The organism is Rothia sp. L_38, from assembly GCF_050689125.1.
In the GTDB taxonomy this organism is placed as follows: domain Bacteria; phylum Actinomycetota; class Actinomycetes; order Actinomycetales; family Micrococcaceae; genus Rothia.
The window spans coordinates 1-57,135 of record NZ_JBOEQD010000009.1; the positions used below are offsets into that span (position 1 = coordinate 1).

Consider the following 57,135-nt stretch of genomic DNA (forward strand, 5'->3'; position numbering starts at 1 on the left):
TGTGACGCAGGTGGTGCATCACTCGGACCGTGGTTCGCAGTATCTTGCTGAGGATTACACGCGTGAGTTGAGGCGGCTGGGTGTTCAGTTGTCTGTAGGATCTACTGGAGATTCATACGATAATGCTTTGGCTGAGTCGGTGAATGGGGCTTATAAAGCTGAGCTGGTGCGTGGCCGGTTCTTTGAATCTGTTGCTCAGTTGGAGGCTACTACGGCGGGTTGGGTGTACTGGTGGAATCAGCGGCGGTTGCATGCTGGCCTTGGTTATCGGACTCCGCAGGAGGTGGTTGATGATGTTTTAGTTGATATTGTGTGATGTGTTAGTTTTTTGGGTGGTGGGTGTGACCGAAACCTAGTACATATCAATCCCAGCATAAGAAGCCAGATGAGAAGCATCCTTAAAATCCTTACCCACCACCTCAGCTAGAATCCTGGCACTGGTGCGCACACCCACCCCCGGCATCGAACGAATAACTGCTGATAAAGGATGAGCTTCCACCAAATCCAGTATCTGCTGCTCTGCTTCACTACGCTGTGCCAGAATCAGCTCAAGCTGGGTAGCTAAGGAAGAAATAATCTGAGAAGCACTTGCTGTTCCAGCAACGATGACTGTTTGCTCATCAAGAGCTTGGAAGATTTCTTCCGTAAGCTTCGGTGCAAGCCGAGGTGCTTTCTTTTTCAGCAGGTTACGCACCTTGGTGCGCCCTGCCGAATGAAGGTCTGCTGGGGCCGGGTACTTCTTCAGCAATTCAAAGATTGCTGGGTGCGAAAGTCTGGGGCCAAGTACCCTTTCAAGATGCGGATGAATCTGAGTGAGAAAGCCACGCAGACGGTTTGAAACTGCTGTTGCTTGTGCTGCTAGGTCATCATCAAAACCGCAGAGCATGGAGAGTTCTGAGGTGGTTTCATCGGCAACTGTTATTCCATGTAGGGTGTGGGGCATGGTGCGGGCTGTTTTTTCCGATGATGAAGGCGTCCCTAGCATCTGTTTTTGCTTCACCGGGGTGCAAATCAGCTACTCTTCGCATGGTTAGCCCTGGCAGGTAGGCGACTTGGATACCTATGTTTTGTGCGATAGCTATCGGCAGGGCACCGATTGTTTTAGGCTGGTCCACTACTAGCAGAACAGTTCCTTGGGTGCTGAGCTTAGTCAGTAGTTCACGGATTTTGGGTTCTGATTGGGGTAGGGGTTTATCCCAGATTTTCTTGCCATTGCTGGTGAGCGCTGTAGCGTGGTGGTTGGTTTTGCCGACATCGAGTCCGAGGTAAATGGTGAGGTTTTCGGTCATTTCTTCGCACCTTTGTGTTTTGCGGGTTATGGTGTGAAGTAACCGGTGGTTCACGAATCTCGCACCCACGTTACATTGGCTTTGGACCGTGCTTCTATTAGCGATGGTTTGTGGGCCGGTTCCCGCCTCGGTGGCGACACCCCCCTGACCGTTATTTGTGTTGGCTGGGGGGGGCATTGACGCCGTGTGCGGGGCGGGTCGGTTATTTACGCTTCTAGTTTCACCTGTTTTTGGTGTCTTTGTGTGCGCTCTTAAAAGGTAACGGGGGAGAGAACCCGGCCTCCCACCAAAAAATCTGTATCACCTATTGCACCGTATGGAGTGCCCAAAAATCGGGCAAAAAATCGGCTGTATGAGATGGGGGTCATCGACAGGTAAACTAAGTATGCCTACTCTTTAAAGGAGAGACTTCTGCCGTCCTAGCCTCGTGCCTGACGGCTCCCACCGCCGCCGACCCTAAGAGCCGATACGTGACCATAGTTCTAGCGCTTTTCCTGCTTGTGTCCATAGTGACCCCCTGGCTCTACCGCCGCATGGGTACCTCCACCTTCTACCTGCTGGCCGCGATTCCTGCCGCCGTGTTGGCCCTGGTGCTGACTAAAACTGGCCAGATTCTCGGCGGCACTCCTTGGAGCGAGAGCTACCAGTGGATTCCCGAGCTGGATATGGCGCTGACCTTCCGCATGGACACCCTCTCATGGGTCATGAGCCTGCTGGTGCTCGGCGTGGGCTCCCTGGTGCTCTTCTACTGCGCCAGCTACTTCAAGCACTCCACCGGCGATAACGGCCAGTTCGCGGCCTACCTCTTCGGTTTTGCCGGTGCTATGTTTGGCCTGATTACCGCAGATGACTTCATTCTCATGTTCATCTTCTGGGAAATCACCACCATCCTCTCCTACCTGCTGATTGGCTACTCCCGCCACCGTCTCTCGGCCCGCCGTTCTGCCTTGCAGGCCCTTACCGTCACCACCGCAGGTGGCCTGGCTATGCTGGTGGGCATCGTCATTCTGGGCTACAGCCTGGGTACCTACTCCCTGGCTGAACTCGTGGAGCGGGGCCCGAGCGTCCTTGCCGCCGCCCAGGGCGGTCACGGCCCCCTCAGCTATGGTCTCCTCTCCGCTGCCCTCGTGCTGATTCTCTGCGGTGCGCTCTCTAAGTCAGCTATCTTCCCCCTGCACTTCTGGCTGCCCGGGGCTATGGCTGCTCCCACACCCGTTTCTGCTTACCTGCACGCGGCGGCTATGGTCAAGGCCGGTATCTATATCCTGCTGCGCCTGGCTCCCGGCTACGGTGAGGTAGAAATCTGGCAGAATGTCCTGATCATCTTTGGTGCCTTCACCATGGTCTTTGGCGGCTGGGCGGCGCTGAAGCAGACTGACCTCAAGCTGATTCTGGCCTACGGCACCGTCTCGCAGCTGGGTTTCCTTGCCCTAGTTATTTCAGGTGGAACTCCGGACACCATTTACGCGGCTATGGCACTTATGGTGGCTCACTCCCTTTTCAAGGCCACCCTCTTCCTCTCGGTCGGTATCATCGACCACCAGTCCGGCACCCGTGATATCCATAAGCTCTCAGGTATCCGCCGCCGCGCTCCCAAGCTGGCCATCGTTGCCACCATCTCGGCGGCGTCCATGGCGGGTATCCCGCCCCTAGCCGGTTTCGTGGCCAAGGAGGCGGTACTCGAAACCTACCTCTCCCACACCACCGGCTGGCAGGGGGCGACAACCCTAATTGCCATCATCCTGGGTTCAATTCTTACTTTCGCCTACTCAGCCCGTTTCGTGTGGGGAGCTTTTGCCGTCAAGCCCTACGCCTACATGCACAAGGAAGGCGTCAAGTACTGCAAGGTTGAGAAGGGAACCGCCGACTTTGAAGAGGTCGATAATGGCGATATCGATATCAACACCCGGGTGCTAGAGCGTAACCGCCGCGGCCAGAAGCTCAGCCCCGATACCGCCTTCCACCCGGTCTCCTTCACCTTCCTCTTTGCCCCGGCGGTGCTGACCGTCCTCACCATCGTCTACGGCCTTTACCCCGAACCGGTCCACCTCTTCATTAAGCCCTTCCTAGCGGCCTTTCCCGAGACTGCAGCCGAACTAGAACTGCACCTGGCTCTCTGGCATGGCGTCACTCCTGCCCTGCTGACCTCCCTGGTTATTATGGCCATCGGTGCCCTGCTCTTTATCTTCCGCAAGCAGATTGAAGAGCTGCAGAAGGCCCTGCCCAGTACGCCGGCGGCCTCCGTGGTCTACCGCGATACTATCGACGGGCTTGACCGTCTGGCTGTGTGGGTCACCGGTATGACCCAGCGAGGTTCTCTGGGCTTCTACCTGGGCGTTATTTTGATTACCGCGGTGGTGGTGCCCTTCGCCGCCCTCTTTATCAATGAGACCCCGCCACTTGCTAACGTGCGTGTCTCGGAGTCCCCGGCTCAATGGGCTATTGCCGTGGTCATGATTGTGGCGGCCCTGGTCGTGGTCTTCGTGCGCAAGCGCTTTTTGGCCATCATGATGGTCTCGGTGACCGGCTACGGCATGGCCATTCTCTTCGCCCTGCGCAGCGCCCCCGACCTGGCGACCACCCAGCTGCTGGTTGAAACCATCGTGTTGGTATCCTTCGTGCTGGCCATGCGCGTGCTACCCCGCCAAATTCCCCGTATCCGCTCCAAGGACGGCAAGGACGGCGCCCATAAGACCCTGCGCGTCATCATCGCCCTGGGCTTCTCCGCCCTGATGATGGCCCTGGCCATGTTCACCTTCTCGTCCCGCTCCCTCGACCCGATCTCACTCGAGATGCCTCGCCTGGCCTACGAAATTGGTCACGGCTACAACGTGGTCAACGTGACCCTGGTCGACATGCGCGGCTGGGACACCTTCGGTGAAATCTCGGTGCTGGCCCTGGCCGCTACCGGCGTTGCCTCCCTGCTCTTTATCGAAGGACGTGCCGACTCGGCGTCCGCGCGCAGGCTCGACACCCAGGCCATGAAGAAAATCGAGAGCTCTTTCGCCAAACGCACCCAGATCACTGTGGCCCAGCGCGTGGCCGGTCAGTTCTCGTCGGTCGAGCGTGACCCCTTCATCGTGGCAGGCCGTACCCTGCCCCCAGAATCCCGCTCGATTCTGCTGGAGGTTATGACCCGCCTGCTCTTCCACACCCTCATCATCGTCTCCTTCTACATGCTGATTGCCGGTCACAACCTGCCCGGCGGCGGCTTCGCAGGTGGCCTGATGGTAGGTTTGGCCTTTGCCGTGCGCTACCTGGCCGGTGGCGGCGCGGAGCTGCGGGCAGCGTCCCCCTTCTCCGCCGGTACCTTCCTGGGAGCTGGCCTGGGCATTTCCACCCTCTACGCCCTGGCTCCTGCTCTGTGGGGCGACCCCGTATTCTCCAGCTACGTGCTGGACTTCTGGGTGCCGGTCTTTGGTGATGTTCACTTCGTCACCGCTACCATCTTCGACATCGGCGTCTACCTGCTGGTGATCGGCCTGGTCCTCGATATCCTGCGTAGCCTGGGTGAGCGCATTGACCTCAAACTGGTAGCTGAGCGCCGCAAGAGAGAAAAGCAAGCCCGCGACAAGGCACGAAAGGCATAAACCGTGATTATCGACCTCAGTCTAATCTTGGTCATGGGCGTGCTCTACGCCGTGGGGGTCTACCTGATTCTCGACCGCTCCATGACCCGCGTGCTCCTGGGCCTGATGCTCATGACCAACGCGACCAACATCCTGATCCTGCACGCGGGAGGCCCTGCCGGTCTGGCCCCCTTCTACAGTAAAGACATTGCAGCAGAGGACTACTCCGACCCGCTCCCGCAGGCCCTGATTCTGACCGCTATCGTCATTTCCTGCGCGGTAACCGCCCTGATTCTGGGTATTATCTACCGCTCCTGGCTGCTCTCTAAGGCCGATGAAATCACCGACGACGCCGAAGATATCCGCGTGGCGGAGCAGGACACTTTCGATAAAGAAGAGGACGCCGCCGCCGAGTTCGATGCCTCGGAGTTCGACGCTGACGAAGCGACCCGTGAAAAAGCATTCAACGAAGCAGAAGAGAAGAAGAAAATCAGTCAGACAAGCGCCCAGCAGACCGTGTCAAAGAAGGGGGACTAGCCCATGGATATTGCCCAGCTCGCCCCCCTCTGCATCATCATTCTCTTCCTGGCCGCCGCCATTACCTTCATCTCGAAGAAGGACAGCGTGCAGCGCGTCATCGCCTTCGCCGCGGTAGCTATTACCCTGGTTTTTGAGGCCCTGCTCCTAGCCTCGGTTTGGGACGCCGCGCCACAGACCGTGCACCTGGCAGGCTGGGAGGCCCCCTTCGGCATCACCATGGTGGTAGACCAGCTCTCGGCGCTTATGCTGGTGGTCTCGTCTACCATCTCGCTGGCGGTGCTGGTCTTTGCCACCGGTCAGAACCTGCAGGACGAGGACGACGAGGTACCCATCTCGGTCTTCTACCCCACCTACCTGCTGCTGCTGGCGGGCGTCTCTAACGCCTTCTTGGCGGGGGACCTCTTCAACCTCTATGTGGGTTTTGAGATCCTGCTCATGGCCTCCTATGTGCTGATCACCATGAACGCTAACACCCCGCGTATCCGGGCGGGCGTGACCTACGTGGTGGTTTCGGTTGTCTCATCTATGCTCTTCCTGACCGCTATCGGCTTTGTCTATGCCTCGGTAGGCACCATCAATATGGCTGACCTATCGCTGAAGCTGGGTACCCTGCCTGAAGGTACCCAGATGCAGCTGCACCTCATGCTGCTCATTGCCTTCGGCATTAAGGCCGCGGTCTTCCCGCTTTCCCTCTGGCTACCCGACTCCTACCCCACGGCCCCGGCTCCCGTGACCGCCGTCTTCGCGGGCCTGCTGACCAAGGTGGGCGTCTACGCGATTATTCGTACCGAGACCCTGCTTTTCCCCGAAGGACGCCTGGATACGCTTCTGGGGGTCGTGGCAGGTTTGACCCTGCTGGTGGGTATCCTGGGTGCCCTGGCCCAGGGCGATATCAAGCGTCTGCTCTCCTTTATCCTGATTAGCCACATCGGCTACATGATCTGGGGCATCTCACTGGGCAACGAGCTGGGTCTGACCACCGTGGTCTTCTACATCGCCCACCACATCGTGATTCAGACCGGCCTCTTCATGGTGGTTGGCCTGGTGGAACGCCGGGCCGGCTCCACTAACGTGCGCCGTCTGGGTGGCCTGATGAAGACAGCCCCCGTCCTAGCCCTGCTCTACTTCATCCCCGCCATCAACCTGGGCGGTATCCCGCCCTTCTCCGGCTTCATTGGTAAGGTCGGTTTCATCGAGGCCTCCGTAGAGAACGGCGGTGCCCTGGCCTACATCAACGCGGGTGTGGGCGTCCTGGTCTCTCTGCTGACCCTGCTGGCCCTAGCCCGCGTGTGGAACAAGGCCTTCTGGCGTCCCGCCAAGGAAGCCGAAGAGCCTACCCCTGAGCTGGTGATGGCCGAGCACTCCGATGACCCCGCCCATTACGAGACCAAGCCGATTCCGGCGTCCATGATGGCCTCCACCGTCTCCCTGGTTGCGGTGGGTGTGCTCATTACCCTCTTCTCAGGCCCCCTCTTCCAGCTGGCAGATAACGCCTCAGACAACCTCTTTGACCCCGACATGTACATCAGCTCGGTCTTTGGCCCCGACGCCCCCAGCCGAGCCGAGTACCTGGAACAGCAGATTGTCGATAACCACTCCCAGGAGGTGAACCAGTGAAAAAGCCCGACCTCTCACGCGAGAGCCTGATTCACGCTATCCCGCCCTTCCTCTGGCTGATCTTTGTCTGGTGCGCCCTCTGGCAGGACTTCTCCCTGCCCTTCATCGCCTTCGGCGCGGTGCTGGCAGCCCTGACCATGTCGGTCTTCCGACTGCCCACCCTCTACCTCTCCAACCGCTTCAACATCTTCTACGCGGCGAGATTTGTGGTGGAGCTCTTCTGGAACATCGCCAAAGCATCGATTGAGGTCATGTGGCTAGCTGCCACCTTCCGTCCGCCCCTGCGCAACTCGGTAGTGGCCGTACAGCTACGCACCCGCTCCGACCTGCTACTGACCGCCGTCTCGCACACCATGTCGCTGATTCCCGGCTCCGTGGTGGTTGAGGTAGACCGTTCCCTGTCGGTGCTCTACTTCCACGTGCTCAACACCTCCACCCCGGAGGAAATCGAGCGGTTCACCCGCCAGGTGGCCTACTTTGAAGACCTGATTATCAAGGCCGCCGGCAGCCGCGAAGAATACGACGCCCTCAAACAGGACGAAGAAGCCGACCGCGCAGCCAGCCGAAAGGAGCACGCATGACCTGGGCTATCTGGGCCACCGGCCTGATTCTGACCCTAGCCACCTGGGGCACCGTCTACCGCGTCTGGAAGGGCCCTGCCCTGCTAGACCGTGTGCTCGCCAGCGATGTGCTGCTCTCCATCCTGACCGCCGCGCTCTGCGTCCTGATGATTTACACCGACAGCCAGTTCTTCCTCATTCTGCTGGTGGCGCTCGCCATGATTGGTTTTGTGGGGTCGGTGACCGTGGCTCGCTTTGCTGATAACTCCAAGGCGGACGAGAGCACCCCGGTCTCTCGTCTGCACGAAGGACGCTCCCGCCGCCGCGCCCGCAAGAAGGGGAGCAAGTACGCCCCCGGGGAACTGGCAGAAGATACTGACAAGGAGGGGCAGGAAAGTGCCCACCCCGTGCGTGCCAGCAAGGATTTGGGGGAGTAAACCATGAATCTCGATACCGTTTTTGATGCCCTCACCATCATCTGCATGATTCTGGGTGCCCTCATGTCACTGGGTGCAGCTATCGGTCTGGTCCGTTTCCCTGACCTGCTCACCCGCCTGCATTCGGGCACCAAGCCCCAGGTCTTCGGCATGATTCTCATGTTGCTGGCGGTGGCTTTCCACTTCCGCTCCCTGGAGCTGCTGCCGGTGCTCCTGGTGATTTTGATGCTGCAGATGCTTACTATCCCCATCTCGGGGCACATGATGGGCCGCTCCGGCTACCGCAACAAGCACTTCCGCAAGGACGACCTGCGCCACGACGACCTGCGCTCCCTGGTCGACGAGGTGGAGGGGAACTAGGGGACTAGCCCACGGGCGTCCGCCTGGCTCTACCCCCCCCCCCGTAAGGGGACCCACCCAAGGGGACCAGAAAACCAAAAAAGGACCGCGAAATATGCGGTCCTTTTTTGGTTCTACGGTCCCCTTGTGCGGGGATGAGAAGAAACTAGCGAATACCCGCCATCTTCTTCACAATCCACTTATTGAGAGCGAAAATGACAATACCCGTTGCAATCGAGATAAGGCCCATAGCAGTGAAGTAGGGAACCTCATTTTCTAGTGAGTAGAACTGGGCCAGCCAGCCTGCCAAAACGGTGCCCATAGATACAGAGCAGAAGTAGAGAGCCATCATCATCACGCGGTACGCTTCAGGTGCCAGCTTAGAGGCTAAGGAAGTGCCTACGGGTGAAATGGAAAGTTCGCCAAGGGTACAGAAGAAGAGGATAAGAACTAGCCACATAACGTTAACGTGGGTATTGCCTGCCAGCAGCAAGAAGATGAGGAAGGCGGTTCCAATGAGAATCAGACCGATAGCGAATTTCTTAGGGGTAGTGGGCTGACGATCACCCATCTTGGTCCACATAGCCGTGAAGACGGCACCAAACAGCAGGATAAAAATGGGGTTAATGGAGTTGAACCATGAAACGGGCAGCTCGACGCCAAAGATGTTCCAGTTCACACGTGACTCCGAGTAGATAGCGAGTACGGAAAACTGCTGCTGGAAGAGCGCAAAGAAGACGATGTTGCCCAGCATCATGGGCAGGAAGGAGAGAATGCGAGAGTGCTCAACCTCAGTAGTTTTCTTCGAAGTGAAGAGCATGAAGAAGATACCCGCACCCAGAATGCCTACCAGAGCCATAACCCAGGTGGCGATGTTATCGGGATTAATCATCTTGGTAGCGACCAAGAGTGCTACAACAGCAATGATTGCTAGGGCAGCAAGTGCAGAATTGCGTTTTTCAGTAGCAGAGAGGGGCTCTGAAACGTGGTGAACAGAAGCCGGTAAGTTCTTGCGGGTCAATGAGTACTGAGCTAGGCCAAGTGCCATGCCTAGGGCGGCTAGACCGAATCCAAAATGGAAGCCATAGGAGGCCCAGCCGAGGCCGGTCAGCAGAGGGCCGATGAGGGCGCCCAGGTTAACACCCATGTAGAAGATGGTGAATCCGCCGTCGCGTTTAGGATCTTCGCGGGAGTAGAGAGAGCCTACCAGTACAGAGGCGTTAGTTTTGAGGCAGCCTGAGCCGATAGCGACGAGAACCAAACCTACTACCACCCCGGGCACCCCAGGGATGATAGCTAGGGCAACGTGACCTGCCATAATGCCGATTGCGGCGTAGAAAAGGGTACGCTCGGGGCCGAGTACTCGGTCGCCGAGGAATCCGCCCAAAATAGCAAGCAGGTAGACCATGCCTCCGTAGGCGCCCATTACACCCGCAGCGGCAGTTTCGTTAAGCCCTAGGCCACCTTCAGTTGCACTGTAGTAGAGGTAGTAGAGCATGATGGACTGCATGCCGTAGTAGGAAAAGCGCTCCCACATTTCCACCATGAAGAGGTTAGAAAGCATGCGGGGGTGGCCAAAGAACCCCCGCTCTTTGCTTGAGGTGTCTGCTGGGTTCGGCGGCGTTGCCGCAGGCAGAGTAGACATATCGACTCGCTTATATAGATAGGAAAACCGTGTGTGCACGGTATCTGTTCGGTAGGTAACGATACTCTTCTCAGCTGACTTAGTTAAACCCGTCAGTCACTTTTCTTTAGGTTTAGGCTGCGGGCTATTAGAGTTAGTGGCGACAGCATTTAGATATTTTTATCGTGAAGGAGACCCTTATGAACGACGATTTACGCCAGGTAACCGTTGATGAAATTCCAGCAGACGCCAAAATCCTTGATGTGCGTGAAGACTACGAGTGGGTAGAAGGCCACATCGAGGGCGCCCAGCATATTCCCCTGGGTGAGGTGCCCGAACGCTACGGCGAAGTTCCCCTCGACGAGGACGTCTACGTCATCTGCCGCGCTGGCGGCCGCTCCCTGCGCGCTGCTGCCTACCTCACCCAGTACGGCTTTGACGCCATCAACGTCATTGGCGGTATGGGTGCCTGGCAGGACGCCGAAAAGCCCATGGTCTCAGAAAACGGTGAAACCCCTCAGGTTCGCTAGCTTGATGGCGGGTAGCTACGGTTTTACCTGCGCAAGCCACCCTTGGGCATCAGCCCCGAGCCAGGCTTGCGCAGGTAAAACCTCCGCCTACCCCGTTACAATGAGTCGGTGACTTCTCTAACCTGTCGTGCCCTGAATTTCCCGGTAGACCCTGCCGCCGCCTTCCCCGTGCTGGCTGGTAGTTCTGCGTATGCTTTTTGGCTGGATTCAGCCCGCGACGAGTCGCCTATGTCCCGCTACTCCTACCTGGGGGCGCCCCTGGACGGGGGAGTGCTGCGCTATGCGCAGCCGGGGCAGGTTGATGTGCTCGATACGAGCGGACGCCCGCACCGGGTTTATCACGACAGCATCTGGCAGGTGCTCCCCGGCTTCCTGGAATCCGCGCCCCGCCCCGAACTCGATGAGGGTCAGGACGTCCCGCCCGCCGACGTCCTACTGGGCGGCTATGTGGGGTTTATGGGCTATGAGGCTCACGCAGACCTAGAAGTCACCGCCTTCCACAGCGAACACCCCCAGCGGGTGGCCCGCACCCCCGACGCCCTCTGGATGCCCGCCACCCACTACCTGATGTACGAGCACGATAGCGGGAAAGCCTGGCTGGTTGGCCCCGCTGACTGGGTTGAAGAGACCGCACAAAAACTGCTTAAAACCAGCACTTTACCTGAATCTATAGCCGGTCAAGAATATGCTTCGCGGGTAGTTTTACCCGACTTCCCCCTGCCCGATCGAACGGACTATCTAGCTGCTATTGCCACCGCCCAGGCTGAGATTGCTGAGGGCAACAGCTACGAGGTGTGCCTGACGGCTGAGACCTCCCAGCAGCTGCCCACCCCACTGGGTGCCGATGAACTTCTGAGCCTCTATCTGGCCCAGAGGCAGGCCAACGCCGCCCCCTACGCCGCTTTCTTACGGTGCGATGACTTCACGGTGCTCTCGTCCTCGCCTGAGAAGTTCTTGACTGTCACCGCTGAGGGCCGCGCCGAAGCCAAGCCCATCAAAGGCACCGTGCCGCGGGGTGCGTCCGCTCATGAAGATGCCCAGGCGGCCGCCTGGCTCGCGAGTGACCCCAAAACCCGGGCCGAAAACCTCATGATTGTGGACCTGCTCCGTAACGATCTTTCCCTGGTCTCCCACCCTGAGAGCGTGCGGGTGCCGGTGCTGATGGGGGTGGAATCCTACTCGACCGTACACCAGCTGGTCTCGACCATCGTCTCCCAGCTGCGTCCGGGCATCACCGCCCTGGACGCGGTCGCCGCCTGCTTCCCCGGCGGCTCCATGACCGGGGCGCCCAAGGCCGCCACCATGGCTATTATCGACCGGCTTGAGGGTCGGGCCCGCGGGGTTTACTCCGGTGCCCTGGGCTACCTGGGGGCGGACGGCTCAGCCGCCCTCTCCATCGTCATTAGGACGCTGGTGGCCCACTCGGACGGCCTTATCACCCTGGCCGCAGGTGGGGCAATCGTCGCTGACTCCGACCCGGCCGCCGAATATGACGAGATGGTCACCAAGCTCAAGGCAGCTGTGCCCAGGTAGCACCTGGTAGGGGCTGCGATAAGGTAAATAGCCCTGTGAGCTGTGGGGTAGGCGGAAGCCTACCCCTCTTTTTTTAAAAAACTCTTGCGCTTCCCCGCTCTGCAACTTAGGTTAATTACATGAGTAACTAACCAACTAACCTGCCCGCTGGGCAGGTTAGGTAACCACACAGAAGGAGGTGCTCATGCTGACCGGTGACAAACCGATCTTCCAACAAATTGCAGACCATATCAGCGGCGAAATTCTGGCAGGAACCTATGCCGAAGAAAGTCAGGTTCCCTCCACCAACGAATTCGCCCTCTTCTACCGGATCAACCCTGCAACCGCCGGTAAAGGCGTCAACCTCCTGGTCGACCAGGGCGTTCTCTATAAGAAACGAGGTATAGGCATGTTTGTGGCAACGGGGGCACAAGACATTCTGCGCACTAACCGGCGGCGCGACTTCATCGCCGGCTATATCACCCCGCTCATTGATGAGGCGCGTACCCTGGGCCTGAGCCAGGACGAGGTTCTCTCGGCCCTCCATGCTGGGTTTAACGCCGATGGGGTCGGGGGAGCGAAGGCCCATCTGTCCTCAGAAGGAAGCGGTGAGCAGGCATGACGGTAGTAGCGCGCGCTCAGGGCCTCACCAAAAAATACGGCTCCGCTCAGGCTCTCACAAACATTAACCTCACTCTTGAAGAAGGGCTTATTTACGGTCTGGCCGGGCGAAATGGCTCCGGTAAGACCACCTTGCTCGCTGCCCTCGTCGGGCAGGTCATCCCCACCAGTGGTTCTGTTGAACTCTTTGGTACCAAGCCGAGTGGGCGCGTCCTTGCCCGCACTCACTTTCAACGCACCCACCTGGCCTACCCCGACGGACTGAAAGTGCGGGACGTCCTGAGACTGGCAAGCCTAGCGTATCCGGCCTGGGACGAAACCCTGGCTGACACCCTCATCAAGGACTTTGCCCTCAACCCTGCGGCCAAGGCTCGCAAGCTATCCGATGGGCAGGCATCCGCCCTAGGAATCATCGTTGCCCTCGCCAGCCGGGCAGAACTCACCCTCATGGACGAACCCTACTCCGGCCTGGACCCTGTCGCCCGCACCATTTTCTATGACCGGCTCCTAACTGACTTTGCCCTCAACCCACGCACCATCGTCCTCTCCACCCACCTGCTCAATGAAATTGCGCCCCTGCTAGACCGCGTGCTGATGCTCCGTGACGGCGCCCTCGTACTCGACGGGTCCCACGACGAGGCTGCCACCAGCGCCCACGAAATTGCCGGTAGTCAAGACGCTATCAACGTCTACCTAGCCCGTACTGGACTAGTGGACGCCGTCGCCCGGCAGCGCGCAATCGGTTCGCTGGTCACAGCCCTACTCGCCGCCCCGCTCACCGAAACGAACGAACAGCTTGCGGTCTCGCTCGGAGTTCACATTCAACCCGTCAGCCTGCAGGACTCCCTGGCCGTACACAGCGACGCCACCTACTCACCCCTACTTGAGCCCCAAGGAGGTCGCCATGACTAGCACACTTCACGCTGAGCCCCTCTACCCAGCTCTACCGGAAGCACAGCCCACCCGTACCGGGGGAGGTACTCGTACCGTCTTCCGTATGCTCCTGAGCGAGCGGGCTACCAGCACTCTGCTTCCCCTGTTCCTGCCGCTCGGTGTTGCAGTACTTATGCTGGGACTCGCTTGGGTTCATGCGGTTCTGACCGGCCACCCGCTGGCGGACTACAGCGGCTTCATTAACCACAACTCTATGCAGGTCATTATCCTGCCCCTGGTTCTGGGTGTGACTATGCTCCTCAGCTACCGGTCACATGCCCGGCTCATACTGGGGATGGGGCTAGGGCGCTGGGACTACTTCCGTGGCTACCTCTCCTTAGCCCTCTACCGGGCAGCCCTTGCCACACTGGTCTACGCTGTAACCCTTGCCCTCGAATTGCTGAACAAGGGCTATGGGCGCGGGTGGCAGGTATTCAACCAGGACTTCGATACCTGGTCGTTTGCCTTTGATAAGACCTACAGCACCCTGGGGCGGGCATACGCGGTAACAGATTACCTAGCTACCTGGTTTATCGTCCTGCTGGCTGTGCAGGTGGCAGCCCTCTTTATTGCCATAGTCTCCCTACGCTGGGGGTCTCTGGCGATGTGCCTGATGCTGTGTGTAGTGGTCCTGCTCATCTTCAATATTTCCCGTCAGCTCTTCGGTGCAACTGCCTGGGATATGGGTATTGGCACCCTCTGGGGCCAGTTCCATTCTGATTACGATACCTACAACGTCTGGGAGCTAGCTGCAGCTCAGGGCGGCGTCGCTGACCGGGATATCTCTGTATTTGATCATCCTCCCCTTGAGTTGATCGTGTGGAAGTACGGTTTGCTCGTCTTCCCCCTCTGCGCCGCCTACCTGCTCTCCGCTGTGAGCTGGGCCCGAGCGTCCCTACGCTAACCTGCCCTGCCTGCTACCCCCTAAAAAGTGCAAGTGCCCCGTGAAAAGTGACAGGCACTTGCACTTTTCGCGGGGTAAATATCTGCCGGTCTACTAGACTAAAAAGCATGACTAACCTCTCCACCCCCCTCCCTATCGAAGAAGCCCGCGAACGCCTGCGCGAGCTCATCAGCGAACTAGCCGTCGTGCGCGGCAAGGTCACCCTGGCCTCCGGTAAGGAAGCCAACTACTACGTCGACCTGCGCCGTATCACCCTGCACCACGAGGCCTCCCGCCTGGTCGGCCAGGTCATGCTCGACCTGCTCGACTCAGCCGGTATCGAGTTTGACGCCGCAGGCGGCCTGACCATGGGCGCTGACCCCGTCGGTCACGCCATCATGCGCACCGCTGGCGACCAGGGTCGCGCCATCGACACCTTCGTGGTGCGTAAGGCCCAGAAGTCCTACGGCATGGGCCGTCAGGTTGAGGGCCCCTCGGTTGAAGGACGCCGCGTGGTAGCTGTCGAGGACACCTCCACCACCGGCGGTTCCGCTCTTACCGCCGTCGAGGCCCTGCGCAAGGCAGGTGCCGAGGTGGTGGCTGTTGCCGTCATCGTTGACCGTGCCACCGGTGCCAAGGAGCACATCGAAGAGGTTGCGGGCGTTCCCTGCCTCTACGCCTACTCCAAGACCGACCTAGGCCTGGACTAAACTTCTAGAAGAAAACGTTAGCGAAGGAGCACCCGTGTGGGGCTTCTTTGCCTTGATAAGGGGTATGGGATGAGCGAAGAACACAAGGAGGCGCCCGCCACAGCTTTGGCGGGCACAGCTGCTGAGGCCGGGGCTGAGAGTGTCGCTGAGGCAGGGCGCGAAGTGGGGGTTGGCCCTTGGGAGGGCGAATGGCCAGAAGGCGATCACTGGGACCCCGAGCTGCTGCGCGAGGGCGACCGCCGCAACGTCCTTGATCACTACCGCTACTGGACCATGGACGCCATCATTGCCGACCTGGATACCCGCCGCCACTCCTTCCACGTGGCGATTGAGAACTGGCAGCACGACCTGAATATCGGCACCGTGGTGCGCACTGCCAATGCCTTTTTGGCTAAGGAAGTGCACATCATCGGTAAGCGCCGCTGGAACCGGCGCGGGGCCATGGTGACCGACCGCTACCAGCACGTGCGCCACCACCCCACCGTCGAAGACTTCGTAGCCTGGGCGCGGGGCGAGGGGCTTGCCATTATCGGCATTGATATTTTCCCCGACTCCAAGCAGCTTGAAACCTACGACCTGCCCAAGGAGTGCGTCCTGGTCTTCGGGCAGGAAGGCCCGGGCCTGTCAGAGGAGATCCATGCAGCTGCCGAGGCAACCCTGTCGATTGAACAGTACGGTTCAACCCGTTCTATGAACGCAGCAACCGCCGCCGGTATCGCCATGCATGCCTGGATTCGCCGCCACGAGTTTGGCCAGCGGGTGAGCTAGACCTGGGAGCGGATGCCTGCCCCAACGGCGTCCGTCACGCTTGCCTGCCGCTCTGGCCCACCGGCGTCCGCACGCTAACAATCTGCTGAGTGCCCACGAGAGTCGCGGAATGCCCACGATTCTTGTGGGCACTCCGCGATTTTCATAAGCACTTGCATTTCTGCAAAAACTTTCCCCCTGAAGTATTTTATTAATGTACTAGCGGGTCTAGAATAGCTCTGTAGGCGAAAGACGAGAGCAAAGAGGTGCAGCATGGCTACGAAACCAGAACCCAACAAGAACCCCCAGGGTGCACCCGCTACCCAGCTGCCTGCCACCAGCAGCCCCCGTAAGCTCCTCACTGCCCTGCTCACCCCGCTCTTCATGGCCCTCATGGCCATCTCGGTCGTCAATGTCGCCCTCACCCCTATCGGGCACTCCCTCAACGCGGGGTCCAGCCAAACCCAGTGGGTCGTCTCCGGCTACGCCCTGGCTTTTGGCGTGCCCCTGGTTGCCGCCGGTCGTATCGGCGACGCCACCGGCCGCCGCCGCATGTTCATGATCGGGGTTTCCTTCTTCACCCTGGGCTCCCTGCTCAGCGCCGTCGCACCCACCATCGAAATCCTCATCGCCGCCCGCGTGCTCCAGGGCCTCGGTGCAGGCTTCTTCAACCCCCAAACCACGGGCATCATCCAGGCCAACTTCACCGGCCAGGCCCGCGCCCGTGCCTACGGCATGTTCGGTACGGTGGTAGCGCTCGCCGTCATCGTGGGGCCGGTGCTCGGTGGCTTCCTCATGCAAATCTTCGGCGATGCCCTCGGCTGGCGCATGATGTTCCTGGTCAACGTGCCTATCGGCCTAGCCGGGCTCCTGCTGGCCCGTCTCTGGGTGCCCAACGATCGGCCGTCCGCCCCCGCGCACCGCGCCCGCCTCGACCTAGACCCCGTCGGTATGACCACCCTGGCCCTGGCAATCTTCGCGGTACTCTTCCCCTTCGTCGAGCGCAGCGGCAACCCACTGGTCTGGGCGGTTCTGCCCGTCGGTCTTGCCCTCATCGCCTTCTTTATTGCCTGGGAAAAGCGCTATAAGAAGGCCGGACGCCCGCCCATGCTCGATATCGACCTGGTGACCAAGCCTGCCTTCCGCAACGGCATCATGATTGTGACCCTCTACTTCTTGGGCAACACCAGCGTGTGGCTGGTTATCCCCATCTACGTGCAGAACCACCTGGGCCAAAGCGCGCTGACCGCCGCGCTGATTACCATTCCCTCCTCCCTGCTGTCTGCGTTTGCAGCTCCCTGGGCAGGACGCCGCGTGCTGGCTATGGGGCGCCGTATGGTGATGCTGGGGTTCGGGTTGTCGCTCACCTCGATTGTGGCCACTATGCTCACCGTGACCCCGGTGGAACAGGGCCTGCTACCGGTGTGGGCCCTGGCTGTGCCCCTGATTCTGATCGGTGCCGGTGGTGGTTTGGTGATTTCTCCCAACCAGACCCTGACCCTGGCGTCCGTGCCTCCCGCCATCAGCGGTGTGGCTGGCGGCGTGCTCTCCCTCGGCCAGCGTATGGGCACCGCGATCGGTACCGCCATCATTCCCTCAATCCTCTACGGGCTGGTGGAGTCGGGTGCCCACTGGAACATCGGGCTCATAGCCTCCTTCGGAGCTATCGTGCTGACCCTCTCCCTGGGCCTCACCTTCACCATCGCCGACCGCCGCCGCGAACTGCGCGAGGGGTAACACTAGCCCGCGCCCGCTTCATAAAAGTGCTTATCAGGTACAGTAAAAACATTCCCTGTACACACATTCCGCCTAGGTTAGCCGTTTCTTAACCAGAGCAGCTACCTACGGCATCAGCACACACAATGGAGTGAGGTTGATATGGACAAGCCCCACATCACGGGTGACCACCTGCAAAAATACAGTGCAGCTCCCACCCAGGCCATAGACCAGATTCACCGCTCGCGCGGCTCCCAGGCTCCAGAGGTTGAAGCCGGCGAACGCAAAAAGCGCCTCATCGGCCTCTTCGGCGGCCTGCTTGCAGCCGCCCTGGTTTACGTCATCATGCCCGGTGAGGTACCCGACGCCGCGCGCCTGACCGCAGCCACCGCCGTCCTGATGGGTGCCTGGTGGATGACCGAGGCCCTACCCATTCCCGCTACCGCCCTGCTGCCGCTGGTGATTTTCCCTGTCTTCAACAGCGAAGTAAAAATCAACGACATCGGCGCTAGCTACGGCAACAACATCATCTTCCTCTTCATGGGCGGATTCCTGCTGGCCCTGGCCATGCAGCGCTGGAACCTACACCGCCGCATCGCCCTGCTCACTCTCAAGGTCATGGGTACCAAGCCCTCCATGATGGTTGCGGGCTTCATGGTAGCCACCGGCTTTCTCTCCATGTGGGTCTCGAATACCGCCACCGCCGTCATGATGATCCCCATCGGTGTCTCTGTGCTCATGCTGATTGCCCAGGCCAGCGGCACCACCGACATTAAAATTGAGGACGGTGCGTCCCCCGACGACCAGGCCGTCAAGGACGCCGTGATCAAGTCCGACTTCGGAACCGCCCTCATGCTGGGTATCGCCTACGCCGCCTCCATCGGCTCCCTCGGCACCCTGATCGGCACCCCGCCCAACACCCTGCTTGCCGGTTACATGGCAGACACCCACGACGTGCACATCGGCTTTGGCCAGTGGATGCTGGTGGGCGTACCCCTGTCGGTGATCGTGCTCTTTGTCTGCTGGTTCCTGCTCACCAAGGTACTCTTCAAACCCGAAATTAAAGAGATTCCCGGTGGTAAGAAACTCATCGCCAACGAATACGCCAAACTCGGTGCCATGAGCTCGGGCGAACTGCGCGTGCTCATCATCTTTATCGCTGCCGCCCTGGCCTGGATTTTCGTCCCTATCATCTGGTCTAAATCACCACCCATCACCGATGCTGGCATCGCCGTCGCCGTTGGCCTGCTGCTCTTTGCACTACCCGCCGGTGGCACTGCCAACAAGGGCGTGCGCCTCATCGACTGGGAAACCGCAACCAAGCTGCCCTGGGGCGTCCTGCTCCTCTTCGGCGGCGGCCTAGCCCTCTCCGGCCAGTTCACCAGCTCCGGCCTCACCCAGTGGATCGGCGACTCCGTTGGCGCCCTCGGCACCCTGCCCATCCTCGTCATCGTGCTGCTGGTGACCACCGGCGTCATCTTCCTCACCGAACTCACCAGTAACACCGCCACCGCAGCCACCTTCCTACCCGTCGCCGGCGGCATCGCCATGGGCATGGGCTACGACCCCATGCTGCTTGCCATCCCCGTCGCCCTCGCCGCCACCTGCGCCTTCATGCTCCCTGTAGCGACCCCGCCCAATGCCATCGCCTACGGCTCGGGCTACGTCACCATCGGGCAGATGGTCAAGGGCGGCCTCTGGCTCAACCTCTTCTCCATCGTGGCGATCACCGCCGTGACCATGACCCTGGCCATGTGGATCTTCGCGCTGTAAACCGTATTCAAAAGGTTTGGCAGGCTCGCGCTGGCTGCGACCCTCTCGCCTGGTTCGCTTCGCTCACATGGGCGATTCACGCCAGCCGCCGAGCCAGCAGCTGCGCTGCGACCCTGCTTCACTCACCTTTTGAATACTCCTCACTAAACCCATAAAAACCCAACACCCTAACACCGGCAAGCACCAAAAGCCGGTGTTAGGGTGCTTAAGACCCCCAGAAACACATGGTTTTCTGTGGGTTTATGTCCGAAATTAGTGTGGGAAACCTACCCTTTCCCGCCGCGCCCTTGGTAAACTGAAAAGCAGGCAGGCGCTCGCCCCACCGCGTCCTTACACGCACCGGGTGCAGCACCAACTCACACCAGGCCACCAACCGGGTGGCCCCACCGACAACCAAGGAGTCAGCATGCCTATTGCAACCCCTGAAGTCTACGCAGAAATGCTCGAAAACGCCCGCGCCAAGGGCTTTGCGTACCCCGCAGTCAACGTCACCTCTTCACAGACCCTGAACGCAGCTATCCGCGGCTTCGCAGAAGCAGGCTCAGACGGCATCATCCAGGCCTCCACCGGTGGCGCCGCCTACTGGTCAGGCCCCAACAAGAAGAACATGGTTGTCGGCTCCCTCGCCTTCGCTGCCTACGCACGCGAAGTTGCCAAGCAGTACGACGTCAACATCGCCCTGCACACCGACCACTGCCCCCAGGACAAGCTCGACGACTTCGTGCTGCCCCTGCTCGCAGAATCAGAGAAGGCTGTAGCCCGCGGCGAAGACCCCATCTTCAACTCCCACATGTGGGATGGCTCCGCTATCTCCCTCGAAGAGAACCTCAAGATCGCTCAGGAACTGATCGAGCGCACCTCCAAGAACCACCAGGTTCTCGAAGTTGAAATCGGCGCTGTTGGCGGCGAAGAAGACGGCGTTGAAGGCGCTATCGACGACTCCCTCTACACCACCGTTGAGGACGCCATCAAGACCGTTGAGGCCATCGGCCTGGGCGAAAAGGGCACCTACATGGCAGCCCTGACCTTCGGTAACGTTCACGGCGTTTACAAGCCCGGTAACGTTCACCTGCGCCCCGAACTGCTCAAGGAAATCCAGACCGAGGTCGGCGCCAAGTACGGCAAGGGCGAAAAGCCCTTCTTCCTGGTCTTCCACGGCGGTTCAGGCTCCACCGAGCAGGAGATTGCAGATGCAGTGTCCTACGGTGTTATCAAGATGAACATCGACACCGACACCCAGTACGCCTACACCCGCCCCGTTGTGGACCACATGTTCCGCAACTACGACGGCGTGCTCAAGGTTGACGGCGAGGTCGGCAACAAGAAGACCTACGACCCCCGCGTATGGGGTGCAGCTGCTGAAGCTGGCATGGCTGCTCGCGTGGTTGAGGCTGCCCAGCAGCTCGGCTCCGCTGGTACCTCCGGCAAGTAAGCCTTGTAGCTAGGCTCGTTAGCCTAGACCAAAGGCGCCGGACGCTCCCGCTTGTGTGGGGTGCGTCCGGCGCCTTTGTCGTATGTGGGGCAGCCGTGAATGTGAGCGGACGTCCGCCCCGGCTAGACGATGGACAGGAAGGTCATGATGTTCACCAGGTTGGTGAAGTCAATGAACATGCCACCGACGATGGGCAGGATGAAGAAGGCCAGCTTAGAGGCCTTGTACTTGGTGACCAGGGAGGCCATGTTGGCGATGCCGTTGGGGGTTGCACCCATGCCGAAGCCGCAGTGGCCGGCGGTGAGGATGGCGGCGTCGTAGTCTGCACCCATGGCTCGGAAGGTGACGAAGTTAGCCCAAACCCACATGAGCGCAATCTGGGCCAGCAGCAGCACGATGAGGGGGATAGCCAGCTCGGCCAGCTGCCAGAGCTGCACGTTCATAAGGGCCATTGCCAAAAAGACGTTGAGGCCGATGTTGCCCAGGACTTCGACTTCCTGCTCGGGCACGAGCTCGTGGTATTCCTTGGAGTTGCGGCGGTCGCTGATGTAGCGCAGGGCGATGGCGATAATCATGGGGCCCATGTAGCTGGGGAAGGCGGCGCGTTCGGTGAGCTGGCCGACCAGGTAGTTGAGGGCTTCGGTCAGGTAGCTACCGATGAACATGGCGACCAGGATTATGATGAAGCCGTGCAGGACGCTGTCGGCGTCGAGCTTGCGGGGGCGTACGGTCAGCAGGGCCGTGTTGATGTTGACCTGGTGGGAGGGCTCTTTTTCAAGCAGGTTGTGCTTGATGATGAGACGGTTGGCAAGGGGGCCGCCCATGAGCGAGCCGGCGATTAGACCGAAGGTTGCTGCGGTGTAGGCGACGGTTTCTGCGCCGGTGACGCCGGAGGCCTCAACGAGCGGGGCGATACCGCCGGAGACGCCGTGGCCGCCGGTCATGGGGGTGGAGCCGGTCATCAGGGCCAGGGCAGGGTCGACGTTCACGACGGGTGCCAGCAGGACGGCCACGATGTTCTGGGCGATACAGAGACCTGTTGCTACCAGCAGGAAGAGACCGACCTTAGAACCGGCTGACTTCAGCACCTTAAGGGAGGCTCCGTAGCCCACCGAGGTGAAGAAGATGACCATGAAGAAGCTCTGCAGGGTGGTGTCGAATTTGACGGTCAGAATCCCGGTCTGGTTGAGCACCAGGTTGACCAGGGAGAAAAGGAAGCCGCCGATCACGGGTGAGGGGATAGCGAAGCGCTGGAAGAAGTAGAAGCGGTTCTTAATCCACATACCGAGCAGGAGTAGCATTACTGCCCAGCCGGCGGACTGAACCATGGTGAGTTCAAGCGTCATAGAGGTCTCTCTGTATCTGTGATGGTGTGTGTTTTCCACTTCGTCGGTGAAGTTGACCTTTCACACTATACGGGACGTCTTGGTGTGGTACGGCTGGGTTTGCATCACAGTGAGGTGCGCGGACGCCTCCCGTCGGCAGGTGCGGGAGTAGCTGGCGGGCGGAGCTAGGCCTAAATACAAAAAAGGGGGTTTTTGGGAGTTAGGGGCGCTTGGTTATGGTGCTATCTCCCAAAATGGGGTGTTTTTGGGAGATAGGGTGGCATAAGATTTCCTGTAACTACCAAAAAGATGAGATTTTGGGAGATAGGGGAGCATGAAAAAATACCGGAGCCTCAAATCTATTTTTCACCAGTTCGACCGGCAGACCGCTGAAAGGTTCGCGCAAGAACGACGTGATATGGGGTACGAAACCAGCTTTGTTCTGGGCGACCACACTCTGTTTTACACAGTGACCCCCCAGCTGCTCCTTCTGCAGGAACAGATCCTGCTGAATGAGAGAACTCTTGAGGAACTTGCCGCTAGTCTTCCCGCGACTGCTCGGGCAAGTTACCTGTATGAGCTCATCACTCAGGAGATTTCAGCGACGAACGAGATTGAGGGGGTGCGGTCAACCAGGCAAGAGATCCAGGAGGCCCTCGACGCTGAACCCTCTGATAACAAGAAGTTTAGAGAGATTGCTCGGCTCTATCTTGAGCTATCGCAGGGCAAGGTTGACGTTCCGCATACCCTGGAAGAAGTACGAGCTACCTACGACCGCCTTTTTGGGTCAGAGATCGCTGATGAAGACCGCCCTGATGGCAGGCTTTTTAGGGCTGGTCCTGTCTTTGTGCATGATGGGGCAGGCAAAATTATTCATACTGGTGCTCGCGACGAAGAGGCACTTGAACAGCAGCTACGGGCTATGTTTGACCATCTTGAGAACACCGAGGTGCCCTTTCTTCCTTCTAGAGCTGTCTCGCACTTTATGTTTGAGGCGGCCCACCCCTTCTATGACGGCAATGGACGCTTCGGGCGTTTTTTCTTAAGCGCCCAGCTGCAGGAGGTTCTCTCTACCTACACGGTGCTTGCCCTCTCGCACCTTATAAAGCAGAAAAAAGAGGAATACCACAGGGCTTTTACCGAAGCTGAGGAGCCGCTTAATTATGGTGAAGTCACACTATTTGCCCATGTAATACTTGGGTTCATACGTGACGCACAGCTTGAACTCATTGATGATTTTGAGGCAAAGAAACAGATGATGCAGTTGCTGCATGAGCGTGTCGATGGGCTTAAGTCAGGCGAGTCTGAGCTGTCGGCTGGCGCGCTTGATGCGCTGTTTATTCTGGGTCAGGCTCATCTTTTCAGCGGGGGCCGCGGAATTGAATGGAGCGATTTAGCGCAGATTCTTGGGAAGTCGCGAAATACGGTTCGGGCCTATCTTGTTGAAGTGGAACAAGAAAGACTGGTTGAGCGCACCTCGTCCCGTCCCCTGCGCGTGCGGTTGAGTGAGGCAGGCAAGGCCCTCCTTTTCCCCGGGCACGCGTAGACTTTTTGTAGTTACAAGAATTTGAGTTGAATGGAGTACCCATGTCACTTGCCGGTAAGAACCTGCTAGATGGCCCCGCCCCCACCCTGCTGCCTGAAGAGCCTGAGCTGACGGCCCGCGTCCGCGCCGGTGAAGCTCCTGCTGACCTTGCGCAGGCCTTCCCCAAGTCGTCGCTGGCCTGGGCCCTGCTGGCTGAAGAAACCCTGAGCGCCGGTAGGACTCTTGAAGCCTACGCCTATGCGCGCGTGGGCTACCACCGCGGTCTGGACGCCCTGCGCGGCAATGGTTGGCGCGGGCACGGCCCGATTCCGGTGAGCCATGAACCGAACCGGGGTTTCTTGAAGGCCCTGCTGATTCTGGGTCAGACCGCAGCAGCGATCGGTGAGACGGATGAGGCTGAGCGTATTGAGAAGTTCCTGAACGACTCCGACCCGGCTGCCGCCGCCGAGCTGGCCTAGGTTGTATCTAGGTTCTCCGGTGGCTCTAGATGTTGAGCAGATTACCTTGATCAGGCTCAACACTCGAGCAGAAATCGGGTAGACTATAGAGCAACATTCATCCCCGTTGCGTACGGTCCTTTGTGACTGGCTGATCCGTTAGCCGTGTACGCTACGGGGATTTTTCTATAAAATTTAGACATGATTCTGCCTTCAGACCTGGCAACAAAACACCCTCCGCAACGTACCAAATCATGGCTTGATATAGACCAACAGGTAGCCAAACTAGAGATGCGTGGGTTGCCTTTAGACGATTCGCAGCGGGTTCTTTTATCCAACTTCCTTGCGCACCAGAACTACTACCGTTTCAGCGGTTACTTTAAGCAGTTTATGGAACCTGCTCCGGCTGATGAGTTCAAGCCGGGAACGACTCTCGAACAGCTTCTGACGGTCTACTCGCTTGATGATCAGGTGCGGCTACTGGTTTTTCGTGGTGTGCAGGTGATTGAACCAATTATTAGAACACGGGTAGCTTTTCGCCTGGCTGAAGGGGCAGAGAACGGGCCTACCTGCTATCTTTTGAGAAGCGCATACGAGCCCTCCCGCCCTAGTAACCTGCCGCCTCGTGGAATGCCTCTGGCTGATTGGCAGGCTAAACACGCGGGTCTTACTCGTAGCCGTGAATCTTTGATGAGAAGTATTGAAGACACCTTGAGTCGCGAGGAACTGTATCTTCAGCACTTTGTGAATCAGGGGCAGCAGGTTCCTTTGTGGGCAATGGTAGAGGCAATGTCTCTCGGGGATCTCTCAAAGATGGTGAGCACCTGGAAAGATACTAACCAGATACAGCGTCTGATGGAGGACCTAGGGTTTACACGAGCTGAGGAACTACGTCGAGCTATTGGTAACGTGAATTTCTTTCGGAACCTAGCTGCTCACCATAACCGGTTGTGGGGTAGGCGTCTTACTCGTCCTGTTGCAAAGTCACCGTGGAGGGGCGCAACAGGTTTAGAGTATTCAGGGTTACCGGTGGAAGCTCCCGTTCACATTCTGCGTCTGTTGTCTGATTGGGTGGACCATATTCAGGGAAACCAGACGTACTCAACTGAGCTATGGCAGCTTATCGGTAGCGATGCAACGTACGAAGAAGGAATGCTTTTCCCGTCTCTATAGATACCTTCAAATCTCAGCCCCAGCTGCCGCCGCCGAGCTGGCCTAGCCCCTGACCGCCCCAGATTTTCTTAGAAATATGAGGAAAATTTGGGGCGGTTTGTCTTCGTTCAACAAAAGGGCGTAGGCTGATTAACGCAACAGTTTTCAACGACGAAAATGAATGGGAGACCCCCTCATGCGCATTGGCGTACCCCGCGAAATTAAGCCCCAGGAACAGCGCGTTGGACTCACCCCCGATGGCGTGCTGGCTCTTGTTCAGGCTGGCCACGACGTGCTGATTGAGAAGGACGCCGGGCTCGGCGCAGGCTTCTCCAATGAGGAATACGAGAAGGCAGGCGCTACCCTGGTCAGCCAGGACGAGGCCTGGAACCAAGCTGAACTGCTGGTGAAGGTCAAAGAGCCAATTGAATCCGAGTACAAGTACCTGCGCGAGGATCTGACCCTTTTCACCTACCTGCACCTGGCTGCCGATAAGCCCCTGACCGAGGCCCTGCTGGCTGCGAAGACCCGCGGTATTGCGTACGAGACTGTGCGTAACGGCCGTGCCCTGCCCCTGCTGCTTCCCATGAGTGAGGTGGCGGGCCGTCTGGCTGCTCAGGCTGCGACTCAGTACACCATGGCTACCGAGGGTGGCCAGGGTATTCTGCTGGGCGGCGTGCCCGGTGTTGCCCCCGGCCGTGTGGTGGTTCTGGGTGGCGGTAACGTGGGTACCCACGCCGCCAAGCTCGCTGTTGGTGCTGGTGCTGAGGTTACCATTCTTGAGGGCTATGGCCCCCGCGTGCGTGAACTGTCTGACCTGTTTGGCTCCAGCGCACGCGTGCTGAACTCCACTCCCGCGAACATCGAGCGTGAAATCGCTGAGGCCGATGTGGTGATCGGTTCGATTCTGGTCCCCGGTGCTAAGGCTCCTAAGGTGGTGCGCCGTGAGCACCTGAAGACCATGAAGCCCGGCACTCTGCTGATTGACGTTGCCATTGACCAGGGCGGCTGCTTCGAGACCTCCCGCCCCACCACCTACGCTGACCCGATTTTTGAGGTGGACGGCATCCGTCACTACTGCGTTGCCAACATGCCCGGTGCTGTGCCCCGCACCTCGACGATCGCCCTGACCGATGCTACCTTGCCCTACGTGCTGAAGCTGGCTGCTGGTGTAGATGAGGCTCTAGCTAACAACCCCGACCTGGCCCTGGGCCTGAATACCGATGCTGGCAAGATTACTTTCCCCGGCGTTGCTGAGGCCTTCCCCGAGCTGCCTGCCGCCTAGTCACTAGACGCAGCTTAAGGGTGCGGACGCCCGCCCCACCTTCCTGCCCTGTGGCAGGGGAGTGGGGCGGGCGTCCTTGTGTGTTTCTAATGGGGTCTTTATTTTGTGGAGACGTGCTTACCCTCGTATCTGGGAAGTACCGGCATAGCCCAGCGGAAGAGCACGAAAGCAACCAGCCCGGTGATGGCCTGGTTGGCAACTGCGCCGGGGACGCTCTGTGCGAAGGGCTCGGGGAGGAGAACCTCGTGCACCAGAATGGTGGTACCGACTAGCAGACCAATGAAGAGAAGCGATGCTCCGAGAGAAATGAGTGCAGGTTTAACCGGTGTGAAAGTCCTTGGTAACGGCATGAGGTTAAGCCCGATATAGACAAGGAGGACGTTAGCCATTCTGAACCAGATACTGTCGATGTGATCCACCCAGGCTATAAGGCTAAACCCGAAGGCTGCTAGCAAAGATGGCCAAACCGGCGCCCCGAAGACTAGGTTCTTGGTGCTGGAGCTAGTCATGAGTGGTTCTCTTCAAGGGGGTGGTAGCCGGGGGTGACGAAGCGGTGGAATAGCAGGGTGGTGACTGCCAGGAGGGGGAGGCGCCAGCTGGCACTGGCGGGGTCGTCTAGGCCGGGGTAGAGCAGGGCAAGGACGGCCACTGCGAAAACCGTCTGGGAGGCTAAACCATAGCTGATAGGCAGGGTTCTTTTTGCTGATGCTCGACGACGGCTGATGTAAAAACCGAACGCTACACAGCAGAAGATAAGAACCATATTGAGCAGGTGGGCCTGGAACATGAGACTGGCTGCGAGAGCTATAAAGAGGGCGGTGATGGTGAGGGCTTGTGGCCAGCTGCCGCCGATACGTTCCTCGTAGGCGTAGGGTGCGGACGCCTGCTGCACGGCCGGGCGGGACTGGATGGTCTGTTCGGTCATGGGAATCTCCTCCTTGAGATTTCTACCATTGTAGAACTGTGGGCTCTAGTCAGGCTAGGGTTACCTGTTATTTTTCGTTGGGTGTGACGGGTTTACTCTTGTGAATCCAGGGCATCGCGAACCGGGCTGCCATGGTGAGGGTGCCAAAGCTGCTGATGAGGATTGCAATGTTTGACCAGGCATCTGTTTCTGGCTCGGTGAGAATATGCCATATAACGGTAAAGAACCAGATGATGAGGGCTGCGAAGAAGATAACGGTGTAGCTGGTGCGGGTGTATGTTTCGATACGGTCGTATTTGAGTTTGGACTGATCTTGCGTGTACCAGATAGGGATAAATACGAGTGGGAAGAGCCCAGCTAGGTAGCCGTGTCCTGCAAGTGTGACGGCGAGCATGCCTGTGTATATGGCTGCGAGGAGAAAGGACGGCCCCCAGGGCGCTCCGTTGGCCTGGTAACCAACTTTTTCGGCGGGCTGTAAGGGTGTTGTCATGGCGGTAACCTCCTTGTTGTCTGCCTACTCCACCCAATTATATCATTGCTTACTATTTGGGGGGATAGAGAAAAGGTCGCAACCTTTTGGTTGCGACCTTTTCTCATACACACACATTTCTTTCGCACCCATCCCTCACGGGAGGAGCTACAGAGGTTATACACATTTCTCTGAAAGGGGTGACTCATCGTCACGGTGAGATTCTCAGTCTCTTGAGGTGGTGAGGTTTTCTCTCCTCGTCCTCATGTCTTTAACTATGGCACCCCAACCTTTGAGCTCAATTCGGGGAACCTGTGCGAAACCTAAGAAAATACTTTTCTTGTGAAGTTTTTGGGGGTGCGGGGCTGGGTTAGCCGCTGGTGCAGCCCCAGGCGTCCGCACTTGTAGCGCAGTCGTCAGCAACCAGGCCAACCTGTGTGCGCCAGACTCGCACCAGCTGCGGGTCGCTGGTACGGCTGACTGTACCGTCGATGACCTGCCAGGGCCCGCCGTCGACGGAGTATTCACCGCGGTAGGTGGTGGTCAGGGCGAAGTAGTAGTCGCCGGGGTCTGTGTAGCGGTGGGAGGTGTCGGTGGGCTGGTCCCAGACGTCCGCGCCGAGCTGGTAGCCGGGGTAGGTAATTGGCCCGAGGGAGGCGCCGTCTCCGTAGTCGAAGGTGTAGGAGATGGGGGTTGCACGAAGTACGACGTTTTGGCCGTTGATGGTGCGCGTGAATTCTTGGGGGTTGGGGTTGGCCCAGAAGTTGGTGTTGTAGTTTTTGAGGGTGTGGGGCGCGCGTTCTTGGTGGGGTGTGGCGGCTGCGATGGGGAAGGTGTCGAAGTCGTGGGTGGTGAGCGTGACACGGACGGTGCGTAGTACGGTTTGCCCGTTTTCTTCGGCAAGTTCTAGACCTGCGGCTTCGAGTTCTGCTGGGGTGAGGGGGACGCAGCCGATGGGGCCTTGGGGAGTGTTGTAGGGGGTGTCTGCACCGTCGGCCCAGTCGGCTGGGACGAGGGAGAGGACGCCGAGGTCCCCGTCGCTTGCTAGGCAGTAGGTTCCCGGGGAGGGCGCGCCTCCTACTTGGAGGGCTGCGCGGTTGGGGCCTCGGGGCTTATCGAAGTAGATGAGTTTAACCGCTGTTAAGGTGTCGGTGAGGGTACCTTCTACCTTGTGGTCTTCGACTATTGTTTCATCTTGTTCGAAGCCGGTTGCGGTTTCCCAATCGTATTCAATACTTACCTTGAATTCATTACCATCAGTTTCACCAGAATCGTTAGCTGTAGCGGAGTTGAGGGGCACAAATAGTCCAAGTGATAGCAGAGGGATGACTAAGCAGTATTTCTTCACTTTATTTGACTACCTTTCCATCGGACACCTTCCATTCCCCATCTTTAAAAGTCACAATAATTTCATATCCATTGAGATTTGCTTCAGAATTATCGATGCTCTTAATGTTTTGAACTTCATTGATAATGCCGTTCTCAACGGTGATGTTTGCCCCCAGGCTGTATGCGCTATTCCCTAGGTGCGTGACCAGTTCTCTATTTGCGTGTACGTCACGCTTAAGGCCTATAATCCATCCACCGTTTTTATAAAGCTTGTCGACGGAGTCGATAAATCGTAAATCAGCCTCATAGGTATCTTCATACATATGTTTGAGGTCTTGCGTGTCTCCAGTTTGAATTGCGTAGTTTCGCATGTCGTTCCAGTAGTTGATGAACAGGAGCATGGCATCGGTGCTTTCCACGTTCATGCCTTCTGGAGCAACCGGTTTGGGCACATTCTGGGCGGGGCCGTGCTCGTCAGCAGCGCGATATTCACCTTCGGGTGCTTTTGAGCCACCCGAATAATTGGTTTCTTCTGCGCCGGCAGTTTCCTCAACGGCGCTCGCAGAGCTGGCCACTACTGCGGAAGTTGTGGTGCTTGTATCTGGCTCGGGAACTGAGCCTGATGCCTGCGCACCGCAGCCTGTGAAAGCTAGTAGTGCGATGGCGGTGAAAGCCAGATTTCGGGTAGATACGCTCTTCATAAGTCCCTCCTGGTGACATCTTTGTGACTAGGTCTTATGTGTGTTTATAGTGCTGGGTTTGTGCCATGGCAAGGGTTTTCGTGCTCTTGCCTGGTTTTTGACAGCAGATTACGCCCGGAAGTGTGAGTTATCCACAGATTTCAGCATCTGACGTGGGCTAATAGGCCTACAGGTAGAGCTGCGGAAAGTATTAAAGCTGATTCCGTTGTTTGTCCTCTTGCTCTATCTAGCGGCCCTTCAAAATATCACGAGCAAAGCGCCCCTCATATGGTGGTCTGAGGAGCGCTTGTAGCAATTTAGAGTGTTGGCTAGAAAAGGGTGTCGGAAGAACCATCTGCCGTATTGGTGAGAGGCACATTCTCGCGCTCTAGCCCGTAGTGGCGGCGATTGATAGCTTTCCCAAGTGCGTTGGGAATGCCCACTACCAATGCGTTACCCATGCAGAAAGCACGATGCCCGTCAGTTAAGCCTGCATCGGTCCAGCCCTTCGGAAAACCCTGAATCTGGTCTAGTTCATCGGGAATAAGACGGCGTAGACGGCCTGATTCTGTCTTTACAACATGTTTAAATCGTGAGGCACCAGCTCCGCCCTCGCCGGTCAAAATGGTACGTGCCGGGCGGTCAAGGGGGTCGGGGAAAGACATGCTACCTTCTGAGTAGGTATATTTGAACCCACTGGCTTTATTGATACGTTCTTCTTTTTTGCCACCTTTTAGGTATTCCCAGGCCTGGATTTTGCTAGGTTCAATAAAGAACTGGTCTGGCACTTCGGTCTCGTCGACCACGATATCCCCGAGGGTAAGACACTTGCCTGTGTACAGAGCTTCTGGCTTCGCGGTATAAATCTTACCGTGCTGCATTACGCCGGCATCTTGGAACCGTGAAGTTTTTGCACCTAGACCAAAGCTTTGAGTTACTTCAAAGGGGTCAATACTAATGCTGAAGTTATCTTCGCGAGCTAGGCTCTGAGTAATGGGGAAGGCTTCGGCAAAAACTCCTTCGGTACGCAGGGTAGCTTCCAAGTCCCATGTCATATCGGTAAGTTCTGCATAAATGTACACGCGTTTACGTTTCTGAGGGTGGCCGTAGTCAGCCGCGTTAATGACTCGCCATTCAACGGAATACCCCAGCGAGTAGAAGCAGGAAAGAATAATCGCGAAGTCACGTCCCCGTTGCTTTGACGGTGATTTGAGCAGGCGATCTACATTTTCAAGGACGACGTAACGAGGCTTTTTCATGTCTAGCGCACGGTAGATATCCCACCAGAGCACTCCCTTTTTGCCTTCAATGCCGTGTGACTGAGACAAGGGTTTTGAGACAGAGTAGTCCTGGCAGGGGAAGCCGCCAACGAGCATATCTGCTTCTGGAATGGTGATTTCACCATTTTCAGCCATATCGAGGGCCTTGTTGATGTCTTCGTTGAGGAAGTTTTCTTCTCCAAAACGTGCAACGTAGCAGCGAGCAGCAAACTGTTTGGTGGGTGTTCCTGGGGGTTCCCACTGGTTGGCCCAGACTGTCTCAAAGTTACCAGCTGAAGGTAGGCTGAAGCCGTCTTTGTTATAGCCTTCGAAGCCTAGGCGGAAGCCGCCGACGCCCGCGAAGAGCTCGATGATGCGAATCGGCTGGTCTGCCACGGTTGAACCTCCCGCTTGGAACTGTAAGTCTTAAGAGTATAGATCAGAATAGGTGTTCTGATCAATTCTATGTGATAAGCGTCTATAATTTAGGTGCTTTCTGCTTTCTGCTTTCTGCTTTCGTCGAGCGAAAAGAGTTTAGAGAATGACCAATGAGTTCACTAGGGAGTCTTTGGAATCCCTCCTAGATGTAGCTATGGGCAGGACGCTGGGGGAAGTTGACAGCAAGCGTCTTATTGATCGGTATGTGGAAACCCGTCCTGACCGTGTGGTCAAGGGGGTTCCTGGCGATATCATCGAACAATCTGTCCTGGGTCTCCCCAAAGATTCTCTCCAGAAAGCTGACCTCTTAGTTGACGGGACTCCAACGGAGCTGAAGGTAACTGGGGTCTACAAACGTGGGGAAGGGGCGAATGCGGAGTACCATGCCAAGGAACGTCTTACGATAACTAATGTGAGTTACTCTGGGGTTGTTCAAGAGAGTTTCTTAGACTCCCACCTATGGGAGAAAATTCAGAATATCTTACTGGTGTACTACCAGTATGGTGATACCCGTGCGCTCTCGACTGAAGACTACAGAAAATTCCGGTACTTGCTCTACTCAAATCTTCACTTCAGTGATGAAGAAAGAGAGATTATCAAGTCAGATTGGGAACAGGTCCATGGTTTTTTCGCCTCTGAGCGTGGCCAGTATGTTATTAGACAGCTTCAGGACTCTCAAACTGATGACGAAGAACGTCGATCCCTGAGGGCAGAGCTATCCGTTGCCCTTGGTGGGCTGATGTATTTAGAGGTTGCTCCTAAATTTCCTCGTGCCCGGTTGGCTATAAAAAACTCGTACTTCAAAGTAAAGACAAAGGAAATATTTAGCGCGAAAGCATCGCAGCAGAAATTGGCAGGGGTTTCTGGTTATTCAGATCTGCTCCAACAGATTTCTAAGTCTGTAGCACCTTACGTTGGTATGAAGCTAGGGGATATCGCTAAAGAAGCGGAAGAAGTTAAATCTTCTACCCTTGCTGACCGAATCAGCAAAGGGGCAACTAACTACATACTTGGATACATGCTGACTGGAGATTACGTTAAAGCTACTTCTATCGAAGAGCTTGCTAAAGCTGGCTTCATCGTTAAGGCAATACCCATCAAGGACACCGGTCATAAGAAGGAGGATTCTAAACTTACCCCGGTCGTATTCTCAGAATTTGAGGACGATACAGCTTTCGAAGATTCAACACTTTTTGATTACCTTTTTAGTCACAGGTTCTTATGCGGGGTCTTTGAACGTCATCAGGGGAGGGACAGAAGCCTAGATATCTTCAGGGGCGTTAAGGTTATTGAATTTTCAGACGGCATGTTTGAAGAATCTGCTCGGAAGGTTTGGGAGACAATGCGTCGCATGTACCTTCAGCAGGAGATGACCACTCACTTGGCTCTGCGAAAAGATGGAACGGTTATCTATAACAAAAACGGTTTCCCAAAGATGGGGAACAACCTACCTAAGTCCAAAGAATATGAAATCTTTATCAAAGGCACGAGCGGAGATTCATCGAAGAAACCGTTAGTCATTAATGGACATGCTTTCTACAATCTGGATTATTGGATAAAGGGTTCCCTCATGGTTGAGTTACTCAATCAATCTGAGTTCCTTTAGGGAGAGTGATTCAAAAAACTGAGGTGAAACAGGCTTGCAGCGAGCGTAAGCCTGTTTCACCTCTTTCAATCTTCTGGTCCCGCTATGTGGGCAGACCCCGGTACAAACCTCCCCTAACCCTCCGGTAAGAAGCCGGGGTGCCGCGTCCACCCGCTAAACTAGACCCCATGCGCTACACCTACCTCGGCCCGTCCGGAACCTTCACCGAAGCAGCCCTCCTCACCGTGCCCGGTGCCCCCGACGCCGAACGCATACCCGCAACGTCCGTCCCCGCAGCCCTCGACGCCCTGCGCGACGGCACCGCCGACGCCGCCATGGTGCCCATTGAAAACTCTGTTGAAGGTGGTGTGACCGCAACCCTCGACGCCATCGCAGCCCTCGACGGGTCCCTGCGCATTGTCCGCGAAGTGCTGGTGCCCATTACCTTTGTGCTGGTTGCCCGCCCCGGCACCACGCTAGAGAACGTCAAAACTATCTCAACCCACACCCACGCCTGGGCACAGGTGCGCCGCTGGGTGGCAGAGAACAAGCCGGACGCCGGCTACCTGCCCGGCTCGTCCACCGCTGGCGCGGCTCTTGGTCTGCTCAACGATAACCCGGGTTACGAGGCCGCCGTCTGCTCACCGGCAGTCGCTCAAGCCCACCCCGAGCTAGAAGTGCTGGCCCACAATATCGGCGATAACAAGAACGCCGTCACCCGTTTCGTGCTCGTCGCCCGCGACGCTGAAACTCCTGCACCGACCGGGGCCGACAAAACCACCCTGGTCATCCCGCTACCCCAGGACCGCCCCGGCGCCCTGCTTGACCTGCTCGAACAGTTCTCCACCCGGGGAATCAACCTCTCCCGCATCGAGTCCCGCCCTACCGGCGAATTCCTGGGCTCCTATTTCTTCTCCATCGACATTGACGGGCACCTCTACGACGCCCGTGTGCGCGATGCCCTGCGCGGTATCCACCGGGTCTCACCCGGCGTGCTCTACCTGGGCTCCTACCCGCGAGCCGACAAGCGCCTGGCAGCGGTAGACCCCATGCACGATGAAGAGTCCTTCAACGCTGCCCGCGACTGGGTAGAAACCCTCTTCCCGGGCGGACGGCCCGAAAGCCTCAAACACAACATCTAAATATGGGTCTACCTATAAGGGAGTCTCTGGTCCCTGAAAACACAACTAAGACTCTTCTAAGCCCCATATCTGGTGGTGTTTCCAATCATCCGGAAATCCCATCTCCTGGGCAGTAAGGAAAGGCACTGCGGATAGCGCAGAATCGACAAGAGAAGCAGTTCTACTTGCCCAGGCTGAACCAGGGGATACGGTTTCAAGAATCTTGGCAATAATGATAAGCGCGCCGTAAATTTTTTCGCTCTGCTGCCTCGGGGTGCCCTCCTGCCCCGGTGGGAGGGGCAGATGCGAGAGAGATTCTAAACCGCTAACCCTGGATAAAATACCAGTACCCATAGGAGATAAGGTGCAGTTCCATATTCTGGCGTGATGGGCAGACTTATTCCGTAGCAGTGTCAGCTGACGCAGAGCAGCTGCAAAGGGGTGATTGGGTGAAAGGCCTTTGGCCTCTTCTCTACTGAGCCCCAGGTTTCTAACATCTATGCCAATTCGGCCAGCAACCTCGTTCTGATCTGGGGTTCTCAACAGATTGAACAGCTTAGAAAGGTCCGAGAAATCTAGCACGTCCATAACAACCCAGGGCGCTAATTGAACCCCATATTTCTCCACATTGTGCTTAATATGAGAGCTATCTCGTGACCCTAACGCACGATTTACTCTTGAGGTAATAGTGCTAATGATCTGGTAGTGCTCGTATTCTCTGCCCCGGGTCACCCGAAAATTATCCCTATCGTATAAGGCGAGCGACCCAGCGCTGCTAATGATATCTGCTAAAGATGTGCGCAGGGCAATCTCAACCCGCTCAATACCGTCGTGTACTTGAGTACGTAGCTTCCGGTCAAACTCATAAAGAGCGGTAATCTCGGTAAACCGAGTTCCCTGCGCGAAGGTGTCCGTACGCACGGGACGGGGTGGATTTCCCATCGAAAGAGGTGGGTCGCTTAGTATTCTGCGGGTGTACCAGTACCCGCTTAGTCTGTAGTACCCAACAGTTGATAGCCATTGCTGAGCCTCAGCTTCATTGACATCCATGCCTCGTTCACGGAGCAGGGCAATCTGCTGCTCAATAGATGTGGGCGGTTTATGCGGTGACGTCATTGAACACTCCACGGCCTGGTGAAGGAGGGAATAGAAATCCAGCCCACACTTCACTACGGAAGGCGGGCTGAACGATTGATACCAATTATATACAGATAAGGCCCGCTTATCTAGAAAGTGTATATATTTCACTGCGGCCCGAGGCGCTCAAGCACCATATCTAGAGCCGCAAGAGTCTCTGCCACCAGCGGCGGTGCTGCTCTACTAGCTCCTCACGGGCGTTCACAAAATCACTCAGTGAACGGATCTGCATGTCATCAGGGTAGACCTGCACCTTGACCGCAGCGGGGAGCACCTGGGCGTGGAAGTCGCTGACGTCACCGAGCACGTCCCCGTCCACCTCAACGGGCAAGCTGGTATTGGGGAAGTAGACGCGGACGTCCGTACCCACAAAGTGCTCGACCACCGGGTAGCGCACCCGGGTGGGGCGCAGAATAAACTGAGCCGCCATACGCACCCAGCTACCCAGGTTGCGCGGGGTCAGCACAATCACCTCAAGCTGCCCATCGGACAGCTGAGCTGTCTGCGCAAGATTCACCCCACCCTGAATCTTGCCGGTATTGGCAACCAACACAGCCCGAATCTTGCGGCGAACGGGCGCACCGTTATTCACTGTAATCACCGCTGGGCGGCGGCGGGTGAACATGTGCCGGGTGCTAGCCTCAACATAGGCCAACCAACCGATACGGGCTTTCAAATCCTCTCGGGTGTCGGTCATAATCTGGGCGTCAAAACCTGCCCCGCCCATGACCACAAAATTGACCGGTGGAAGTTCCTTCTCGCCCTGCATCTCCATGCGAATCATGTCGATGGTGCGGCTCTGCCCGTGCAGGGCAATATTGATGCAGGCGTGCAGGTCATTGACGTCCATGTCGAGGTTGCGGGCTAGTAGGTTGCCCGTGCCCAAAGGCACGATGCCTAAGGTGGCAGTGGTGCCCGCCAGGCCGTCCGCCACAGCGCGTACGGTGCCGTCACCACCGACAGCCAGCACAATCTCAGCCCCGTCCGCCGCAGCCTGCTGGGCCATACCAAAGCCGGGGTCGTTAGCCTCAGTCTCATAGAACCTAGCCCGAGGCCAATCAGCCAGGCCCAGCTCGGCTGTAACCATGCGAATCACCGAATCAGCCCGATCCTTGGTGGGGTTATACACCACCGCAACCTGCTTCGGATTACCCGGCTCTAACATACGGTGCAGGGGCCGGTAGGCAGGGAAAAGATCAGGGCGCTCCCGCCTGCCCCTCCGCACAGAAAGAGCCACTCCGCCCAGTGCTAGAGCAGAAGCAGCAACAAGAGATACACCGAGAGCCGAACGCGAAACCATATCACCAGCATACTGAAGAAAACCGCGCGCCACCGCCCGGCGTCCGCGCGCCTGTCATCGCAGCGACAACTACGGTAAATTTAGAGGCATGATTGACATTAACCTCCTGCGTGAAAACCCCGACGCCTTCCGTGCCTCCCAGCGCGCTCGCGGCGCTGACGAAACCGTCATCGACCAGATTCTCGAAGCGGACGCCACCCGCCGCACCTCCATCAACGAGTTCGAGAAGCTGCGCGCCGAACAGAACGTCTTCTCCAAGAAGATCGGCAAGGCCGCCAAGGAAGAAAAGCAGGCCCTGCTCGCTGAGGTTAAGGAACTCTCCCAGAAGGTCTCAGAAGCCAAGGCTGCCGCCGACGCCGCTGCCGCCCGCCAGGAAGAACTGGTCGCCGGCGTAGGCAACCTGATTATTGACGGCATTCCTGCCGGTGGCGAGGACGACTACGTGGTCGTCAAGCAGGTAGGCGAACCCCGCAACTTCGAAGCAGACGGCTTTGAACCCCGCGACCACCTTGAAATCGGCGAACTGGTTGACGGCATCGACATGGTGCGCGGCGCCAAGGTTTCAGGCTCCCGCTTCTACTTCCTCAAGGGCCACGTAGCCCGCCTGGAGCAGGCCCTCATGTGGATGGCCCTCGACCAGGCCACCGCCAACGGCTTCACCATGCTCACCACCCCCACCCTGGTGCGCCCCGAAACCATGAACGGCACCGGCTTCAACGTCGAACACGACGACGAAATCTACCGCCTTGAGCGCGACGACCTCTACCTGGTCGGTACCTCCGAGGTTGCTATCGCTGGCTACCATGCCGATGAAATCATCGACTTCGAAAAGGGCCCCAAGAAGTACCTGGGCTGGTCATCCTGCTACCGCCGCGAAGCCGGCTCCGCAGGTAAGGACACCCGCGGCATCATCCGCGTGCACCAGTTCAACAAGGCCGAAATGTTCGTCTACTGCCCCGTCGAGCAGGCAGAAGACATGCACGCCAAGATGCTGGCCTGGGAAGAAGAAATGCTGGCCAAGTGCGAGCTCTCCTACCGCGTCATCGATACCGCTGCCGGTGACCTGGGCTCGTCCGCCGCCCGCAAGTTCGACTGCGAAGCCTGGGTACCCACCCAGGGCGCCTTCCGCGAACTGACCTCAACCTCCAACTGCACCACCTACCAGGCCCGCCGCCTGAACGTGCGTGAGCGCATGCCCGACACCGTCACCGCAGATGGCAAGACCAAGAAGGGCGGCACCCGCACTGTCGCCACCCTGAACGGTACCCTGGCGACCACCCGCTGGCTGGTTGCAATCCTCGAAACCCACCAGCAGGCTGACGGCTCCGTCCGCATCCCCGAGGCCCTGCGCCCCTACATGGGCGGCCTTGAGGTCATCCCCACCGTCGCTCAGTAGCTTATTTTTGGTTCCCCACGAGATACTGTTTGTACTTGTCAAGCAGGGTTTCGTGGGGAATTTTTGTGTTAACGAACGGGAGGCTTAGACCGCATCCCTTGAAAAGTTCGTCTAGGCGAACTTATGATGGTTGCACACACCAGACCATGAACAGGGCTTCACCGACTACAACGGCGTAAGTCAGAAGAACGCGCACCTCCAACGAAGGAACAACGCACCCATGAACAAGGCAACCCGCACCCCCCACACCCGCCGCCTCAGCCACCGCATGCTCGCTGCCAGCGGGGCACTCGCCCTGGGCGTTCTCACCGCCTGCACCCCAGGCGACGGCAACGACACCACAGCGCAAAACGATACCCCCACCGTCATCGCCACCTTCACCGTGCTGGCAGATATGGCGCAGAACGTGGGCGGCGAACACATCACCGTAGAATCCCTCACCAAACCCGGCGCCGAAATACACGACTACGACCCCACCCCGTCCGACGTGAAAAAGGGGGCGGACGCAGACCTCATCCTCGCTAACGGACTAGGCCTGGAAGCATGGTTTGAACAGTTCTTACAGGACACCGACGCCCAGAGCGTGACCGTATCCGAGGGCGTACAGACCATCAACATCGCTGAAGCAGAATCCGCCGGTAAGCCCAACCCGCATGCCTGGATGAGTCCGCTAGTAGCACAGACTTACGTCGATAACATCGCAGACGCCTTCGCGGAGCTAGACCCCGACAACGCGGACGCCTTCCGAGCCAACGCCGAGACCTACAAGAAGCAGCTACAAGCCGTCCACGACGAGCTAGTGGCAGATCTTTCCACCGTACCCGAAGGCAAACGGGCCCTAGTGACCTGCGAAGGAGCCTTCTCCTACCTAGCAGCAGACGCCGGGCTCACCGAAAAGTACCTGTGGGCGGTGAACTCAGACGGCGAGCCGAGCGCCTCCCGGGTAGCTGAGGTGGCTGTTTTTGTAGAGGACAACAAGGTTCCCGCCGTGTTCTGCGAGTCCACAGTGTCGTCGAAAACCATGGAACAGGTAGCTCAAGAATCAGGCTCAACCTATGCAGGTGCGCTCTACGTCGATTCGCTCTCTGAAGAAGGCGGAGACGTGCCCACCTACCTGGACCTGATTCGCTATGACGCAGAAACCATTGCAGAGGCGCTCAGCAAGTAGCCCCGGCACATAACAAAACCTGGTAGATTCCCGCCCACTGACCTGCGGCTGCCGGCGCAGGACGCGGCCCCACCCAGGAGACCCGCAACCTGCCTTCCGGTGCCGCGTCCATAACTTCAAAAGAAACTGAGCAACGTTAGAGTACAAGAATGAGCCTTTTAGATATCCGAGATGTAACGGTTACCTACGGCGACGTGCATGCTCTTCGGGGGGCGCACCTGGCAGTAGACGCCGGGAGCGTGTGCGGTTTGGTAGGCATGAACGGGTCGGGTAAGTCCACACTTTTTAAGGCGATCATGGGCGTTGCTCCCGCCAGCGGGTCGGTCATGATTGACGGTATGACCCCGAAAGCAGCGCGGAAAGCTGGCGTGGTGAGCTATGTGCCCCAACGGGAGGAGATCGATTTCTCGTTCCCCGTATCTGTCCGTGACGTGGTAGCACAAGGACGGTACGGGCGGCTGGGCTTCGCCCGACGGCTCCGGGCCGAAGACCACGCGGCTGTGGACAAAGCCCTGGAAAGGGTAGAACTCACCGACCTGGCCCACCGGCAAATTGGCAACCTCTCAGGTGGCCAGCGCAAACGAGCTTTTGTGGCACGCGGACTGGCACAAGGAGCTAAACTCCTGCTACTCGATGAGCCCTTCGCAGGGGTCGATAAACGGAGCGAAACCATGCTGGTAACCCTCCTGCGGGAACTACGGGACGCCGGGGCAGGGATCCTGATCTCAACCCACGACCTAGCCAACCTAGCAGACCTAGCAGACACCGCCGTCCTGCTCCGCAACCAAGTGCTGATGGCAGGAGACCCCGCCACCGTGCTCGCCCCCGATAACCTGGTGCGGGCCTTCGGCATGAACCCACTGACCCCAACCCAGGAGGGCAACCGTGCTTGACGTACTCCTAGAACCGCTGACCTATGGCTTTATGCAACGCGGATTCCTGGTGACAGTGATTGCCGCCCTCGTCTGCGCCCTGCTGTCCTGCTGGCTGGTGCTCATGGGCTGGTCGCTCATGGGCGACGCTATCTCTCACGCCGTCCTGCCCGGGGTGGTGCTCGCCTACATGGTGGGTGCGCCCTTCGCCGTGGGGGCAGTGATTGCCGGTTTGCTTGCAGTTGCCCTCATCGGGGCGGTGCGTGGTAGCGGGCGCATCAGGGAGGACGCCGCCATCGGCATCGTTTTTACGGTGATGTTCGCGCTGGGGCTGGTACTGATTTCCGTGACACCCTCCCAGACGGACCTGCACAGCATACTCTTTGGCAACGTGCTAGGGGTGTCCTGGGCTGAAGTCGCCCAAATCGCGGTGTTGGCGGTACTGGTAGTCACCGTACTCATAATCAAACGCCGCGACCTGGTGCTCTACGCCTTCGACCCCGGCTACACCCACGCCATTGGTCTGAGCCCGCGGCTGCTGGCAGGGATCCTGCTGGTGGCGCTCGCCCTGACCTCGGTACTCGCCTTGCAGATTGTGGGCGTGGTGCTGGTTGTCGCCATGCTGGTAATTCCCGGCTCCACAGCGCGTTTGCTCACCGACAGATTCAGCACCATGCTGGCGATCTCTGCCGGTGTGTCCCTAGCCGGTGCCCTGGTGGGGCTCTACGCCAGCTACCATCTAGACGTCTCCGCCGGTGGCGCGGTAGTAATCGCCTTAGGCACTTTCTTCGGCGCAGCCTACCTATGTGCCCCGCGCCATGGCCTACTGGCTCGACGTCAGGCAACCGCACAGGCGTCCAGGGACGAGGGAAGCGCTCACCGGCACCTCCTCACAAGGCGGGCAGGCCACGAGGAGACCGCCCTGCACTCCTGCCTTCTACAGGTAAGAGACATACACGGCGGCAGCTGCACCCGCATCGAGGGAGAGCTCAGAATCATTAGGCAGAACCAGATTCACGGCGGAACCCTGCCCTGCCTCTGCACTGTTAACAGCGGTAACTTCCAAGCGCGTACCCGGGGCAATGCCATGCCCCGCAAAGAACCGCAAAAGCTGGGGGTCGTCGTCCGAAATACGCTCTACCAGCACCCTGTCCTTCGGCGAACAATCAAGCAGGGTATGCGGGGCAATGGACTCTACCTCACCCGTGGGGGAGGGGATCGGGTCGCCGTGTGGATCGCGGGTTGGGTGCCCCAACAGGGCGTCAATCCGTTCAATCATTAAATCTGAGACGGCATGTTCCAACACCTCCGCCTCATCGTGTACCTGGTCCCAGGTGTAGCCCAGCGTCTTCACCAGAAAAGTCTCAACCAGGCGGTGGCGGCGCACCATCGACACCGCATATTCCCGTCCCTGCTCTGTCAGCTCAATTGTCCCGTACCGCTGGTGCTCCACCAGCCCGGCGGCAGCAAGCCGCTTCACCGCGTCCGATACCGACGACGGACGCAACCCTGCCCTCGCCGCAATGACAGAGGTAGATGCCGGCTCGGTACCGTGCTCGGTAATGCCCCAAATAATTTTGAGGTAGTTCTGGGTACTGTTAGACAGCTTGGCAAGAGACATACATACAAGTTTAACCCCCACTTCTGGACTGGCCCGACCCGGTAGATTCGCGAACTGTGGGGTTTCTTTCGAACTGCGGATATTCTTACCGCATCTCGAAAGAAACCACGCATTTCACAGTATGGACGCCCCGCTGGGCGGCCCTTCACCCCCTGCTCACCTTGCCTTAACCCGGCTTTTGTATAGTCTGGTCTACACGAGAGAAAAGAGACACCGATGATTTCAGAGATCAAAGACATGCAAACCCTGCCGCTGCGCCGCTCTGCCTGGCAGAAAGAAGAAGGCGCCAAGTACCTGGTCGCTATCGATGTTGATGGCACCCTGGTCAACCACGACGGCACCATGAGCGAAGCCGTCAAAAAGGCCGCCCAAGATGTCGTGGACGCCGGCCACCACGTGGTGATTTCCACCGGACGCTCCCTGGGCGCCACCCTGCCCATCGTTGAGATGATTGGGCTGACGCGCGGCTACGCGGTGAGCTCCAACGGCGCGGTTACTCTCAGTATCGACCCTTCACTTGAGGCTGGCTACCGCATTATCGACAAGGTCAGCTTCGACCCCTCCAACGCCATCACCCTGCTCAAGGCCAAGCTGCCGCACGCGTCCTTAGCCCTGGAAGCACCCGACGGTACCGTGTACGCCACCGACAACTTCGAGGATTGGTCTTTTGGGGTCAACACCGTCAAGACCACCCGCACCGAAATGGCCGCTATGAACTCGGCCGTGCGCGTGGTGGTTTGCTCACCCACCGACACCCCTGATGATTTCAAGCGCGCTATCTACGACTCGGGTCTGCACGGGGTCAACTACGCAGTGGGCTGGAGCGCCTGGCTCGACGTGGCCGCCCACGGTGTTTCTAAGGCAACCGCCCTGGAACAGATCCGCCGCAAACTGCGTGTGGACCCCCGCCACACCATCGCCATCGGTGACGGGCTGAACGACAAGGAAATGATCCACTGGGCCGCCCGCGGTGTGGCTATGGGCCAGGCCCTGCCTGAGGTGGCGGAGCTGGCTACGGACGTCACCGGCTCGGTCTACGAGGACGGCACGGTGCCGATCCTGCGGGACCTGCTCTAAAACCATATATCCCCTCTATACCTATTGGGTGTAGGGGGGGATATACTGCACTTATGGTTAAGCCCATGAAATACAGAATGAAAACTGATCTTAACGTTCTGGCGCGTCCCTGGGCGGGTGGATGGGAACTCATTATCGATGAAGACAATGCTACCCAGGTGCGTAGTCTTACCTCTGCCCGCCAGCAAGTAATTGACTATATGGGCACCCTTTACCCCGACATCGATTTTTCTACTATTCGGGTTCACCTGATTTATGAAAAAGTATCTGAGGAACTTGAGTCAGCTCGCCGAGACCTAAAACTCGCCCAGCAAAAAGAAGAAGAAGCTGCAGCAAAGATTCGAGAAGTTGTGCGGCAACTCAGACAAGATGGGCTTTCGCTAGGCGAGACGGCAGCGATTCTTGAAGTTTCAAAAGCACGCGTCCAGCAGCTCCAGGTCGCCTAAATATGAGCGTCACACTCGTTGATAGCCAGCATCAGGGTTCTCAGGGGGGGGCGAACCGTTCCGTCCTTAAGAACTATTGTGCGGGAGCGGTTGCTCTCTGCCTTTTAGCTCTGGCTACCGCCTGGGCGCGCTGCTTACTCCTGGATTCAACCCTCATTTTTAATCCAGCTGACTACGGAGTCTACCGTGGAACCGGGGTAGCAGTGCTTGCCGGGGCTGACTTTTATAGTCAGAACATTACCGGGGTGTACGTACCCCAGGGGCTCCCCTTCGTGTACACGCCCTTTACCGCTCTGTTGCTGATTCCTTTAGCCTGGCTGCCGGAACCGCTAGGGATTGGGGGCTGGACCTTCCTCAACTGCCTGGCGCTGGGCATCCTGCTCCTGCTCAGTCTCCTCTACGTGCGCCCGCATCTCACCGGCGTCCGCCTGGCCGCGGCACTCTCCGCCACCTACCTGCTTGCCCTACCCCTGAACGTCGTAGCTCAGCATCTTATCTTTGGGCAGATTAAGCAGATTAATCTGCCTCTTGTTTCTCTCTGTCTCATCGACATGGTTCGCCCACAGACCCGCTATCTACCTCGCGGAGTGCTGATCGGGCTGGCAGCCGGGATCAAACTGACTCCGGCTCTTTTTATTCTTTTCTTCTGGGTAAGCGGACGCCTGCGCCCGGCTTTGACGGCAACGGCGACAGCCTTAGCTACCGTAGTCCTGGGGTTCCTGCTCCTGCCTGAACCCAGTTCAACCTATTTTGGGTCTAAACTCTCTGGCCTGGAAAATGTTGTCGATTTAGGAACCAACTTCGCTACTTCGGGTAACAGCTCTCTGCAGGGGGTTGCTGAACGCTGGGTAGGTACCCATTCTCTGCTCCTGTTAGCACCCTTACTGCTAGCTGTTGTAGCGGTAGCGTTTTCCCAGGCCCACCGAGAGTTAGCGTGTGGTGATGGTTTTGCTGCCGCCGCAGTACTCGGTTGTGCTACTTGCCTGCTTTCCCCGGTGTCCTGGTTGCACCACTGGGTCTGGGTTATACCCACTCTTGCAGTGTTGGTTACTCGTGGGCGAGCTGCACGCGCTCTGGCCATTATCTGGATATTAGCCTGCCTGGCTCAACTCACAGACCTGGGTGACCTAGCAGCTCATGCCGGCTGGCCCATCATACCCGTTGAAATAATGCGCTCCTCTATAGTGCTGCTGGCCCTGCTTGCTATGGTGGTCTTATACCTGCCCTCGCAGAGAAAGGCTCACCGTGAGCGACACCCTGCCCGCCACCGGCGTCCTACTCTATGACCCCGACTGCGGTATCTGCCAAAAAGCCGCCCGAGTACTCACCCACCTGGGCCTAGAAGCCCAGGTGCGCCCCGGCCACTACGACCGCCTGCAAGAGTACGGCGTCGACCTCGAACGCTTCATGCGCCAAATCCCCTTCATCACCCCCACCGGGCAGGTGGCCTACGGGGCGCTCGCCATCGCCCTAGCCCTTTCCACCAGCCGGTACGCGCCCGTGCGGGTGGCGGCGTCCGCCCTGAAGAACCCCCTGCTGCGCCCGCTGGCTGAGCGAGTCTACCTGCACATCTCCACCAACCGCTCCACCGCCTGCCAACTCAAGCCCTAACGGTTCGACGGCAGAAAGAAGCCCAGCATGCTCGCAGTCCTTGAAGGCTTTACCATCATCGCGGTCGTGGTGGGCGTAGGCTACCTGGTCGCCCGCCTCGACATTCTGCCGCCCAACTCCGGGCTCTCCCTCAACCGTTTTGCCTTCTTCGTAGCCCTGCCCCCGCTCATGTTCGTGACCATGGCCGGAGCTGACCTGCACGTTATCTTCTCCGGCCGCCTTCCCGTGGCTATTTTGAGCTTCGCTACGGTCGCCCTGCTTTTTGCCGTTATCGCCAGGTTCCTGCTCAAAAAGGACGCCGGCACCGTCACCGTGGGCGCCGCAGCCAGCGGCTATATCAACGCCAACAACATGGGCCTGCCCGTAGCAACCTACATCGTGGGCGACGCTGCCCAGGTAGCCCCTATCCTGCTCTTCCAGCTCCTGATTGCCGCCCCCATCGTGCTTTCCATTCTGGATGCCATCTCGCACGGGGCGGTCTCCATGAAGACCGTTGCCACCCAACCCATCAAAAACCCGCTGATTATCGGCTCAGCCCTGGGGCTGCTGGTTAACGTGCTCAACCTGCAGGTTCCCGATGTAGTGATGGAGCCCTTCCGCATCTTGGGTGGCGCGGGCGTACCGCTGATCCTGGCGGCGTTCGGCATGTCGCTGCGGGGCTCCAGGGTGCTCGATACTACCGGCCAGCGCCTCGAAACCGTGCTTGCCGCTAGCTTTAAGAACCTTCTGATGCCGCTGGTTGCCTATCTGCTGGCCCGCTACGTTTTCCACCTCAGTGAGAGCGATATCTTCGCGGCCACCATTCTTGCAGCTCTGCCCAGCGCCCAGAACATGTATAACTACGCGGTGCGGTACAACGTAGCAACCACGCTCTCCCGCGATATCGTGCTGCTCAGCACCCTGGGTGCTATGCCCGTGATTCTGGTGATTTCACTCCTCTTGCACTGACAGTTTGTCGGTGCCCGGCCTACCGCTCCTGCCCCTCCAAGCCCTCAAGCAGTTCGGCGACCAGCGCGCGAGAGGCAAGCTCCTCGTGCCAGTAGGAGCGCACCAGGGTCTTACTCACCGCCTGGGAGGTAATTCCTAGAGCCTGAGCCACCGCTTTTTGCTGCCCGCGCACCCCGGGCACTAGCAGGTCAAGTACCCGCCACTCGGCTTCGGTACGGGCGGACGCCACCCGGTAGAGCAGGCGCAACAGGCCGGTCACCTGATTCGCCCGCACCCCCTGGCCAGCTGCATGCACACAGATACCGCGCGGCGGGGCCCCGGTCTGGGCTTGCTCCACTGCTGAGCGTGACAGGCTCAAAGCAGCACCGGAACACTCCGGGGTAGAAATAGCGCCCAGTGCCGCTGCGAAGCGCGGCCGCACCAGTTCACCGGCCCCGATGCCCACCCAGAAACCACCAAAACGGGCCCCGAGCAGGGCGGCAGCGAGGGCGTCCTCGGCCTGCTCGAAAGCCCCCTGCAGCTCATCGGGGTAAGTGCGGGTAAAAGCAACAGTGGGAGCCAGCTGTTCGAGACGGCTCTCCAGGTCGGTGAGATCCGCCCGAGCAGAGCGGGTGATGAAGGTCAGTACAAACATGTCTTTCAGTATGCCCTAGAGCGACCCGGCAGAAAACTAACCCTCACCCCAGAGCAAGGTTTCGGCGTCCACCCCGGCTAAGAAGAGCTGCTCCTGGAGCGGCTGGGCGCACTCAATCGGCAGCCGGATGCTGCTGCAGGTCAGGTCGTAGCCCAAGTATGCAGTCGCTGCATCGAAACCGGCTAGGTCCCGCCCCAGCTCCCGGCAGAGGTGCACCACCTGTTTGAGGTCGGGCCCTGACCCAAAGACCCAGAAATAGTCGGGGCTGGTGAGCTGAAACAGCCCCAGGGGAGCACCGGCTCCCGCCTGGTCCCGTACCCGCACCCAGCCGCCTGCCGGGTCGAGGTCGCCGGGGCCGTCCTGCGGGGCTAGAGGGTCAAGCATCCAGGCCCGGGTGCGCTCTAGCCAGTCGGGCAGCTGGGGCATATAGAGGGTGTCGCCCTCCCCACCCCAGGGCGTAGCGTCAAAGCTGCGGGCATACATGGCAGACCAGAACTCGCTACTGCTACACGAAACCCCCACACTGTTGAGCTGGGCCGGGTCGCTCGGCGCCGCAAACTGGCCGTGCTCGGCGTCCTCGGGGCTTGACGCTGCCAAATCAGCCAGGTAGGCCTGATCCCAGTAGGTGGGCCTGGTCGCGTACCCCTGCTCGCGCAAGCGCTCGTCGATACGCTGCAGGTAGCGGGGCTCGCCCAGGGCCACGGTCTGCCCGTCAAAGTGAAAGAGATAGGGGGAGCGCTTACGGTGGGTGGGGGAGAGGGGCATGCTAACTCCTAACGGTGGGGGTATCGGGGCGGACGTCCGCCTCCCCCTCATCGGGGAAGGGCAGGGCTGCCCGCTCAAGGCGGATAAAGGCACCCAGCAGGGCTAGCGCCTCGGGGCTGGTGGGCAGAAAGTCGGTAAACCGGGTTGAGCACACCACCACCGCTGCCCACATACCGCGGGACAGGGCAACATTCAACCGGTTGGGCGAGAGCAGAAAATCGGTGCCGCGGGGGCTATCACCGGCGCTGGAAGCTGCCATCGAGACCAGCACCACCGGCGCCTCCTGGCCCTGGAACTTATCCACCGTACCGACGCGCACACCCCCACCGTCGGCGTCCGCTAGCCCCGCCTCAAGCAGGGCCGCCCTGATGGTATCAACCTGGGCGTTATAGGCCGCCACCACAATGATGTCTGAGGGCGCCAGCGGCGCTGCCTGTTCGGGTGCAGCCAGGTGGGGCACCCACAGGTGCCCCAGAAAACGACGCACTAAAGCCACAATCTCATCGGCTTCTTCCGCCGAGGCCGTTGAATTGCCCCTGTGCTCTACCGTCCGCAGGTAGACCCCGGGTTCCCAGCCCTCCAGGTGCCTCTCGGTGCCCGAGGGAGCGGACGCCAGCCGCCCCTCATACGACAGGGCTGAGACCGGGGCGCACAGGGCAGGGTGCATACGCCAGGTGACATCGAGAAAATAGCCAAACTCTTCGGGTAGCACCGTGCGACCGGCTGAAAGCCAGCCCAGGGCAGACTCGTCCACCGGGTAGGGGTGAGTGCCCTGCGTGACCTGGGGTAGCTGGGCGGGATCGCCCAGGAGCAGCAGGTTCTTGGCCGAACGGGCCACCGCCAGCGTATTGGCTAAGGAATACTGGCCCGCCTCGTCAATGACCAGAAGATCAAGCCCCTCAAACCGGAACTTGCGGTCAGAGGCAAAATCCCAGGCCGTGCCGCCAAAAATACGGCCACCGGGTTCATCCATAAACCTGGAAACATCGGGGTTGCGAACCTCGCGCCAGGGGAAATTCGGGGTCTGGCTCTTGCCCGCCCCCTTAGCGATCTGGTCAGGGTCTACGCGTCCGTTACTGATGCAGCCCAGCAGCATGTTTTCAACCACCGCATGGGACTGGGCCACAATACCCACCTTCCAGCCCGCAGCCACAAGACGGCCAATCACATGAGAACCCACGAAAGTCTTGCCCGACCCCGGAGGGCCCTGCACCGCCACATACGACCGATCGAGCTGGCTCACCGCCTGATAAATAGCCTGCACCGTCGCAAGAGAACCGTGCGTCTCTACAAAATCCTGCGGACGCGGCAAAACACCGCCCCCAACCAGTCGAGGCGGAACGCGACGAATCATATCGGTACCCGCCGATGCCGGTAACTCAGGTAGCACCCGGGCGGTACGTGCCGCCAATTCAAGTAGAGCCTGCTCCTGGGCCTGCGTCGGAATAGGCTGCCCGGGAGTGAGCGCCATCGGTAGATGTGAGTAGGTTTCAGGTGGCTCACCGTCTGAGGTCTTCAAGCTCTCCCGTACCGTAAGCCGTACCAGGTTGGGCTGCCCCACCTCATGTTCGGGAATCTCTTCTAACTCCACAATCTCAGTATTAAAGGCTCCGGCCCGCTCAGCTTCCACCGGCAAGACACCCTCGTGCAGCGCCGCATAGGTCAGGGCCTGCTGTCGAGCCTCCCGCTCCAAAAAGGGCGGAAAAGGGCGAGCATACATGGCAAAGAGGTTGCTATCGCCCACCTTCACCGACGAGCCCGGAGCGACCCTCGCCACCCCGCTCAGCAAACGCACCGTGGATCGTGCCCGCTCCGGACGATGCCAATCGGCAACCACCTGCAATCGCCCCAGCAAAACCACATCGCGGGCGTCCTCCCAATCCTCACGGGGAGCCGTCAAACGATTAAAGTGATCCCACCAGAACTGACGGCGCTCGCGGCGGTGGTAGCCCGTGGCCGTAGCCACCATAGCAACCGCCTGCTTCTGGGGCTCTAGCTCACCACCGGCGTCCAGGGCCTCAACAAATCGGCGTAAGGTTCGCTCCGCCTCAGTCTCATCTTCTGCTCTGCCCGCCTGCACCAAGAGCTCATTCAGGTCAGCCAGGGGAGCAGGCTGCACCAGTTCTTCGTCAACCGACCGGCTAGCTAGCTCGAGCAGCCAGGAGCGCAACTGAGCCAGGGATAGGCCGGTGCGGTAGAGGCTACGGGCAAGGGCGCCCCGCATAGCCTCCACCTGCTCATGCTTGCCCGCCTGTTCGGCCTCCGACATGTCAGCAAAGGCTGTGACCGGTATATCCAGCTCAGGCTCTAGCCCTGTGGCGTAGAGGGGCTCAATATCTGCCAGGACCCGAGTGCCGGTACTGATGCGCATGGAACGCCGTAGCACCTCAGAGAGGTCAAGGAGTACACCGTCATGCTGGAGATCGGTCAGGTAGGCTTCGCCCGTACCGTGCATCGCAGCTAGCTGTTGCAGGGCAGTGAGAGTAGCTGCCCCAAAATAATAGACCCGCAGCCCCGGGTGAAGCTGCCGTTGATGGTGCAGCATGCCCAAAAAATCTGCAAGAAGCCGGCCCTCAGCACTGCGGTTTGCCGCCCAGAACTGGCTGAAGAGGGGCTGCGCACCGGGCTCTTCGGGCAGAGACGCAGCGCCCAAGCCGTAGGTCAAACCCCAGGCCAGCTCGGGGTGAGCTGCCTGCCCATCGTGCCACAGGGGGTCAGAGAGCAGGCTGATGAAAAGATCGCCCGCACTGGCGCGCGGGAGCATGCGCAGGGAATGACGGGGAAAGAGCTTGTAGGAGATGGTATGTTCTTGGCCATCCCGCTGCACCGTGGCGGTACCGTCCGGCTCTGATCTGCCGGTCTGTAGTGCTGCCTGCTCCGCATAGCGACGTACCAGCCCAGGGAGCTGGGTTTGACCTGCCAAGCTAGCTAGCTCATCAATACTTTGCACCCCACACCGCTCATAGATAGCCTGCCGTGACCGTGCCGTCATTCCGGCGGTCAGCAGCATGTCGCGGTGCTCCTGCACCATCACCCGGCAGGTGTCGCAGCGTCCGCACCGGGTGATCTCTGGGTTACCGGATTCAACGAACCAGCTCACCGGCGGTGTGCCCGGTGCCCGATGAGCGGTGAGGAGCTGAAGAAGACGTTGGCGTTTCTGCTCAAAAACAGGGGTAAGGGTAGCTAGCTCGTGGAGGGACTCAACATCGTTGCCTAGAATCAGCGAGGCAAAGGGATTACAGGCAATGCCCTCCCGCTGCAACTGGTCGGCGTAGGCCGCAACCTGTAAGAGGGCAGGCACGCGAGCCGTGCGGGCTAGCTTGGTATCGACTACCCGGTAACTGCCGTCGGGCTGCTTGATCAGGAAGTCAGCCCGCCCGTGAAAAGAACCATCAAAGAAGCTGGCCTGAAAAACAACGTCTGCTCCCGCTCGGAGGGCAGAAAGAGTCTCGGCGTGTTTCTCTTCGAGGGCTTGGCGAGTGTAGACCTGCGGTGGCTGAACCTCATACACTCCTTTCCCTGCCGCTGAGTCCCAGCTGCCGTAGGTCGCTATAAAGCGGTTGAGGACGCGCTGTTCGTGAGCTTCACCCAGGGTAGCCGCCCTGCGGAGCTGAGGATCTTCGACTCGTTCGAGGCGGGGCACCCTGCCCAGTAACTGGTCCAGGGCATAGAGCGCGGCAAACTGGCACTGCGCTGAAGTCACTAGGTCGGTGGCTGAATAGACCAGGGATTTACCTAGAGGCTCAAGGGTCATAGCCGGTAATGCGGGGGCGGAATCTGCATCGATGAAGAACATGGGGCTCCTAGAGGTTCACTGCCTTCAAGGCTAGCAAGGACGGCTGACATTTTAGGGTCCGAGCGCTCGCTAGCTCTCGCCCATAAGTGGTTCGGACCAATAAAAGAATTTAGAACATATATTCTAAAAATTGCATGAAGACATAGAACACAAACTTTGAGAATGTAATCTGTGACATATATGCAAATTTCTCATTTATTGAATGGGTGAATCGTGTGGATTTTTGAGCTGCGGGGTGTCGGTGGAGGTGTGGTGGTGTTCAATAGGATCTATCTTTCCTGGTATTCGCACGGGTTGTCTGCAAATTTTTGGCTTATCAGACCCTGTTTTTCTGGGATGTCTGCAGGGGTGGCAACACTCTTGGAGTGGGTGAATTTTTGCGGAAGCTGGCTTGGGTGAGTTGGCTGTGATGAGATTTGAAAGGTGGGGTTGAGGTGCTAGAACGTTAGCAATAAGTAATCTTTATAATTCTCAGCCTGTGTTCAGGCCTGAATTAAATCCCAAAAAAATGTCACAAAGCGGTCAAAAATAGGTCACGATTCTATAAAGTTGTGTTCAGCAAAATCCCCCTTTGCATCATTACCACTCCAAAAAGAGGAATCTGCATGAAGAGCATTCTTGAAACCGCACGAGCTGTTCAGCCGACCCGCCGTCAGGCCGCCGTCCTTGCCCTCACCGGCCTGGCAGCTACCACCGCAATCACTGCCGCAACTGCCGCCGCATCAGACATTCGCACTGTCACAGCCGCTCAGCGTGCTGCCGACCAGCAGACCCTGCTCAACCTCATCAACGCCTACCGTGCCCAGAACGGCCTGGGTGCAGTCAAGCACTCAGCTACCGTTGCCTCCGTTATGGAGCTAGAGGCTATCCGCCAGTTCAAGGCCGGAGCTTTCTCGCACGGCACCGAGTTCCTCTACAACTCCAAGGTGCAGGGCTACAGCTTCGTTCGCGAAGTTATCGCTCTTTCCTACAATGACGACCTCAACCAGCTTCTCAACTTCTGGAAGAGCTCCCCTCCCCACCGTGCAGCCATCTTGGCTCCCCAGGCAAATGTCATTGGTATCGGCTTCTGCTACGGTCATGGCACCTCCCTGCCATGGCGCGTACTCGGCAACGTTGGTATCTACCGCTACGAAGCAGGTAAGGGGCCCAATGACTATGTCTCTACCATCTCAAGCGTCAACACCCTGTCTAATGCGTTTTCTGAAGTAAGCGCCTATGCGATTAGCGATAAACTTTCTGACCACTACTACGCTAACGGTGGTGCGGATACCTTTGGCTTACCTACAGGTAATCCTTTTGCCTCAGTTAACGGTGGCATTATTCAGAACTTTGATAAGGGGCGCACCATCTACTGGACCGCATCAACCGGTGCTCACAATGTTTACTGGCCTGGCGCTATCGGTGGCCGTTATGCGGGCAGCAACTTTGAGCGTAACTGGGGCTACCCCATGAATTCTGAACATGCCTTCTCGGGGGGGGATGCGCCAGGACTTCATCAAGGGGAATGGCATCATGTCTGTTTACTGGACCCCCTCCACGGGTGCCCGCGTTATCGTTGGAACCGGTGCTATTTCAGCTCGCTGGTACGCCCTGGGCGGCCCCGCAGTGCTGGGCTTCCCTGTAACCGACGAGATCCGTTGGGTTGATGGGGTAACCCGTGTGACTTTTTCCAGCGGTACCACCATTAACTGGACCCAGGCTCGCGGTACCTGGGTAAGCTAACTACCATCTTCTAGGTTCAGACACCTAGACACCGACACGAACGGCGGCTCCACACCTGTGGAGCCGCCGCCTTTATAGCTATCTATGTTTACTGGTTACTGAGAGTAGCTGCAAACCGATCGATAGTGTTCTTGGCGGCACCGGTGTCTTCAAGGTCGTTCATGATAATCGAGAAGACTACTACCCGCCCTGATTCTGTGACGGTGTAGCCGGTGAGGGACAGCACGGAGTTCAGGGTGCCTGTTTTAGCGCGGACAACCCCGCGCCCGCCGGTTTCGTCAGCGTCGTTGAAGCGGCTGGCGAGGCCCAGGGTGCCGCTGTAGCCGGCTACCGGCAGGCCCTGCAGGGTGAGGCGCTCGCTGGTGCTTCCCTTGACCGCGCGCAGGGCGACGCTGGTGAGCAGTTCGTTGTTGACCTTGTTGTTCATGGAAAGGCCGCTGAGGTCAACTTGGGTGTAGTTGGTGGGTAGGCCGGCGGCAGAGAGAGCCTCGCGTACGGCGGTAATTGCCCCTTGGCTTGAGCCGTCGCCGCCGGTGAGGGTAGAGAGGTTGCGCCCCAGAGTCTCTGCCAGAGAGTTATCCGTTTCCTGCATCATGAGGGCCGATTGCTCTGCGGCGGTGGCTGACTGCACGGCCGCAATCTCGCGTCCGCTGCTGGGGGCTGCAACTTGCTCGCCCGCGGTGAAGGTGAGCCCGGCGTCCGTCCCCAACCTATTGAGGGCCTCTACCAGCACCTGCTGCACTTCTGCCGGGGCGTTGCTGGGGCGGCTGCCGCTTGATGCGGTTCCGTCGCTGGTGGGGGAGTAGTGGGAGTAAAAGGCGAGGGGGGTAACAGCACTGATGAAGCCGGAGTCGATATCTTCCTGGGCCCACTCGGGGTTAAGGGAGCTGCCGGAAAAGATAGTGGTGTCCAGGTTGAGGGTAAGGGCCTTGCCGCTGATGCCCTGCTCTTTAAGGCCCTCGATGGTGCGTTCTGCTAGGGTCTCGATGCCGGCGTACCCCATCACAGCTGTGGGGTCGGAGTGCCCAGGCACCAGTAGGGTATCGCCGCCGGCAACCAGGGTAAGGGTTGAGTCGTCGTTGAGGTCGACGGACGTGGTGAAGCGGGCTTGCGGTGCAGTGGTCAGCAGGGCGTAGTCCACGAGCAGCTTCATGTTGGACGCCGGGGTTCGGCTCGCTTGGGCCTCACGGGAGTAGAGGCTCTGACCGGTTTCTGCATCAAGAACCTGGGCTGAGAAAACCCCCTGGCCTAAACCGTCAAGGACGCTATCGAGCTCTGCGCTCAGGGCCGCTGAATCGAGGGCAGCACCGGCGCTTGCTTCTGTCACCGCAACCGGCGAGGCCGTGATATCAGGGGCTACCGAGGATTCGCGGAGGTCCTGGGACTCCTGCCAGGCCGGTACAGCCCAGGCTCCTGCTACTGCACACCCGGCTGCGAGCAGGGCAGTAACCACCCAGGCGGTCAGGGGGCGTCGGTGAGAAGTGGCCATGAAACCTCCACAGGTTAGCTCTCGGGCGAAGGGGTCCTTCTATATAGGGTATATGCCTGACCTTGGAAGCAGAGGCATGTAATACGTGTGACACTGGCGCGCCTGCCCTGTAAAAGGGGTGCAGCCTGCCGGTTCTCGGTTAGACTAATATGCCGAACCACTCGCGCGCAGCGCGAGTCAAACACACCACTCAACCAGGAGGTTCCCCTTGGAACTCGACGTCACGATTGAAATTAACCGCGGCTCACGCGTCAAGTACGAAATTGACCACGAAACCGGTCGCCTGCGTCTGGACCGCGTACTGTTCACCTCCATGCAGTACCCCACCGCCTACGGCTACTTTGAGGACACCCTGGGTGAAGACGGTGACCCGCTCGACGCCATGGTTATTCTCGATGTTGACGTTGTTCCCGGTGTGCTGGTTGAAGCCCGCCCCATCGGCGTTTTCCGTATGACCGACGAGGCTGGCGGCGACGACAAGGTTCTGTGCGTTCCCGCAGACAAGCGCTACGACCACATCCAGGAAATCGGTGACGTTGCCGACCAGCTCAAGGAAGAAATCAAGCACTTCTTCGAGCGCTACAAGGACCTGGAGCCCGGTAAGTGGGTTAAGGGCGAGGGCTGGGAAGACCGCGCTTTCGCTGAGAAGCTGGTAGCTGAGGCTCAGGTACGTTTTGAGAAGTCGCACTATGAGTCCGCTGCTGAAGCTGAAGCAGACGAGAACTAAAGACTTGGTGGGGTAGCGAAAGCTAACTAGTGCCCCCACCGGGATAGGAGGCTGGGCCCTGCACGGGTCCAGCCTCCACCCCTTTAAGGGTGCGGACGTCGCTGGGCGGCTTGGGTAGGCTGGGGTGGCTAGGAGCCGGTAGAGTGGGGTGGCATGAGCTCATCTTCCTTGCCTCTGAATTTTTCTTTAGCCCATAAGATTGCCGGTGTGCTGGCTCCGGCTGGCCCGCGCGCTGAGGCCGCGGCTAAGCGGCGGGCTGTTGAAGAGATGCGCTATGCGGCAACCGCTGCTGTTGACCATGTGCACGCTATTACGCAGCTGGCTGCGGCTGAGAACCTGCACGACTCTGAGCTGTTGGTTGTTGATAGGTCTACCTGGGTGAAGGCTAACACCCAGTCGTTTGAGGTTATGCTGGGCCCCATCGCCGAAGAAGTGCTGGGACGCCGTTTGGCTCAACTGTCTGACGCCGAGTACGCTGTGACCGAGGTTGGCGGGGCAGCAGAAATTGGGGGTGTGCTGGCTTTCCTGTCTACCCGCGTCCTGGGCCAGTACGACCCCTACGCAGCGTTGGCCGGTCACGGGGCACCTGGCGGCCGTCTGATGATTGTGGCTCCCAACCTGATGAAGCTGGAAGAAGAGCTGAACCTTGACCCGGCGGATTTCCGCCTGTGGGTTGCCCTGCACGAGCAGACCCATCGGGTGCAGTTTGCCGCTGCCCCCTGGCTGCGTGACTACCTGCTGGATCTCATGCATCGCCTGGGCCGCGAACTGGGGGAGACCACCGAAAACCTATCTGAGCGCATTGCCGCTGCCGCAACCGGGGCGGTGCGGGGCATGAAGAAGCAGGAAGCACCCGGGGCTAGCCCCGAGGCTGCCACTAGCGGCGCTGCCCTGCTGCTCAGCGACGAGGGCAAGGAACTGCTGGACCGTATCACCGGCGTCATGAGCCTGCTGGAAGGCCACGCCAACGTGGTGATGGACGCCGTTGATTCCTCAATCGTCCCTTCCGTTAAAACCATCCGTCGCCGTTTTGAGCGCCGCAGCCAGACCCAGGGCTTCTTCCCCCGCTTTATGAGCAAGCTGCTGGGTATGGACGCCAAGATGGCCCAGTACAAGAACGGCCAAAAGTTTGTGCAGGCCGTGATCGACGAAGTGGGCATGGAGCGTTTCAACCGTATTTGGCAGGCTCCCGAGAACCTACCCACCGTAGCCGAAATTCACACCCCTTCCCGCTGGATTGAGCGGGTACTGGGCGCAGACCTAGAGGAAGAGAAGAACTAGTGCAGCAGCGTAAAACCCGTCTGAACCCCCTGGTGGGAGCTGCCCGCCGCGAGGTCGCCGGTGTGCTGGAGCAGGTATTTGGGGCAGGTACGGTTGCTCCCACCGGTTCGTCAGGACGCCCAGGCACAGGCCCAGAAGCAGGGAAGGTTCCCCTGGTGCTGGCTGCCGTATCGGGTGGCCCCGACTCCTTGACCTTAGCGGTTCTGCTGGCCCACTTTAACCGGCGGCAGGACGTGCGCGTGGGTGCGGTTGTGGTTGACCACCAGCTTCAGGACGGCTCAGCCCAGGTGGCCGAGCGCACCGCCCAGATTCTGCGGGAGCTGGGTCTTAGCCCGGTGCTGGTAGAAACCGTGACCGTTGAAGAGGGTAAGGAGGGGCCCGAAATGGCGGCCCGTACCGCCCGATACGGTGCTTTCGCCCGGGCGCTGGCCGCAACCGGGGCGGACGCCGTTGCCCTGGGCCACACCCTCGATGACCAGGCCGAAACCGTGCTGCTGGGCCTGGCCCGGGGCTCTGGCACCCGCTCCCTGGCGGGTATGCCCGTGGACCGCACCGAAGACCACCCCGCCGGCCCTGTACGGGTCATCCGCCCCCTGCTCACCCTGCGCCGCTCTGAGATCGAAGACGTCTGCGCTGACGCGGGTCTGAACCCCTGGTACGATCCCACCAACACCGACCAGTCACTTATGCGCGCCCGGGTGCGCCACAGCGTCCTGCCCTACCTCGAAGAACACCTGGGCGGTGGCGTTGCTGTCTCCC

At 58.7% G+C, this 57,135-nt stretch carries 52 protein-coding genes and 2 pseudogenes (1 of these 54 only partly in view); 37 read left to right on the forward strand and 17 right to left on the reverse strand.

Annotation, left to right across the window (positions count from 1 at the left end; translation table 11 throughout):
- On the forward strand, positions 1-316 hold a 316-nt coding region (locus ACRCJM_RS07830; RefSeq protein WP_431464476.1), incomplete at its 5' end, for a transposase.
- A gap of 36 nt (positions 317-352) precedes the next feature.
- On the opposite strand, the gene ACRCJM_RS07835 is transcribed toward ACRCJM_RS07830, so the two are convergent.
- Both ACRCJM_RS07835 and ACRCJM_RS07840 read right to left on the reverse strand, forming a co-directional pair.
- Entirely contained in the window at positions 353-943 is a 591-nt protein-coding gene (locus tag ACRCJM_RS07835; RefSeq protein ID WP_431464477.1) for an IS110 family transposase, read from the reverse strand.
- Complete coding sequence (locus ACRCJM_RS07840) at positions 906-1,289, reverse strand: IS110 family transposase (protein ID WP_431464478.1); 384 nt, start codon at positions 1,287-1,289, stop codon at positions 906-908. The genes ACRCJM_RS07835 and ACRCJM_RS07840 overlap by 38 nt, the downstream gene beginning before the upstream one ends.
- Positions 1,290-1,759: 470 nt before the next feature.
- Between ACRCJM_RS07840 and ACRCJM_RS07845 the strand changes: the two genes are divergently transcribed.
- Genes ACRCJM_RS07845 through mnhG form a run of 6 tightly spaced genes read left to right on the forward strand, consistent with a single transcriptional unit; the run spans position 1,760 to position 8,372 of the window.
- Positions 1,760-4,879 carry a Na+/H+ antiporter subunit A gene (locus ACRCJM_RS07845; RefSeq protein WP_431464479.1) on the forward strand — a complete coding sequence of 1,040 codons (3,120 nt, stop codon included), beginning with the start codon at positions 1,760-1,762 and terminating at the stop codon, positions 4,877-4,879.
- A 3-nt stretch (positions 4,880-4,882) separates the two neighbouring features.
- Positions 4,883-5,395 carry a Na(+)/H(+) antiporter subunit C gene (locus tag ACRCJM_RS07850; RefSeq protein ID WP_237199161.1) on the forward strand — a complete coding sequence of 171 codons (513 nt, stop codon included), beginning with the start codon at positions 4,883-4,885 and terminating at the stop codon, positions 5,393-5,395.
- A gap of 3 nt (positions 5,396-5,398) precedes the next feature.
- A complete protein-coding gene (locus ACRCJM_RS07855; protein WP_431464480.1) occupies positions 5,399-7,015 on the forward strand; it encodes a Na+/H+ antiporter subunit D in 1,617 nt (538 codons plus the stop codon).
- Complete coding sequence (locus ACRCJM_RS07860) at positions 7,012-7,596, forward strand: Na+/H+ antiporter subunit E (RefSeq protein WP_237187349.1); 585 nt, start codon at positions 7,012-7,014, stop codon at positions 7,594-7,596. The genes ACRCJM_RS07855 and ACRCJM_RS07860 overlap by 4 nt, the downstream gene beginning before the upstream one ends.
- On the forward strand, positions 7,593-8,012 hold the full coding sequence (locus ACRCJM_RS07865; RefSeq protein ID WP_431464481.1) for a monovalent cation/H+ antiporter complex subunit F: 420 nt from the start codon (positions 7,593-7,595) through the stop codon (positions 8,010-8,012). The genes ACRCJM_RS07860 and ACRCJM_RS07865 overlap by 4 nt, the downstream gene beginning before the upstream one ends.
- A 3-nt stretch (positions 8,013-8,015) precedes the next feature.
- On the forward strand, positions 8,016-8,372 hold the full coding sequence (gene mnhG, locus ACRCJM_RS07870; protein WP_431464482.1) for a monovalent cation/H(+) antiporter subunit G: 357 nt from the start codon (positions 8,016-8,018) through the stop codon (positions 8,370-8,372).
- A 145-nt stretch (positions 8,373-8,517) separates the two neighbouring features.
- Here mnhG and ACRCJM_RS07875 read toward each other — a convergent pair whose 3' ends face one another.
- On the reverse strand, positions 8,518-9,996 hold the full coding sequence (locus ACRCJM_RS07875; RefSeq protein WP_431464483.1) for a peptide MFS transporter: 1,479 nt from the start codon (positions 9,994-9,996) through the stop codon (positions 8,518-8,520).
- Between the two features lie 179 nt (positions 9,997-10,175).
- Here ACRCJM_RS07875 and ACRCJM_RS07880 point away from each other — a divergent pair, with 179 nt between their 5' ends.
- From ACRCJM_RS07880 to fbaA, 10 genes are all read left to right on the forward strand, one after another.
- Positions 10,176-10,505 (forward strand): rhodanese-like domain-containing protein, encoded by a 330-nt coding sequence (locus ACRCJM_RS07880; protein ID WP_237187352.1) that lies wholly within the window; start codon positions 10,176-10,178, stop codon positions 10,503-10,505.
- Between the two features lie 108 nt (positions 10,506-10,613).
- The gene (locus ACRCJM_RS07885) at positions 10,614-12,038 is read left to right on the forward strand and encodes an anthranilate synthase component I family protein (protein WP_431464484.1); all 1,425 of its coding nucleotides are present in this window, start codon (positions 10,614-10,616) and stop codon (positions 12,036-12,038) included.
- A 184-nt stretch (positions 12,039-12,222) separates the two neighbouring features.
- Positions 12,223-12,639, forward strand: a complete 417-nt coding sequence (locus tag ACRCJM_RS07890) for a GntR family transcriptional regulator (protein WP_431464485.1) — start codon at positions 12,223-12,225, stop codon at positions 12,637-12,639.
- The gene (locus ACRCJM_RS07895) at positions 12,636-13,550 is read left to right on the forward strand and encodes an ATP-binding cassette domain-containing protein (RefSeq protein WP_431464486.1); all 915 of its coding nucleotides are present in this window, start codon (positions 12,636-12,638) and stop codon (positions 13,548-13,550) included. The genes ACRCJM_RS07890 and ACRCJM_RS07895 overlap by 4 nt, the downstream gene beginning before the upstream one ends.
- On the forward strand, positions 13,543-14,475 hold the full coding sequence (locus ACRCJM_RS07900; protein ID WP_431464487.1) for a hypothetical protein: 933 nt from the start codon (positions 13,543-13,545) through the stop codon (positions 14,473-14,475). Before ACRCJM_RS07895 ends, ACRCJM_RS07900 begins: the two co-directional genes overlap by 8 nt.
- 107 nt (positions 14,476-14,582) lie before the next feature.
- Positions 14,583-15,164: an orotate phosphoribosyltransferase gene (pyrE, locus tag ACRCJM_RS07905; RefSeq protein WP_431464488.1), complete on the forward strand. Its 582-nt coding sequence runs from the start codon at positions 14,583-14,585 to the stop codon at positions 15,162-15,164.
- 69 nt (positions 15,165-15,233) lie between these two features.
- Entirely contained in the window at positions 15,234-15,932 is a 699-nt protein-coding gene (locus ACRCJM_RS07910) for a TrmH family RNA methyltransferase (RefSeq protein WP_431464489.1), read from the forward strand.
- Positions 15,933-16,184: 252 nt separating this feature from the next.
- Positions 16,185-17,648, forward strand: a complete 1,464-nt coding sequence (locus ACRCJM_RS07915; RefSeq protein WP_431464490.1) for an MFS transporter — start codon at positions 16,185-16,187, stop codon at positions 17,646-17,648.
- 141 nt (positions 17,649-17,789) lie between these two features.
- Positions 17,790-19,400: an SLC13 family permease gene (locus ACRCJM_RS07920; protein WP_431464491.1), complete on the forward strand. Its 1,611-nt coding sequence runs from the start codon at positions 17,790-17,792 to the stop codon at positions 19,398-19,400.
- A gap of 406 nt (positions 19,401-19,806) precedes the next feature.
- Positions 19,807-20,832 (forward strand): class II fructose-bisphosphate aldolase, encoded by a 1,026-nt coding sequence (gene fbaA, locus ACRCJM_RS07925; RefSeq protein WP_135012224.1) that lies wholly within the window; start codon positions 19,807-19,809, stop codon positions 20,830-20,832.
- 122 nt (positions 20,833-20,954) lie between these two features.
- Here the strand turns inward: fbaA and ACRCJM_RS07930 are convergent, their stop codons facing one another.
- Positions 20,955-22,178 carry a sodium/glutamate symporter gene (locus ACRCJM_RS07930; RefSeq protein ID WP_431464492.1) on the reverse strand — a complete coding sequence of 408 codons (1,224 nt, stop codon included), beginning with the start codon at positions 22,176-22,178 and terminating at the stop codon, positions 20,955-20,957.
- Positions 22,179-22,491: 313 nt separating this feature from the next.
- Here ACRCJM_RS07930 and ACRCJM_RS07935 point away from each other — a divergent pair, with 313 nt between their 5' ends.
- The 4 genes from ACRCJM_RS07935 (at position 22,492) to ald (ending at position 26,577) form a co-directional block, all read left to right on the forward strand.
- Positions 22,492-23,703 (forward strand): Fic family protein, encoded by a 1,212-nt coding sequence (locus ACRCJM_RS07935; protein WP_431464493.1) that lies wholly within the window; start codon positions 22,492-22,494, stop codon positions 23,701-23,703.
- 41 nt (positions 23,704-23,744) lie between these two features.
- On the forward strand, positions 23,745-24,161 hold the full coding sequence (locus ACRCJM_RS07940; RefSeq protein WP_135012220.1) for a DUF3151 domain-containing protein: 417 nt from the start codon (positions 23,745-23,747) through the stop codon (positions 24,159-24,161).
- Positions 24,162-24,341: 180 nt separating this feature from the next.
- Positions 24,342-25,313, forward strand: a complete 972-nt coding sequence (locus tag ACRCJM_RS07945; protein ID WP_431464494.1) for an Abi family protein — start codon at positions 24,342-24,344, stop codon at positions 25,311-25,313.
- Positions 25,314-25,488: 175 nt separating this feature from the next.
- Entirely contained in the window at positions 25,489-26,577 is a 1,089-nt protein-coding gene (gene ald / locus ACRCJM_RS07950) for an alanine dehydrogenase (protein WP_431464495.1), read from the forward strand.
- Between the two features lie 98 nt (positions 26,578-26,675).
- Here ald and ACRCJM_RS07955 read toward each other — a convergent pair whose 3' ends face one another.
- The 6 genes from ACRCJM_RS07955 to dcm all read right to left on the reverse strand — a co-directional run bounded on the left by ACRCJM_RS07955 (position 26,676) and on the right by dcm (position 31,635).
- A complete protein-coding gene (locus tag ACRCJM_RS07955; RefSeq protein WP_431464496.1) occupies positions 26,676-27,086 on the reverse strand; it encodes a hypothetical protein in 411 nt (136 codons plus the stop codon).
- Positions 27,083-27,502 carry a hypothetical protein gene (locus ACRCJM_RS07960; protein WP_431464497.1) on the reverse strand — a complete coding sequence of 140 codons (420 nt, stop codon included), beginning with the start codon at positions 27,500-27,502 and terminating at the stop codon, positions 27,083-27,085. The genes ACRCJM_RS07955 and ACRCJM_RS07960 overlap by 4 nt, the downstream gene beginning before the upstream one ends.
- Positions 27,503-27,569: 67 nt before the next feature.
- Positions 27,570-27,992, reverse strand: a complete 423-nt coding sequence (locus tag ACRCJM_RS07965; protein ID WP_431464498.1) for a hypothetical protein — start codon at positions 27,990-27,992, stop codon at positions 27,570-27,572.
- 349 nt (positions 27,993-28,341) lie between these two features.
- Positions 28,342-29,271, reverse strand: a complete 930-nt coding sequence (locus ACRCJM_RS07970) for a hypothetical protein (protein ID WP_431464499.1) — start codon at positions 29,269-29,271, stop codon at positions 28,342-28,344.
- Positions 29,272-29,320: 49 nt separating this feature from the next.
- The gene (locus tag ACRCJM_RS07975) at positions 29,321-30,001 is read right to left on the reverse strand and encodes a DUF6318 family protein (RefSeq protein WP_431464500.1); all 681 of its coding nucleotides are present in this window, start codon (positions 29,999-30,001) and stop codon (positions 29,321-29,323) included.
- A gap of 308 nt (positions 30,002-30,309) precedes the next feature.
- On the reverse strand, positions 30,310-31,635 hold the full coding sequence (dcm, locus tag ACRCJM_RS07980; RefSeq protein WP_431464501.1) for a DNA (cytosine-5-)-methyltransferase: 1,326 nt from the start codon (positions 31,633-31,635) through the stop codon (positions 30,310-30,312).
- 145 nt (positions 31,636-31,780) lie between these two features.
- On the opposite strand from dcm, the gene ACRCJM_RS07985 reads away from it, so the two are divergent.
- Positions 31,781-33,283 carry a MutH/Sau3AI family endonuclease gene (locus ACRCJM_RS07985; RefSeq protein WP_431464502.1) on the forward strand — a complete coding sequence of 501 codons (1,503 nt, stop codon included), beginning with the start codon at positions 31,781-31,783 and terminating at the stop codon, positions 33,281-33,283.
- A 167-nt stretch (positions 33,284-33,450) separates the two neighbouring features.
- Positions 33,451-34,404 carry a prephenate dehydratase gene (pheA, locus tag ACRCJM_RS07990; RefSeq protein WP_237205650.1) on the forward strand — a complete coding sequence of 318 codons (954 nt, stop codon included), beginning with the start codon at positions 33,451-33,453 and terminating at the stop codon, positions 34,402-34,404.
- A 45-nt stretch (positions 34,405-34,449) separates the two neighbouring features.
- On the opposite strand, the gene ACRCJM_RS07995 is transcribed toward pheA, so the two are convergent.
- Together ACRCJM_RS07995 and ACRCJM_RS08000 are read right to left on the reverse strand one after the other, a co-directional pair.
- Entirely contained in the window at positions 34,450-35,499 is a 1,050-nt protein-coding gene (locus ACRCJM_RS07995; RefSeq protein ID WP_431464503.1) for an Abi family protein, read from the reverse strand.
- A 160-nt stretch (positions 35,500-35,659) separates the two neighbouring features.
- On the reverse strand, positions 35,660-36,820 hold the full coding sequence (locus tag ACRCJM_RS08000) for a diacylglycerol/lipid kinase family protein (protein WP_431464504.1): 1,161 nt from the start codon (positions 36,818-36,820) through the stop codon (positions 35,660-35,662).
- Positions 36,821-36,908: 88 nt separating this feature from the next.
- On the opposite strand from ACRCJM_RS08000, the gene serS reads away from it, so the two are divergent.
- From serS to ACRCJM_RS08020, 4 genes and pseudogenes are all read left to right on the forward strand, one after another.
- Positions 36,909-38,216 (forward strand): serine--tRNA ligase, encoded by a 1,308-nt coding sequence (gene serS, locus ACRCJM_RS08005; protein ID WP_377126888.1) that lies wholly within the window; start codon positions 36,909-36,911, stop codon positions 38,214-38,216.
- Positions 38,217-38,436: 220 nt separating this feature from the next.
- Positions 38,437-39,384 (forward strand): metal ABC transporter substrate-binding protein, encoded by a 948-nt coding sequence (locus tag ACRCJM_RS08010; protein ID WP_431464505.1) that lies wholly within the window; start codon positions 38,437-38,439, stop codon positions 39,382-39,384.
- A gap of 149 nt (positions 39,385-39,533) precedes the next feature.
- Positions 39,534-40,277 carry a metal ABC transporter ATP-binding protein gene (locus ACRCJM_RS08015; protein WP_237207325.1) on the forward strand — a complete coding sequence of 248 codons (744 nt, stop codon included), beginning with the start codon at positions 39,534-39,536 and terminating at the stop codon, positions 40,275-40,277.
- A 31-nt stretch (positions 40,278-40,308) separates the two neighbouring features.
- Positions 40,309-41,124 (forward strand): annotated as a pseudogene (locus ACRCJM_RS08020) (metal ABC transporter permease); the annotation flags it as partial.
- 69 nt (positions 41,125-41,193) lie between these two features.
- Here ACRCJM_RS08020 and ACRCJM_RS08025 read toward each other — a convergent pair.
- Positions 41,194-41,877: a metal-dependent transcriptional regulator gene (locus ACRCJM_RS08025; RefSeq protein WP_431464506.1), complete on the reverse strand. Its 684-nt coding sequence runs from the start codon at positions 41,875-41,877 to the stop codon at positions 41,194-41,196.
- Positions 41,878-42,093: 216 nt separating this feature from the next.
- On the opposite strand from ACRCJM_RS08025, the gene ACRCJM_RS08030 reads away from it, so the two are divergent.
- From ACRCJM_RS08030 to ACRCJM_RS08050, 5 genes are all read left to right on the forward strand, one after another.
- Positions 42,094-42,954 carry an HAD family hydrolase gene (locus tag ACRCJM_RS08030; protein ID WP_431464507.1) on the forward strand — a complete coding sequence of 287 codons (861 nt, stop codon included), beginning with the start codon at positions 42,094-42,096 and terminating at the stop codon, positions 42,952-42,954.
- Between the two features lie 77 nt (positions 42,955-43,031).
- A complete protein-coding gene (locus ACRCJM_RS08035; protein ID WP_237196313.1) occupies positions 43,032-43,400 on the forward strand; it encodes an antitoxin HicB in 369 nt (122 codons plus the stop codon).
- Between the two features lie 2 nt (positions 43,401-43,402).
- Positions 43,403-44,686 (forward strand): glycosyltransferase 87 family protein, encoded by a 1,284-nt coding sequence (locus ACRCJM_RS08040; RefSeq protein WP_431464508.1) that lies wholly within the window; start codon positions 43,403-43,405, stop codon positions 44,684-44,686.
- Positions 44,646-45,011: a thiol-disulfide oxidoreductase DCC family protein gene (locus ACRCJM_RS08045; RefSeq protein ID WP_431464509.1), complete on the forward strand. Its 366-nt coding sequence runs from the start codon at positions 44,646-44,648 to the stop codon at positions 45,009-45,011. The genes ACRCJM_RS08040 and ACRCJM_RS08045 overlap by 41 nt, the downstream gene beginning before the upstream one ends.
- 27 nt (positions 45,012-45,038) lie before the next feature.
- The gene (locus ACRCJM_RS08050; RefSeq protein ID WP_431464510.1) at positions 45,039-45,959 is read left to right on the forward strand and encodes an AEC family transporter; all 921 of its coding nucleotides are present in this window, start codon (positions 45,039-45,041) and stop codon (positions 45,957-45,959) included.
- A 19-nt stretch (positions 45,960-45,978) separates the two neighbouring features.
- Here the strand turns inward: ACRCJM_RS08050 and ACRCJM_RS08055 are convergent, their stop codons facing one another.
- From ACRCJM_RS08055 to ACRCJM_RS08065, 3 genes are read right to left on the reverse strand one after another with little or no spacing between them, the layout of a single operon-like run.
- The gene (locus tag ACRCJM_RS08055) at positions 45,979-46,593 is read right to left on the reverse strand and encodes a recombinase RecJ (RefSeq protein ID WP_431464511.1); all 615 of its coding nucleotides are present in this window, start codon (positions 46,591-46,593) and stop codon (positions 45,979-45,981) included.
- A gap of 36 nt (positions 46,594-46,629) precedes the next feature.
- Complete coding sequence (locus ACRCJM_RS08060; RefSeq protein ID WP_431464512.1) at positions 46,630-47,358, reverse strand: hypothetical protein; 729 nt, start codon at positions 47,356-47,358, stop codon at positions 46,630-46,632.
- Between the two features lies 1 nt (position 47,359).
- Positions 47,360-51,154 carry an AAA domain-containing protein gene (locus tag ACRCJM_RS08065; RefSeq protein WP_431464513.1) on the reverse strand — a complete coding sequence of 1,265 codons (3,795 nt, stop codon included), beginning with the start codon at positions 51,152-51,154 and terminating at the stop codon, positions 47,360-47,362.
- A gap of 605 nt (positions 51,155-51,759) precedes the next feature.
- Here ACRCJM_RS08065 and ACRCJM_RS08070 point away from each other — a divergent pair.
- Both ACRCJM_RS08070 and ACRCJM_RS08075 read left to right on the forward strand, forming a co-directional pair.
- Positions 51,760-52,578 (forward strand): annotated as a pseudogene (locus ACRCJM_RS08070) (CAP domain-containing protein); the annotation flags it as partial.
- 91 nt (positions 52,579-52,669) lie between these two features.
- A complete protein-coding gene (locus tag ACRCJM_RS08075) occupies positions 52,670-52,879 on the forward strand; it encodes an LGFP repeat-containing protein (RefSeq protein ID WP_431464514.1) in 210 nt (69 codons plus the stop codon).
- Positions 52,880-52,967: 88 nt separating this feature from the next.
- On the opposite strand, the gene dacB is transcribed toward ACRCJM_RS08075, so the two are convergent.
- Positions 52,968-54,368, reverse strand: coding sequence for a D-alanyl-D-alanine carboxypeptidase/D-alanyl-D-alanine endopeptidase (dacB, locus tag ACRCJM_RS08080; protein WP_431464515.1), 1,401 nt, complete (start codon positions 54,366-54,368; stop codon positions 52,968-52,970).
- Between the two features lie 208 nt (positions 54,369-54,576).
- Here dacB and ACRCJM_RS08085 point away from each other — a divergent pair, with 208 nt between their 5' ends.
- From ACRCJM_RS08085 to tilS, 3 genes are all read left to right on the forward strand, one after another.
- Positions 54,577-55,095 carry an inorganic diphosphatase gene (locus tag ACRCJM_RS08085; RefSeq protein ID WP_185173989.1) on the forward strand — a complete coding sequence of 173 codons (519 nt, stop codon included), beginning with the start codon at positions 54,577-54,579 and terminating at the stop codon, positions 55,093-55,095.
- Positions 55,096-55,248: 153 nt separating this feature from the next.
- Positions 55,249-56,376, forward strand: a complete 1,128-nt coding sequence (locus tag ACRCJM_RS08090; protein WP_431464516.1) for a zinc-dependent metalloprotease — start codon at positions 55,249-55,251, stop codon at positions 56,374-56,376.
- A protein-coding gene (gene tilS, locus ACRCJM_RS08095; protein WP_431464517.1) for a tRNA lysidine(34) synthetase TilS crosses the window boundary here: on the forward strand, positions 56,376-57,135 show its 5' portion. 434 nt of this gene lie beyond the right edge of the window; the window shows 760 of its 1,194 coding nt (coding positions 1-760); the start codon lies at positions 56,376-56,378; its stop codon lies off the right edge, out of view. The genes ACRCJM_RS08090 and tilS overlap by 1 nt, the downstream gene beginning before the upstream one ends.

Coding starts and splice junctions, on each gene's coding strand:
- ACRCJM_RS08065 (WP_431464513.1), bottom strand. CDS start 51,154: ATGTTCTTCATCGATGCAGATTCCGCCCCCGCATTACCGGCTATGACC.
- ACRCJM_RS08090 (WP_431464516.1), top strand. CDS start 55,249: ATGAGCTCATCTTCCTTGCCTCTGAATTTTTCTTTAGCCCATAAGATT.
- pyrE (WP_431464488.1), top strand. CDS start 14,583: ATGACTAACCTCTCCACCCCCCTCCCTATCGAAGAAGCCCGCGAACGC.
- serS (WP_377126888.1), top strand. CDS start 36,909: ATGATTGACATTAACCTCCTGCGTGAAAACCCCGACGCCTTCCGTGCC.
- ACRCJM_RS07855 (WP_431464480.1), top strand. CDS start 5,399: ATGGATATTGCCCAGCTCGCCCCCCTCTGCATCATCATTCTCTTCCTG.
- ACRCJM_RS08055 (WP_431464511.1), bottom strand. CDS start 46,593: ATGTTTGTACTGACCTTCATCACCCGCTCTGCTCGGGCGGATCTCACC.
- pheA (WP_237205650.1), top strand. CDS start 33,451: ATGCGCTACACCTACCTCGGCCCGTCCGGAACCTTCACCGAAGCAGCC.
- ACRCJM_RS08015 (WP_237207325.1), top strand. CDS start 39,534: ATGAGCCTTTTAGATATCCGAGATGTAACGGTTACCTACGGCGACGTG.
- ACRCJM_RS07875 (WP_431464483.1), bottom strand. CDS start 9,996: ATGTCTACTCTGCCTGCGGCAACGCCGCCGAACCCAGCAGACACCTCA.
- ACRCJM_RS07920 (WP_431464491.1), top strand. CDS start 17,790: ATGGACAAGCCCCACATCACGGGTGACCACCTGCAAAAATACAGTGCA.
- ACRCJM_RS07910 (WP_431464489.1), top strand. CDS start 15,234: ATGAGCGAAGAACACAAGGAGGCGCCCGCCACAGCTTTGGCGGGCACA.
- ACRCJM_RS07890 (WP_431464485.1), top strand. CDS start 12,223: ATGCTGACCGGTGACAAACCGATCTTCCAACAAATTGCAGACCATATC.
- ACRCJM_RS08010 (WP_431464505.1), top strand. CDS start 38,437: ATGAACAAGGCAACCCGCACCCCCCACACCCGCCGCCTCAGCCACCGC.
- ACRCJM_RS07840 (WP_431464478.1), bottom strand. CDS start 1,289: ATGACCGAAAACCTCACCATTTACCTCGGACTCGATGTCGGCAAAACC.
- ACRCJM_RS08035 (WP_237196313.1), top strand. CDS start 43,032: ATGAAAACTGATCTTAACGTTCTGGCGCGTCCCTGGGCGGGTGGATGG.
- ACRCJM_RS07895 (WP_431464486.1), top strand. CDS start 12,636: ATGACGGTAGTAGCGCGCGCTCAGGGCCTCACCAAAAAATACGGCTCC.
- ACRCJM_RS07835 (WP_431464477.1), bottom strand. CDS start 943: ATGCCCCACACCCTACATGGAATAACAGTTGCCGATGAAACCACCTCA.
- fbaA (WP_135012224.1), top strand. CDS start 19,807: ATGCCTATTGCAACCCCTGAAGTCTACGCAGAAATGCTCGAAAACGCC.
- ACRCJM_RS07975 (WP_431464500.1), bottom strand. CDS start 30,001: ATGAAGAGCGTATCTACCCGAAATCTGGCTTTCACCGCCATCGCACTA.
- ACRCJM_RS08050 (WP_431464510.1), top strand. CDS start 45,039: ATGCTCGCAGTCCTTGAAGGCTTTACCATCATCGCGGTCGTGGTGGGC.
- ACRCJM_RS07900 (WP_431464487.1), top strand. CDS start 13,543: ATGACTAGCACACTTCACGCTGAGCCCCTCTACCCAGCTCTACCGGAA.
- ACRCJM_RS07945 (WP_431464494.1), top strand. CDS start 24,342: ATGATTCTGCCTTCAGACCTGGCAACAAAACACCCTCCGCAACGTACC.
- ACRCJM_RS08040 (WP_431464508.1), top strand. CDS start 43,403: ATGAGCGTCACACTCGTTGATAGCCAGCATCAGGGTTCTCAGGGGGGG.
- ACRCJM_RS07915 (WP_431464490.1), top strand. CDS start 16,185: ATGGCTACGAAACCAGAACCCAACAAGAACCCCCAGGGTGCACCCGCT.
- ACRCJM_RS07940 (WP_135012220.1), top strand. CDS start 23,745: ATGTCACTTGCCGGTAAGAACCTGCTAGATGGCCCCGCCCCCACCCTG.
- dacB (WP_431464515.1), bottom strand. CDS start 54,368: ATGGCCACTTCTCACCGACGCCCCCTGACCGCCTGGGTGGTTACTGCC.
- ACRCJM_RS08075 (WP_431464514.1), top strand. CDS start 52,670: ATGTCTGTTTACTGGACCCCCTCCACGGGTGCCCGCGTTATCGTTGGA.
- ACRCJM_RS08000 (WP_431464504.1), bottom strand. CDS start 36,820: ATGGTTTCGCGTTCGGCTCTCGGTGTATCTCTTGTTGCTGCTTCTGCT.
- mnhG (WP_431464482.1), top strand. CDS start 8,016: ATGAATCTCGATACCGTTTTTGATGCCCTCACCATCATCTGCATGATT.
- ACRCJM_RS08030 (WP_431464507.1), top strand. CDS start 42,094: ATGATTTCAGAGATCAAAGACATGCAAACCCTGCCGCTGCGCCGCTCT.
- ACRCJM_RS07960 (WP_431464497.1), bottom strand. CDS start 27,502: ATGACCGAACAGACCATCCAGTCCCGCCCGGCCGTGCAGCAGGCGTCC.
- ACRCJM_RS07955 (WP_431464496.1), bottom strand. CDS start 27,086: ATGACTAGCTCCAGCACCAAGAACCTAGTCTTCGGGGCGCCGGTTTGG.
- ACRCJM_RS07935 (WP_431464493.1), top strand. CDS start 22,492: ATGAAAAAATACCGGAGCCTCAAATCTATTTTTCACCAGTTCGACCGG.
- ACRCJM_RS07985 (WP_431464502.1), top strand. CDS start 31,781: ATGACCAATGAGTTCACTAGGGAGTCTTTGGAATCCCTCCTAGATGTA.
- ACRCJM_RS07995 (WP_431464503.1), bottom strand. CDS start 35,499: ATGACGTCACCGCATAAACCGCCCACATCTATTGAGCAGCAGATTGCC.
- ACRCJM_RS07880 (WP_237187352.1), top strand. CDS start 10,176: ATGAACGACGATTTACGCCAGGTAACCGTTGATGAAATTCCAGCAGAC.
- ACRCJM_RS07930 (WP_431464492.1), bottom strand. CDS start 22,178: ATGACGCTTGAACTCACCATGGTTCAGTCCGCCGGCTGGGCAGTAATG.
- ACRCJM_RS07865 (WP_431464481.1), top strand. CDS start 7,593: ATGACCTGGGCTATCTGGGCCACCGGCCTGATTCTGACCCTAGCCACC.
- ACRCJM_RS08060 (WP_431464512.1), bottom strand. CDS start 47,358: ATGCCCCTCTCCCCCACCCACCGTAAGCGCTCCCCCTATCTCTTTCAC.
- ACRCJM_RS08025 (WP_431464506.1), bottom strand. CDS start 41,877: ATGTCTCTTGCCAAGCTGTCTAACAGTACCCAGAACTACCTCAAAATT.
- ACRCJM_RS07965 (WP_431464498.1), bottom strand. CDS start 27,992: ATGACAACACCCTTACAGCCCGCCGAAAAAGTTGGTTACCAGGCCAAC.
- ald (WP_431464495.1), top strand. CDS start 25,489: ATGCGCATTGGCGTACCCCGCGAAATTAAGCCCCAGGAACAGCGCGTT.